Annotated in this window: 49 protein-coding genes and 2 tRNA genes (1 of these 51 only partly in view); 29 read left to right on the top strand and 22 right to left on the bottom strand. The window is 71.9% G+C overall.

Going from position 1 to position 56514, the window contains the following annotated elements; all coding sequences use genetic code 11:
- The first annotated feature begins 280 nt into the window (after nt 1-280).
- From GWK15_RS22905 to GWK15_RS22925, 5 genes are all read left to right on the top strand, one after another.
- Complete coding sequence (locus GWK15_RS22905; protein ID WP_168043732.1) at nt 281-1360, top strand: TauD/TfdA family dioxygenase; 1080 nt, start codon at nt 281-283, stop codon at nt 1358-1360.
- A 260-nt stretch (nt 1361-1620) separates the two neighbouring features.
- The gene (locus tag GWK15_RS22910) at nt 1621-2703 is read left to right on the top strand and encodes a TauD/TfdA family dioxygenase (RefSeq protein WP_168043733.1); all 1083 of its coding nucleotides are present in this window, start codon (nt 1621-1623) and stop codon (nt 2701-2703) included.
- 21 nt (nt 2704-2724) lie between these two features.
- Nucleotides 2725-3696: a Bug family tripartite tricarboxylate transporter substrate binding protein gene (locus tag GWK15_RS22915; protein ID WP_168043734.1), complete on the top strand. Its 972-nt coding sequence runs from the start codon at nt 2725-2727 to the stop codon at nt 3694-3696.
- Between the two features lie 136 nt (nt 3697-3832).
- Nucleotides 3833-4543 (top strand): IS6 family transposase, encoded by a 711-nt coding sequence (locus GWK15_RS22920; RefSeq protein ID WP_168043735.1) that lies wholly within the window; start codon nt 3833-3835, stop codon nt 4541-4543.
- Between the two features lie 103 nt (nt 4544-4646).
- Nucleotides 4647-5723: an amidohydrolase family protein gene (locus GWK15_RS22925; protein WP_168043736.1), complete on the top strand. Its 1077-nt coding sequence runs from the start codon at nt 4647-4649 to the stop codon at nt 5721-5723.
- A 19-nt stretch (nt 5724-5742) separates the two neighbouring features.
- Here the strand turns inward: GWK15_RS22925 and GWK15_RS22930 are convergent, their stop codons facing one another.
- The 4 genes from GWK15_RS22930 to GWK15_RS22945 form a co-directional block, all read right to left on the bottom strand.
- On the bottom strand, nt 5743-6714 hold the full coding sequence (locus tag GWK15_RS22930; protein WP_168043737.1) for a tripartite tricarboxylate transporter substrate binding protein: 972 nt from the start codon (nt 6712-6714) through the stop codon (nt 5743-5745).
- A gap of 74 nt (nt 6715-6788) precedes the next feature.
- The gene (locus tag GWK15_RS22935) at nt 6789-7796 is read right to left on the bottom strand and encodes a hydroxyacid dehydrogenase (protein WP_168043738.1); all 1008 of its coding nucleotides are present in this window, start codon (nt 7794-7796) and stop codon (nt 6789-6791) included.
- Nucleotides 7797-7821: 25 nt separating this feature from the next.
- Nucleotides 7822-8505 (bottom strand): RraA family protein, encoded by a 684-nt coding sequence (locus GWK15_RS22940; RefSeq protein WP_245211851.1) that lies wholly within the window; start codon nt 8503-8505, stop codon nt 7822-7824.
- A 67-nt stretch (nt 8506-8572) separates the two neighbouring features.
- Nucleotides 8573-9547 (bottom strand): tripartite tricarboxylate transporter substrate binding protein, encoded by a 975-nt coding sequence (locus GWK15_RS22945; protein WP_168043739.1) that lies wholly within the window; start codon nt 9545-9547, stop codon nt 8573-8575.
- A gap of 134 nt (nt 9548-9681) precedes the next feature.
- Here GWK15_RS22945 and GWK15_RS22950 point away from each other — a divergent pair, with 134 nt between their 5' ends.
- The 3 genes from GWK15_RS22950 to GWK15_RS22960 are packed head-to-tail and all read left to right on the top strand — an operon-like array spanning nt 9682 to nt 12348.
- Complete coding sequence (locus tag GWK15_RS22950; RefSeq protein ID WP_168043740.1) at nt 9682-10686, top strand: Bug family tripartite tricarboxylate transporter substrate binding protein; 1005 nt, start codon at nt 9682-9684, stop codon at nt 10684-10686.
- A 4-nt stretch (nt 10687-10690) separates the two neighbouring features.
- Nucleotides 10691-11581: an SMP-30/gluconolactonase/LRE family protein gene (locus GWK15_RS22955; RefSeq protein ID WP_168043741.1), complete on the top strand. Its 891-nt coding sequence runs from the start codon at nt 10691-10693 to the stop codon at nt 11579-11581.
- A gap of 32 nt (nt 11582-11613) precedes the next feature.
- A complete protein-coding gene (locus tag GWK15_RS22960; RefSeq protein ID WP_168043742.1) occupies nt 11614-12348 on the top strand; it encodes an IclR family transcriptional regulator in 735 nt (244 codons plus the stop codon).
- A gap of 209 nt (nt 12349-12557) precedes the next feature.
- Here GWK15_RS22960 and GWK15_RS22965 read toward each other — a convergent pair.
- The 4 genes from GWK15_RS22965 to GWK15_RS22980 form a co-directional block, all read right to left on the bottom strand.
- Nucleotides 12558-12629: transfer RNA gene (locus GWK15_RS22965), tRNA-Gln, on the bottom strand.
- 20 nt (nt 12630-12649) lie between these two features.
- The gene (locus GWK15_RS22970; protein ID WP_209442379.1) at nt 12650-13501 is read right to left on the bottom strand and encodes a 4-(cytidine 5'-diphospho)-2-C-methyl-D-erythritol kinase; all 852 of its coding nucleotides are present in this window, start codon (nt 13499-13501) and stop codon (nt 12650-12652) included.
- Nucleotides 13498-15198 (bottom strand): tetratricopeptide repeat protein, encoded by a 1701-nt coding sequence (locus GWK15_RS22975; RefSeq protein WP_168043744.1) that lies wholly within the window; start codon nt 15196-15198, stop codon nt 13498-13500. The genes GWK15_RS22970 and GWK15_RS22975 overlap by 4 nt, the downstream gene beginning before the upstream one ends.
- A 57-nt stretch (nt 15199-15255) precedes the next feature.
- The gene (locus tag GWK15_RS22980) at nt 15256-16233 is read right to left on the bottom strand and encodes a Bug family tripartite tricarboxylate transporter substrate binding protein (protein ID WP_168043745.1); all 978 of its coding nucleotides are present in this window, start codon (nt 16231-16233) and stop codon (nt 15256-15258) included.
- A 147-nt stretch (nt 16234-16380) separates the two neighbouring features.
- On the opposite strand from GWK15_RS22980, the gene GWK15_RS22985 reads away from it, so the two are divergent.
- The 3 genes from GWK15_RS22985 (at nt 16381) to GWK15_RS22995 (ending at nt 21327) form a co-directional block, all read left to right on the top strand.
- Entirely contained in the window at nt 16381-17817 is a 1437-nt protein-coding gene (locus GWK15_RS22985) for an NAD-dependent succinate-semialdehyde dehydrogenase (protein WP_168043746.1), read from the top strand.
- A 143-nt stretch (nt 17818-17960) separates the two neighbouring features.
- On the top strand, nt 17961-19160 hold the full coding sequence (locus tag GWK15_RS22990) for an MFS transporter (RefSeq protein WP_168043747.1): 1200 nt from the start codon (nt 17961-17963) through the stop codon (nt 19158-19160).
- 46 nt (nt 19161-19206) lie between these two features.
- The gene (locus tag GWK15_RS22995) at nt 19207-21327 is read left to right on the top strand and encodes a sensor histidine kinase (protein WP_168043748.1); all 2121 of its coding nucleotides are present in this window, start codon (nt 19207-19209) and stop codon (nt 21325-21327) included.
- On the opposite strand, the gene GWK15_RS23000 is transcribed toward GWK15_RS22995, so the two are convergent.
- Nucleotides 21292-22989, bottom strand: coding sequence for a putative bifunctional diguanylate cyclase/phosphodiesterase (locus GWK15_RS23000; protein ID WP_168043749.1), 1698 nt, complete (start codon nt 22987-22989; stop codon nt 21292-21294). The two genes, GWK15_RS22995 and GWK15_RS23000, sit on opposite strands and share 36 nt — an antisense overlap.
- 155 nt (nt 22990-23144) lie before the next feature.
- Here GWK15_RS23000 and GWK15_RS23005 point away from each other — a divergent pair, with 155 nt between their 5' ends.
- From GWK15_RS23005 to GWK15_RS23035, 7 genes are all read left to right on the top strand, one after another.
- On the top strand, nt 23145-23627 hold the full coding sequence (locus GWK15_RS23005; protein ID WP_168043750.1) for a CinA family protein: 483 nt from the start codon (nt 23145-23147) through the stop codon (nt 23625-23627).
- Nucleotides 23628-23688: 61 nt separating this feature from the next.
- Nucleotides 23689-24537, top strand: a complete 849-nt coding sequence (locus GWK15_RS23010) for an AAA family ATPase (protein ID WP_168043751.1) — start codon at nt 23689-23691, stop codon at nt 24535-24537.
- A gap of 4 nt (nt 24538-24541) precedes the next feature.
- Nucleotides 24542-25720, top strand: coding sequence for a vWA domain-containing protein (locus tag GWK15_RS23015; protein ID WP_338147319.1), 1179 nt, complete (start codon nt 24542-24544; stop codon nt 25718-25720).
- Between the two features lie 16 nt (nt 25721-25736).
- Nucleotides 25737-26936, top strand: coding sequence for a pyridoxal-phosphate-dependent aminotransferase family protein (locus tag GWK15_RS23020; RefSeq protein ID WP_168043752.1), 1200 nt, complete (start codon nt 25737-25739; stop codon nt 26934-26936).
- Between the two features lie 72 nt (nt 26937-27008).
- A complete protein-coding gene (locus tag GWK15_RS23025) occupies nt 27009-28847 on the top strand; it encodes a PHA/PHB synthase family protein (RefSeq protein WP_168043753.1) in 1839 nt (612 codons plus the stop codon).
- Between the two features lie 7 nt (nt 28848-28854).
- The gene (locus GWK15_RS23030; RefSeq protein ID WP_168043754.1) at nt 28855-29322 is read left to right on the top strand and encodes a CYTH domain-containing protein; all 468 of its coding nucleotides are present in this window, start codon (nt 28855-28857) and stop codon (nt 29320-29322) included.
- 62 nt (nt 29323-29384) lie between these two features.
- Nucleotides 29385-31520 carry an acetate--CoA ligase family protein gene (locus GWK15_RS23035; RefSeq protein WP_168043755.1) on the top strand — a complete coding sequence of 712 codons (2136 nt, stop codon included), beginning with the start codon at nt 29385-29387 and terminating at the stop codon, nt 31518-31520.
- Nucleotides 31521-31762: 242 nt separating this feature from the next.
- On the opposite strand, the gene GWK15_RS23040 is transcribed toward GWK15_RS23035, so the two are convergent.
- Entirely contained in the window at nt 31763-33715 is a 1953-nt protein-coding gene (locus tag GWK15_RS23040; protein ID WP_168043756.1) for a BTAD domain-containing putative transcriptional regulator, read from the bottom strand.
- A 189-nt stretch (nt 33716-33904) separates the two neighbouring features.
- Between GWK15_RS23040 and GWK15_RS23045 the strand changes: the two genes are divergently transcribed.
- Complete coding sequence (locus GWK15_RS23045; protein ID WP_168043757.1) at nt 33905-34159, top strand: DUF1127 domain-containing protein; 255 nt, start codon at nt 33905-33907, stop codon at nt 34157-34159.
- A 36-nt stretch (nt 34160-34195) separates the two neighbouring features.
- Here the strand turns inward: GWK15_RS23045 and GWK15_RS23050 are convergent.
- A tRNA-Gly gene (locus GWK15_RS23050) sits at nt 34196-34270 on the bottom strand.
- A 253-nt stretch (nt 34271-34523) separates the two neighbouring features.
- Between GWK15_RS23050 and metZ the strand changes: the two genes are divergently transcribed.
- The 6 genes from metZ (at nt 34524) to GWK15_RS23080 (ending at nt 39093) form a co-directional block, all read left to right on the top strand.
- Nucleotides 34524-35744 carry an O-succinylhomoserine sulfhydrylase gene (metZ, locus tag GWK15_RS23055; protein WP_168043758.1) on the top strand — a complete coding sequence of 407 codons (1221 nt, stop codon included), beginning with the start codon at nt 34524-34526 and terminating at the stop codon, nt 35742-35744.
- Nucleotides 35745-35746: 2 nt separating this feature from the next.
- Nucleotides 35747-36358 carry a LysE family translocator gene (locus GWK15_RS23060; RefSeq protein ID WP_168043759.1) on the top strand — a complete coding sequence of 204 codons (612 nt, stop codon included), beginning with the start codon at nt 35747-35749 and terminating at the stop codon, nt 36356-36358.
- Between the two features lie 82 nt (nt 36359-36440).
- Nucleotides 36441-36854: a Co2+/Mg2+ efflux protein ApaG gene (apaG, locus tag GWK15_RS23065; protein WP_168043760.1), complete on the top strand. Its 414-nt coding sequence runs from the start codon at nt 36441-36443 to the stop codon at nt 36852-36854.
- A 117-nt stretch (nt 36855-36971) separates the two neighbouring features.
- Entirely contained in the window at nt 36972-37613 is a 642-nt protein-coding gene (gene folE / locus GWK15_RS23070) for a GTP cyclohydrolase I FolE (protein WP_338147320.1), read from the top strand.
- Nucleotides 37614-37694: 81 nt separating this feature from the next.
- Nucleotides 37695-38054, top strand: coding sequence for a helix-turn-helix domain-containing protein (locus GWK15_RS23075; protein WP_168043762.1), 360 nt, complete (start codon nt 37695-37697; stop codon nt 38052-38054).
- A 19-nt stretch (nt 38055-38073) separates the two neighbouring features.
- On the top strand, nt 38074-39093 hold the full coding sequence (locus tag GWK15_RS23080) for a hypothetical protein (protein WP_168043763.1): 1020 nt from the start codon (nt 38074-38076) through the stop codon (nt 39091-39093).
- Here the strand turns inward: GWK15_RS23080 and GWK15_RS23085 are convergent, their stop codons facing one another.
- The 8 genes from GWK15_RS23085 to GWK15_RS23120 form a co-directional block, all read right to left on the bottom strand.
- Nucleotides 39094-39483, bottom strand: a complete 390-nt coding sequence (locus tag GWK15_RS23085; protein ID WP_168043764.1) for a RidA family protein — start codon at nt 39481-39483, stop codon at nt 39094-39096.
- Between the two features lie 14 nt (nt 39484-39497).
- On the bottom strand, nt 39498-40154 hold the full coding sequence (locus GWK15_RS23090; RefSeq protein WP_168043765.1) for a hypothetical protein: 657 nt from the start codon (nt 40152-40154) through the stop codon (nt 39498-39500).
- A gap of 4 nt (nt 40155-40158) precedes the next feature.
- A complete protein-coding gene (gene hslO / locus GWK15_RS23095) occupies nt 40159-41130 on the bottom strand; it encodes an Hsp33 family molecular chaperone HslO (protein WP_168043766.1) in 972 nt (323 codons plus the stop codon).
- Nucleotides 41131-41207: 77 nt separating this feature from the next.
- On the bottom strand, nt 41208-42158 hold the full coding sequence (gene argF / locus GWK15_RS23100) for an ornithine carbamoyltransferase (protein WP_338147321.1): 951 nt from the start codon (nt 42156-42158) through the stop codon (nt 41208-41210).
- A complete protein-coding gene (locus GWK15_RS23105; protein WP_211844082.1) occupies nt 42155-43357 on the bottom strand; it encodes an aspartate aminotransferase family protein in 1203 nt (400 codons plus the stop codon). Before GWK15_RS23105 ends, argF begins: the two co-directional genes overlap by 4 nt.
- Nucleotides 43358-43569: 212 nt before the next feature.
- Nucleotides 43570-43836: a hypothetical protein gene (locus tag GWK15_RS23110; protein ID WP_168043767.1), complete on the bottom strand. Its 267-nt coding sequence runs from the start codon at nt 43834-43836 to the stop codon at nt 43570-43572.
- Nucleotides 43837-43897: 61 nt separating this feature from the next.
- Nucleotides 43898-44365 carry a GlcG/HbpS family heme-binding protein gene (locus GWK15_RS23115; RefSeq protein ID WP_168043768.1) on the bottom strand — a complete coding sequence of 156 codons (468 nt, stop codon included), beginning with the start codon at nt 44363-44365 and terminating at the stop codon, nt 43898-43900.
- 39 nt (nt 44366-44404) lie between these two features.
- Nucleotides 44405-44659: an excalibur calcium-binding domain-containing protein gene (locus tag GWK15_RS23120; protein ID WP_168043769.1), complete on the bottom strand. Its 255-nt coding sequence runs from the start codon at nt 44657-44659 to the stop codon at nt 44405-44407.
- A gap of 104 nt (nt 44660-44763) precedes the next feature.
- On the opposite strand from GWK15_RS23120, the gene GWK15_RS23125 reads away from it, so the two are divergent.
- The 4 genes from GWK15_RS23125 to GWK15_RS23140 are packed head-to-tail and all read left to right on the top strand — an operon-like array spanning nt 44764 to nt 48890.
- On the top strand, nt 44764-45387 hold the full coding sequence (locus tag GWK15_RS23125) for a RecX family transcriptional regulator (protein WP_168043770.1): 624 nt from the start codon (nt 44764-44766) through the stop codon (nt 45385-45387).
- A complete protein-coding gene (locus GWK15_RS23130) occupies nt 45384-46091 on the top strand; it encodes an AzlC family ABC transporter permease (protein WP_168043771.1) in 708 nt (235 codons plus the stop codon). The genes GWK15_RS23125 and GWK15_RS23130 overlap by 4 nt, the downstream gene beginning before the upstream one ends.
- Complete coding sequence (locus tag GWK15_RS23135; RefSeq protein ID WP_245211852.1) at nt 46088-46390, top strand: AzlD family protein; 303 nt, start codon at nt 46088-46090, stop codon at nt 46388-46390. Before GWK15_RS23130 ends, GWK15_RS23135 begins: the two co-directional genes overlap by 4 nt.
- A 13-nt stretch (nt 46391-46403) precedes the next feature.
- Nucleotides 46404-48890 (top strand): tetratricopeptide repeat protein, encoded by a 2487-nt coding sequence (locus GWK15_RS23140; RefSeq protein WP_168043772.1) that lies wholly within the window; start codon nt 46404-46406, stop codon nt 48888-48890.
- On the opposite strand, the gene pbpC is transcribed toward GWK15_RS23140, so the two are convergent.
- The 3 genes from pbpC to GWK15_RS23155 form a co-directional block, all read right to left on the bottom strand.
- Nucleotides 48887-50896 (bottom strand): penicillin-binding protein 1C, encoded by a 2010-nt coding sequence (pbpC, locus tag GWK15_RS23145; protein WP_168043773.1) that lies wholly within the window; start codon nt 50894-50896, stop codon nt 48887-48889. The two genes, GWK15_RS23140 and pbpC, sit on opposite strands and share 4 nt — an antisense overlap.
- A 242-nt stretch (nt 50897-51138) precedes the next feature.
- The gene (locus tag GWK15_RS23150; RefSeq protein WP_168043774.1) at nt 51139-56247 is read right to left on the bottom strand and encodes an alpha-2-macroglobulin family protein; all 5109 of its coding nucleotides are present in this window, start codon (nt 56245-56247) and stop codon (nt 51139-51141) included.
- A 116-nt stretch (nt 56248-56363) separates the two neighbouring features.
- Nucleotides 56364-56514, bottom strand: partial view of a CaiB/BaiF CoA transferase family protein gene (locus GWK15_RS23155; RefSeq protein WP_168043775.1) — the end only. Its footprint extends 965 nt past the window's final position; 151 of the gene's 1116 nt are visible here — the last part of the coding sequence; its start codon lies beyond the right edge, outside the window; the stop codon is at nt 56364-56366.

Genomic DNA, 56514 nt, shown 5'->3' on the forward strand with positions numbered 1-56514 from the left:
CCTGGTGAAATCGGTCAGCGGTACACGGCCCACGCCGACCGAATAGCGCTGGAAGACGCCCGCCAGGGCGGTCCAAGGATGGGTAGCAGGCCATGCCATTTCCGGTGCCGGCTTTCCCTCGACCCATTCGACGGGAGCAAATCACCGGAGCACTCTCCAAGTTCAAGATCAAATTGACACCCATAAGCAAACCGGCGCGACCCATAGGCAGATACAAATGGACGCCTCGCCGCAACGCCCACAGAGTCAGCGGCAAGCATGAGGTGAAGCGGAGGAAATCATGTCGCATGCCCAAGGGGCTGGCGCGCCATCGATGCCGGATGGGCTCATCAACGGTCCCGCGGCGTGGCGCGGATCTGAGCTTCTGGCGGACCCCACCTGGCTGCATCATTTTTCCGAAGCCGAGTTGGAGGAGATCGCTACCGCGACGCGGGCGCATAAGGCCTCCGGCCGTCAAATGGGCGAGATCACCCGGGAGAGCTTCAAGCTGCCATGCCTGGGCCCGCGGCTGGACGCCATCCTGCAGGATCTCCTGCATGGCAGTGGCTTCGTCCAGTTCCGCGGCTTTGACGTCGGCGCTGTCACCATGGAAGAGGCGGCAATCGCCTATCTCGGCGTCGGCGTACATCTCGGCAGCTTCCGCTCGCAGAACGCGAAGGGCCACCTTCTTGGCCATGTGCGCAACCTTGGGTTCGACATCAACAAGCCGACGACGCGCTATTATCAGACCGACCGCGCGCTCGAGTTCCACACCGACAGTTGCGATATAGTCGGGCTGTTGTGCCTGATGTCCTCCAAAGCGGGCGCCGAAAGCCGCATCGTCAGTTCCGTTACCCTCCATGACGTCATGCTCGAGCGCCGGCCGGATCTGCGCGCTGCACTCTTCAACGCCTTCCCGACCGACCGGCGCGGCGAGATACCGAAGGGCATGTTGCCGTGGTTCGATGTGCCTGTGTTCAACTGGCATGCTGGCGAACTGACCACGATATACTCCGGCCAGTATATCCGCTCAGCGCAGGCCAACTACAAAGCGGCACGCAGGCTGACGGCCCTCGAGATCGAGGCGCTGGAATACCTCGATGTGCTCACCAATGATCCCGGATTGAACCTGACCATCGAGTTCCGGCCCGGCGACATGCAGTTCCTGCACAATCACCAGAACCTGCATAGCCGCACTGATTTCGAGGATTTTCCAGAACCGGATCGCCGCCGGCACCTGCTGCGCCTATGGTTGGCGCCAGCGGGAGCGCGCCCGCTGCCGCCCAGCTTCGCGCAGCGTTATGGCTCGCTCGCGGTCGGTAATCGGGGCCGCATCATCACCGAGAACACCATGCTCCAATTCGTGTTGGAGGCAACATGACGATGTGCGGAACACGTACCTGCCGCCTTCGCTCCGCAAGATCGGGGACGCTCGCGCTGCGTCGGAGTCTGGTGACGCCGGATCTGGAAAAGGTCCTTCGGCGCGGCCCCGGCTGCGAGCCATGCGCCGTACGGGCGCGCTTCGCCAGCCCGCTGTCACCGGCGGTGCTGACGACGAACGTCCTCTGATCCGTCGAGAGATGGCGACGTGGTGCGTTGCACTGCGCGTCACGATCCACGGCTAACCATGAAAGCAACCAGATGCCCTACAAGACGGCTCGCACTCCTGCCCATTGGTCGGCCGAGGAACTCACACGCGACCAAAGCTGGATCTATCGCATCGACGCGGATCAGGCGGCCCATCTACGACGGGGTGTTCAGGAAGCCTACGATCCGGCCAGGCAGATCTTCGACTACGGCAAGGACGACTTCGACCTCGGCTCCGCGCGGGACGTGTTCGCCGCCGCATTCGCGGAGCAAGCGCAGGGCCGCGGCGTCTCGCTCGTCAAGGGTCTCCCGCGCGAAGGCATGAGCGAGGCGGAGTTCGAGCTCATGACTTGGGGCATCGGCCTGCACTTCGGTGTCGCCCGGCCGCAGGGCAAAGCCTCGCAGTACATCTCCGCCGTGCGGGATGCCGGGCAGACGTACCGCCACGGTGGCGGGCGCGGCTATAACACGAAGGCCAGTCTTGACTTCCACATCGACGGCTCGGATGTCGTGGCACTCACCTGCTACAACGCAGCCAAGTCGGGCGGCATGAGCATGTGCTCCAGTTCCATGACCTTGCACGACCGCATGGCGGCGGAGCGGCCGGATCTGCTCGAACTGCTCTACCAGCCCTACGCCTATAGCCGCCAGGGCGAGCAGGCCCCGGATGAGGCCCCCTACCTGCTCTGCCCGCTCTTCGGGATGCGCGATGGGCGGCTGTTCGGGCGTCTCAACCGCAACCGGGTGAACATGGCGCAGCGGCTCGATGGCGTGGCGCCGTTGAGCGAGCAGCAATGGGAGGCGCTCGACCTGGTGGAGGAGATCATTCGCCGGCCGGACGTCATGTTCTCGATGTGGCTCGAGCCGGGCGACATGCAGCTCATCAACAACCATGTCGTGCTGCATTCCCGCACCGAGTTCGAGGATCACGAGGAGCCGGAGCGCAAGCGCCTGCTGTTCCGGCTGTGGTTGTCGACACCCGATTCCGTCGCGCTGCCGCCGGAATGGGCCGAGTGCTACAAGTCGGTGGAACCCGCTTCCGTACGCGGCGGCATACGCGGCTTCGGGTGGAATGAGGCCTGCCGCGCCTTCGAGCGGCGCCAAGCCGCCGCGCTGGGCATGCACGTCGCGCATTAGAAGGCCGGGAAAGGAAACGTCATGGCAATCCATCGCCGCGTCCTGATTCGCGCCGGCACGGCCGGGTTGGTCGCGCCCCGCATTGCCTTCGCGCAGGAGGAGTGGCCGCAGCGGCCGATCCGTATCATCGTGCCGTACTCACCGGGCGGCGGCACTGACCTCATCACTCGCGTCCTGGCGGAAGCTATGCGCCCGTCACTCGGGCAGCCGATCGTCGTGGAGAACCGGGCAGGGGCCAATGGCGTTATCGGGTCGGACCAGGTGGCGCGCGCGCCGGCGGACGGCTATCTCTACGTCTCGGTCACAAGCGGTCATCTGACCAACCGCTATGTCATGCCGAACATGCCGTTCCATCCGGTCGACGACTTCACGCCCGTTGCGTTGCTGGCGGCCTACCCGATGGTCCTGGTGGCCAGTAGCGCGGCGCCGTTCACCGATCTTCGCGGTCTTATCGCCTATGCGCGCGCCAACCCGGGACGCGTGAGCTTCGGCACATCGACGGCCTTGAATTCCTACGTCGGTCATCTCTTCGCCCGTCAGACACGCACCGAGATGACGGAGGTGCCGTATCGTGGTGGCGGGCCGATGATGGCCGACCTGATCGCCGGTCACCTGAATGTCGGCTGGGGCAGCCCGGAATCGGCCCTGTCGCAGATGAACAGCGGCCGGATCCGCATCATCGGTGTCAGTACGAGGGAGCGGCTGCCGCTGCTGCGCGACGTTCCGTCGATCAGCGAGGCGGGCGTACCGGATTTCGATTTCATGGGATGGGTCGGCCTATACGGGCCTGCCAACCTGCCGGAGCAGATCCTGGTCCGCATGAATGCTGCGCTGGACGTCGCGATCGCCCAGCCGGCCATCCATCAGCGCATCATCACCATGGGAAACTACGGCAATGTCGAGGGCGCAGTCGCTTTCGCGGCGCGTACGAGGGCGGATGATGCCCGCTGGTCGCGTGCGGCACAGGAGGGCTTGCTGCAGCGCGCGGGCTGAAGGCGGCAGGCGCTCAGTTGGGCGACTGCCACTCATCCTTCACCACCCTGCAGAAGATCCGGCACGTGGGAGTGAGCGCGTGGCACTGTCAAGTTGGCGGCTTGCCCGGGGGCTCTGGCTCACGTAGCGGGGCGGGATGACGCCTGATCGCCTGAGCTTCGCCGGCTATCGCTTCCCGGCGGAGATCATCAGCCACGCGGTGTGGCTCTACTTCCGGTTCCCGCTCAGCCTCGGCATGGTCGAGGAACTGCTTGCCGCCCGCAGCATCGTGGTCAGCTACGAGACTGTGCGGCGGTGGGCGCTGAAGCTCGACCAGGCCTTCGTCAACCGGATTCGCCGAGGGCTCCCTCGGGCCGGCGACAAGTGGCATCTCGACGAGATTGCGGTGAAGATCGCCGGTGAGCAGCACTGGCTTTGGCGCGCCGTCGACGGAAGTGGGTGCGTGCTGGACGTGCTCGTGCAGCGACGGCGTGACAGGCGCGCTGCCAAGCGGCTGCTGCGCAAGCTGCTGAAGCGGCAGGGCCGTCCGCCGCGCGTCCTCATCACCGACGAGCTCGGCAGCTACGCGGTCGCCAAGCAGGCGATCATGCCGGGTGTCGAGCATCGCCGGTACAAGGGGCGGAACAACAGGGCGGAGAACTCGCGCCAGCCGACGCGACGACGAGAGCGGCAGATGAATCGGTTCAAGTCAGCCCGGCACGCCCGGCGCTTCCGATCCAGCCACGATCAGATCAACAACCTCTTCCAGCTCCGCCGTGACCAAGTCTCCGCCGCCGAGTACCGCGCAGAACACGCCCGTGCCATGGCGACGTGGGCGTCCGTCAGCGACATCGCAGCTGCAGCATGAAGGTACTGCGCGCGCCGTCGCCATCAGCCATCATCGTCGTCTTGGCCGCGACAAGTTGACGGTGCCTTGCCCTGCTCTCCCGACGACAGGCACTCTCCACCTCATGACCTCCCTCGCCGCCCCAGACTTCACACCGTCGCGCCAGATCGCCGTTCGTCCCGAATGGCTCGCCCAACGGCGAGAGGAACCGCTGGATCCGGCGCTTCCAATCGTGGATCCGCACCATCACCTCTGGGATCGGGAGGCCGAGTGCTACCTCCTCGACGACCTGCTGCGCGACACCGCCGAGGGCCACGACATTCGCGCGACGGTCTTCATCCAGTGCGGCTCCATGTACCGCGCGAGCGGCCCCGAGGAAGCGCGTTCCCTTGGTGAGACGGAATTCGTTAACGGCATCGCGGCGGCAAGCGCCAGCGGCACCTACGGGCCGACGCGCGCCTGCGCAGGCATCATTGGCTTCGTGGATCTCACCCTCGGCGACCGCGTGGCGCCTCTGCTCGAAGCGCATGTCGCGACAGCCCGTTCGCGCTTCCGTGGCGTGCGCAACCGCACCGCCTGGCATCCCTCGCCCGCGGTGCGCTCGAACCTGCTCGGGCCGCCACCGGGACCGCTCGAGGATCCGCGCTTCGTCGAAGGCGCCCGCCGGCTCGCCGCGCACGGCCTCGTGCTCGACATCTGGGCCTACCAGACGCAGCTGCCGCTGGTTGCGGCGGTCGCGCGCGCCGTACCCGAACTGACCGTGGTCGTGAATCATTGTGGCGGCCCGCTCGGCGTCGGGCCCTATGCCGGGCGTCGCGAGGAAGGCTTCGCGGAGTGGCGCCGCGAGGTGCTGGCGCTCGCCGCCCTGCCGAACACGGTGATGAAGCTCGGCGGCCTCGCCATGGAAGTCGGCGGCCACGACTTCCACCTGCGCGCACTGCCGCCGGGCTCGGTCGAACTGGAGCAGGCCTGGCGACCGGTCGTCCACACGCTGATCGAGGCCTATGGCGCCGGCCGCTGCATGTTCGAGAGTAACTTCCCCGTGGACAAGGGGATGGTTGGCTACGGCGTGCTGTGGAATGCCTTCAAGCGCCTCGCGGCCGGCGCGGGGGAGGCGGAACGCGGCGCCCTGTTCGCCGGCACGGCGACGCGCGTCTATCGCCTGCACGAGGCGCCTGGCTGCGAGGCGCTGCGCCCCTAGGCAGGCGCCGTGCCGGCCCTTACTGCCAAGGCGTCCTCTCCCAGATCCGCTGGTAGCGCGCGAGCTGGGCCGGCATCTGCGCCTCCCATTCCGCCCCTCGCAGGAAGGCCATCGCCAGTTCGAGCTGGCGGACCCTCTCCGCCCATTCGGGCGTGGCGATCACCTTCGCGATCGCGTCCTCCAGCCGGCCTGCGACCTCGTCGGGGATGCCGCGCGGCGCGCCGATGCCGCGTTCGCTGCTCATCAGCACGTTGAAGCCTTCCTCGCGGAAGGTGGGCACGTCCGGCATCAACTCCCAGCGGCGCTCACCCATGCCCGCGAGGGCGCGCAGCATCGGGTTCTCCTGTCCCAGCATCCCGATCTCGCCGAGGTTCAGGCCGGCGACGTCGATCTGGCGGCCGAGCACGGCATTGCGCGAGGGACCGGCACCGGCGAAGGGAACATGGATGAGCTCTACGCCCGCGGCGGCCTCGAACAGCGTCAGGCCGAGATGGTCGTCGGTGCCGATGCCGGAGGAGCCGACGCTGATCGTCCCGGGCCGGCGCTTCGCCGCCTCGACCAGGTCGCGCAACGACCGGTAGGGCGAATCCCTGTGCACGACGAAGGCGCTCGGATCGTCCACCAGGCGCGCGATCAGCCGGATCTGCGCGCGGTCATAGCGCACGCGGCGCTGCACCCCGAGCGAGAGGTAGCCCGGCGTGTTGATGGTGCCGAGCGTGTAGCCGTCCGGCCGGGCGGTCTGCAGCGCGACATAGGCCGTCTCACCGCCCGCCCCGGGCCGGTTGACGACGACGAAATTGGACCCCGGCAGTTCGGCGCTGAGAAACTGCGTCAGCGCGCGCACCATCACGTCTGTCCCGCCGCCGGGCGCGAAGCCGACGATGACCTCGATGGGCCGCCCGCCCGGCCAGGCGGGCTGAGCCAGGGCGGGCGCGGCGAGGGACGCGACCCCGGCAGCCAGGATACCGCGGCGCGTGGCTATGATGGGCATTCTCAAGGTTTCCTCTCTGGTGGTGATCTGGTTGGGCCGGGCCGCCACGGGCCACTGCGCTGTCGTGAATCGCGTCAGGCCGCCGCAGGCAGGCATCCCTGGACGACCACGGCGCCGGCCATCGCCGGGACACGTCCGGCCAGCACCGCGACAATGCAGTCCGCCGCCATGGTGGACATGCCGACCGCACCGCGTGGCGTATTCGCGGCAAGGTGAGGCGTCGGCAGGACGCGCGGATGGCTGCGTAGCGGGCTGGCGGTATCCAGCGGCTCCTGCAGGAAGACGTCCACGCCAGCCCAGGCGAGCTGCCCGGACTCGAGTGCGGCCAGCAGCGCGACCTCGTCCACGATGCCGCCGCGGGCGGTGTGAACGAGGATGGCGCCGCGCGGCATCAGCGCGAGTTCTGCCGCGCCGACCATGCCCCGCGTCGCGGCGTCGAGCGGGCAATGCAGCGACAGCACTTCGGAACGCGCCAGCAGTGCGGACAGGTCAGCGACGCGTTCCCCGGGGCCAGGCAGCGGCCCGGCGGGAAGGAGAGGATCGTAGGCGGCAACCCGCATGCCGAAGGCATCCGCGAAGCGCGCGACCTTGGACCCGATCGCGCCGTAGCCGACGATGCCGAGCGTGACGCCGTCGATGTCGCGCGTCATGCGGGATGTCTTCTCCCACAGCCCGTCGCGCATGCCGGCGGCGACCGAGGGCAGGTCCTTCAGCAGGGAGAGCATCAGTGCCATCGCGTGCTCCGCGACCGAGCGCGAATTGGCCCCCGCGGCGCGCGTCACGGTCAGGCCGCGCGCCTCCGCGGCCGCGAGGTCGATGCCGTCCACGCCGGCACCATGGCGCGCGATCACGCGCAGCGCGGGCGCGGCGGCGTCCATGACGGTGCCGTTGATGAAGCCCTGCCGGTGCAGCAGCGCCACCGGCCGATGCTCGGCGATGGCGGCCAGCAACTCGGCCTCGGAGGGATAGCCGGAGGTGCACGGCACGGCGTAGCCGGCGGCTTCCAGGATGGCGACCGCCTCCGGCGCGAGCTTCGCGGCGGTGACGAGGACCGTGGGCTTCGCGGCGGGATGCTCGATCATGGGGGATCTTCCGGAATGCATCGGTTCAGTCGAGGCCGTCGCAGCCAAGCCGCCGCAGCGTCGCATCCACCCAGGATGCGTCGTGCGTGCCTGCCTCGATGTTCGCCATCTGGCGCGCCTCGGCCGCTGCCTTCTGCGTGGCGGCGGCGTGCACGGCCTCAACCTCGGCGAAGGGGACGCAGAGCAGGCCGTCCTCGTCGCCCAGCACGAGGTCGCCGGGCTCGATCACCATGCCGTCGATCGCGATGGCGACATTGATTTCGCCGGGGCCGTCCTTGTAGGGGCCACGATGGGTGACGCCGGCGGCGAAGACCGGGAAGCCCTGCGCGCGGATGGCGGCGCTGTCGCGGATCGCGCCGTTGATGACGATGCCCGCGAGGCCGCGCTTGATCATCTGCGCCAGCATGAGCTCGCCGATGATGGCGTTGGTCAGGTCGCCGCCGGCATCGACGACGATGACGTCGCCCGGCGCTGCGAGCGATAGGGCCTTGTGGACCATGAGGTTGTCGCCCGGGCGCGTCTTCACCGTGAAGGCGGACCCGGCCAGCACGCCCCCCGCATGCATCGGGCGCAGCCGCGGACCGCCCGCGGTCATGCGCGACATGACGTCGCTGACATTGGCGACCGGCAGGTCGCGGAAGCGTGCGACCGCGTCCGGGGCGACCTTGCGCGCGCGGGGGATGATCCTGAAGCCGGCAGCCATGTTCATGCTCTCCTGAATGCGCAGGCCGTCCGGCTGCCTGCCAGAATTACGAAATTTAATTCCATTTTTTCGGTCACTCGCGCCAGGGGCGCCGGGACCAGAGGGCGCGCAGCGCCGCCTCTCCACCCAGCGCCGCGTCGCGATAGGCAGCGCCGACCAGCGGCTTGAGCGGCAGGCCGGCGCGGGACGCCGCCTCGGCCCAAGCGGGGTCGGCGAAGGTCGCGGCGAAGGCGGTCTCGATTTCTGCGCGGATCGGATCCGGCAGGCCCGGCGGGCCGAAGATGCCGCGCCCGGCGGAGAACACGACGTCCAAACCGGCCTCGCGATAGGTCGCGATCTCCGGCGCGGCCGGTTCGCGGGCCTCGGCAGCTAGGCCGAGGCCGCGGATCGCGCGTTCTCGCAACAGCGGCAGCGCCTCGCTGATGTTGAAGGCGCCGACATCGAGCTGCCCGCCGAGCAACGGCACCAGCAGCTGCGAGGTGCCGTTGAAGGGCACGTGGTTCAGCCGCACGCCGGCGGCTTCCTCCATCAGCAGCATCGCGATGTGGTCGTCCCCGCCGATACCCGCGGTGCCGTAGGGCACGTCGCCCGGCCGCGCCCGCGCCGCCGCCAGCAGGTCGGACAGACTCTGCATCGGGCTATCGGCGCGGACGAACAGCCCACAGGGATCCTCGACCACCTGCGCGAGGTATGTGAGTTCCGCCGGACGCCAGCGCACCGGGCGTTCGATCGGCTGGCTCAGCACGGTGGGCGTTGCGCAGGCGCCGAGGACGAAGCCGTCCGGCGCGGCATTCGCCACCGCCTCGGTTCCCACTTGGCCGCCGGCGCCGGGCCGGTTGCTCACCACCACGCGCGCACCTCGCAGGCGGGCGGCGAGGAAGGGTGCGACGGTCCGCGCCATGGCGTCCATGCCGCCGCCGGGTGCGAAGGGCACAATGATCTCGATCGGTCGGCCTTCCGGCCAGCCGCGTTGGGCCGCGGCCGGGCGGGCGAGCAGCGTGGCCGTTCCAAGGATGGCGGTGCGTCGGCCGAAGCGGGGTCCTGGCATCTCGAGTGGTTTCCTTCCCAGCGCCACGGCTTTGCTTGACAGGCCCGGGCGCCGGTCGCTTATAACGAAACGACGTTTCGAAATACAAGCCCCACAAATCCAACCGGGGCTCACCAGGGAAGGAACTGCGCTCCATGCTCTCCCGCCGTCAGATCCTCTGTTCCGGCCTCGCGACGCCGCCGCTCGCCCTTGCCGGGCTGTGTCGCCCCGCCCTTGCCCAGGCCGAGGCCTGGCCGTCGCGCCCGATCCGCATCGTCGTCGCCTGGGCGCCCGGCGGCGCGGTGGACACCATCGCGCGGCGCCTCGCGCCGAAGCTCTCCGAGGCGCTTGGTCGTCCCGTGGTGGTGGAAAACAAGTCGGGCGCGACCGGAACGATCGGCGCCGCCGAGGTCGCGCGCGCCGCGCCGGACGGCCACATCCTGCTGGCGATGGACAACACCTACGCCATGCTGCCCTACCTTTTCCAACGCCTGCCCTTTGACCACGCGACCGCCTTCAAGCCGGTGACAGTCTCTGCCTTCTCGCCCGTCATGCTCGCCGTGCACCGCGACGCGCCCTGGCGCGACCTCGCCGCGTTGATCGCGGCCGCGAAGCGCGAGCCGGAGAAGATCACCTACGGGACGGGCGGTATCGGCAGCGCGCCGCACTTTGCCGCCGCCGCCTTCGCCCAGGCCGCCGGCATCCGGATGCTGCACGTGCCCTTCCGCGGCGCCGGGGAGGCGGTGACGAACGTGCTCTCGCGCCAGGTGGACCTGGTGATGGTTTCACTCGGCTCGGCCCTCGGCCATGTGCAGGGTGGGGCGCTGCGGGTGCTGGCGATGAGCGGCATGCGCCGCACCGCCGTCCTGCCCGAGGTGCCGACCTTCCGGGAAGCGGGCCTGCCGGGCTTCGGCCCGAATGGCGAGGGCGTGGTGAACTGGTCCGGCCTCGCCGCGCCCGCCGGCACGCCCGATGCCGTGGTCGCGCGGCTGCAGGCGGAGGTGGCGAAGGCGCTGGAGGCGCAGGACATGCGCGACTTCCTCGCCTCCCTCGCTTCCGAGCCTGGCGGCATGCCGCCCGCAGCCTTCGCCGCGCTGCTGGTGGAGGAGACCGCGCGCTGGCGCGACATCGCCGCCACGAGCGGCATCGAGCGGCAATAAGGCGATGGGCTTCTTCGCGCCGCCCCCGCGCCTGGGCACCGAGGTCTTCACCCGGCTGCCGGACCGCTTCCGCCTCCCCCGCGCGACCGCATGGGCACGCTGGAACCGCGGCGGGCGGGAGATCGACAGCTTCCTCGAGGGCCCCTGCTTCGACGCCGAGGGCCGGCTCTACGTCACCGACATTCCCTTCGGGCGGATCTTCCGCATCACGGCGGATGGCGCCTGGGACCAGGTGGCCGACTATGACGGCTGGCCGAATGGGCTGAAGGTGGCGCCCGACGGCATGCTGCTTGTCACCGACTACAAGCGCGGCCTGGTCCGCGTCGACCCCGGCACGGGCACGGTCACTCCGCTGCTGGAGACGGCGCGTAGCGAAGGCTTCAAGGGGCTGAACGACCTCGCCCTCGGCGCCGATGGCAGCATCTTCTTCACGGACCAGGGGCAGACCGGCCTGCACGACCCGACCGGGCGCGTGTATCGGCTTCGGCCCGACGGCAGGCTCGACCTGCTGATCGGCACGGTGCCGAGCCCGAACGGCATCGTCGTCGCGCCGGACCTGTCGCATTGCCTGGTCGCCGTCACCCGCGCCAACCAGGTCTGGCGGCTGCCGCTGCATGGCGACGGCGCGGTGACCAAGGCCGGCATCTACATCCACCTGCATGGCGGGCCCGGCGGGCCGGACGGGCTTGCCTGGGACCGCGACGGCAACCTGCTGGTCGCCCATACCGGCGTCGGGACAATCTGGCGATTCAACGGGCGGGCAGAGCCGACGCTCGCGATCGCCTCCTGCGCCGGCGCCTCGACGACCAATCTCTGCCTGGGCGGCCCGGATGGGCGCGACCTCTTCATCACCGAGAGCGAGACGGGCAGCATCCTGCGCGCGCGTCTGGAATAGCGGTAAATGGCGCCGAGGGTTCGGAGGTAGGCATGGCGGAGAAGGCGAATCGACGACCGGCGCTCGAGGGTGTTGCCTCGGCGGACCGTGCCCTCAGCGTGTTGTCGGCGTTCCGCAAGGGGGATGGCGCCGTGTCGCTGGCGGAACTCGCCGACCGCACGGGGCTGGTGAAGAGCACGATCATGCGCCTTGCCATCTCGCTCGTGGACCATGGCTACCTCGCACGCGAGGGTGACGGGTCCTATCGGCTGGATGCAGAGGTACTGCGGCTCGGCACGATCTACACCCAGTCCTTCCGGCTGGAAGCGCATGTGATGCCGGCGTTGGAGGAACTCGTCGCGCGCACCGGCGAGACGGCGGCCTTCTACGTGCGGCGCGGCGAGCAGCGGCTCTGTCTGTTCCGCGTCGACAGCCCGCACCTGCTCAGGATGCATGTGCGGGTGGGCGATGCGCTTCCGCTCGATAGTTCCGCCATCGCGCAGGTGCTCCGGGCTTTCGCGGCGCGGCCGCTGCCGGACTACGCCGCGGCCCTCGACCTGCCGATCGTCACCATGGGTGCGACCGATCCACACACCGGGTCCATGGCGGCGCCTGTCTTCGGGCCGGGCGATAGACTCGCCGGGGCGCTCGCGCTCTCTGCGCCAGTGATCCGCTGGACGCCGGAGGCCTTGGCGGCTGCGCGGCCGATCCTGACCGAGGCCGCCGCCGCGCTCACCCGGCGCATCGGTGGCGAGACGCCGGAGTGGCCGCGCGCCGCGGCAGAGTAGGCCTGCTTCCGGCGAGGGCCACCATCCGTACCGTCATGTATTTCACCTGCATGCGCCGCATGGACCTGACCCTGTAGAAGCGGTCCGCCGGGCCAGCGTCTCTCAGGTACAAATTGCCGGAGCCCCTCGCGTGTCTGGCCGGAAAGGCGGGGCGTTCGCGGGCCAGGGCCGCCGACCCGAAAATCGTCTGCGACACCGCGACTGCATGATTGGGGCGCCAGGATTCGAACCTGGGAATGGCGGTACCAAAAACCGCTGCCTTACCGCTTGGCTACGCCCCAGCCGTGCAGCCTCATACCCTTCACGTCCCCGGTCCGTGAAGCCCCCCGCCCCAGCGCCACCATGCCGCGGGCAGCAACCGGGCGGCCTCGGCCGCGTCGTCCGCCCCCGCGAACAGCGCGAAACAGGTCGCGCCCGACCCGCTCATGCGCGCCAGCAGGCAGCCGGGCAGGGACCGCAAGGCCGCCAGCACCTCGGCTACCGGTGGACACAGCCCGATCGCCGGCGCCTCCAGGTCGTTGCCCAGTGCGGCCAGGTCTGCCGCCATCCCGGCCGCGTCGTCCCAGCCCGACGGCAGCGCCGCGGGGGCGGAGAACCCACCTTGCCGCGCGCGGAACACGGCCGGCGTCGGCAACGCAACGCGCGGATTCGCCAGCACCAACCCGACCGGCGGCAGGCGCGGCGCCGGCCCCAGCACCTCGCCGATGCCGCCCATGCGGCAGGGGCGGGACGCGACGCAGGCCGGCACGTCCGCGCCGAGCGCCACCGCCACCTCCGCCAGCCGCGCCTCGGGCCAGCCCAGACCCCACAGCGCATTCAGCGCCCGCAGCGCCGCGGCCGCATCCGCGCTGCCGCCGCCGATGCCGGAGGCCACCGGCAGGTGCTTGTGCAGCCGCAGCGCCGCACGCGCCGGCACTCCGGCCGCCGTGGCGAGCGCCCGCGCCGCCCGCAGCACCAGGTTGTCCGTCTCCCCGGCCAGGGCCGCCGCCGCGGGGCCGTCCACCGCAAGCGTCAGCCCCTCGGTCGGCGCGGCGTCCAGCTCGTCGCCCACCCCCGCGAAGGCCACCAGGCTGTCGAGCAGATGGTACCCATCGGCCCGTCGCCCGGTGACGTGCAGGTAGAGGTTGACCTTGGCCGGGGCGAACCAGCTCAGCGCCGGTTCTCCGCCACCGGGTTCGCGGGCAGGCCGTTGCGGATCTTGGCCTCGATCTTCGGGCCCTCGTCGCCCTCGGGGCCGAGCGCCAGCGCGCGACGCCACTGGAATTGCGCCTCCCGCTGCCGCCCCGCGACCCAGTAGACGTCGCCCAGGTGATCGTTCACCACGCTGTTGCGCGGCTCGAGCTCCACGGCGCGTTCCAGCCAGCGGATCGCGCCGGGGATATCGCCCAGCTTGAACAACGCCCAGCCGAGGCTGTCCGCGATATTGCCGTCCTGCGGGCGCAGCGCCACCGCGCGTTCGAGCATCCGGCGCGCCTCGACGATGTGCTCGCCGCGCTCGACCCAGGTGTAGCCGAGGTAGTTGAGGACATAGGGCTGCTCGGGGCTCAGCTCGAGCGCGCGGCGGAAATCGGTCTCCGCCGCCGGCCAGTTGCCGCTGCGCTCGAGCGCGATGCCGCGGGCGTAGAACAACGGCCAGGAGGACGCGTTGGGCGAGGGCACGCGGCGGATCGCGTCGTCATAGGCCGCGACGGCGTCCGCCCAGCGGCCCCGCGCCCGCATCATGTCGCCGAGCCGCACATAGGGCTGCGCCGCGCCGGGATAGGCGGCCGCGACGCCCCGGAAGGCCGCGATCGCCTCCTCCGGCCGGTCGAGCCGGTCGAGCAGCTGCGCGCGCCGCAGCCCGGCGAGCCCCGCCAGCGGATCATCCGCGCGGATCTGGTCGACCTCTGCGAGCGCGGCGACATACTGGCGCTCATCCGTCAGCGCGTCGGCCGCCATCAGCAGCGCGGGGGAAAAGCCGGGCCGCAGCCGCAGTGCGAGCCGCGTGAGCGCCAGCGAGAATTCCGCCGCGCCCTGCCCGCGCAGCGCGCCGGCAAGGGCGAGATGCGCCTCGGCCATGCCCTCGACGGGGGAGGCGACGGCGCGGTTCGTCAGCATGTCCCGCCGCGCGGCGTCGCCGGTCGCGAGCGCGATCTCGTCCTGCCCGCGCGCGATGCTGTCGATGAGGCGGTTGGCCTCGTCCTCCCGCCCGCCGCGGGCGAGGATGCCGGCCGAGATCTGCACCATCCGCAGGTTCGGCGGCTGGCTGTCGCCGATCGCGATACGCACGAAGCGCTCGGCCTCGCGCGGTCGGTTCGCCAGGTCGCAGATCAGTGCGGCATGCAGCGCGTAGAGCGAACGCAGCCGCCCGCTTTCCGACAGCGGCCGCAGCAGCGCGACCGCCGCATCGGTCTGGCCCTTCCCGTGCAGCGTCCAGGCCAGCAGCATCGGCTGCAGCAGCTGGGCCGCACCCTGGCGGGGCAGCGTGCGGATGCGCTGTTCGGCGCGGTCCCAGCGCCCGGCCTGCGCATCGGTGCCCGCGATCAGCATGGAAGCGAGCGGGTTGTCCGGCAGCCGCCGCGCCAGGCGCACCGCCTCGGACCGGCCGTCGAGCAGCGTCGCGATGAAGGCGCGCTGCACGACCTCCGGCTGGTCCGGATCCGCCCGCAGCGCCGCGAGCAGCGATTCCGCCGCGGTTCGCGTATCGGATTCCGATGTCGCGAAGCGCCCCGCCAGATAAGCCCCGAAGGCATTGCTCGGGGATGGGGCGAAGCCAGCCTCGCCCCCGGCCCCGCCATCGGCGGCGGCACAGGCGGACAGCAGGGCGACGGCGAGGAAGGCTTGGCGGAACGGCGGGAAGGGACGCGTCATGGGGTCATCCTAACCCCCGCCGTCGGGCCTCGCCACGCCGTATCGGCGCGCCGGCCGTTACTCCAGCGTGATGCCGGCCGACCGGATGACGGCCCCGAGTTCCGCCACTTCCTTCCGGGACAGGGCGTCCAGCTGCTCGAGGCTCATGGCTTCCGTCACCGCCCCCGCCTGCTCCGCCCGCTGACGCACCACGGATTGCATCGCCACGTCCCGGAGCGCGGCGTTCAACCGGTCCTGCACGGGCCGGGGCGTCGCCGCCGGCACCGCGAAGGCGAACCAGGCGTCGAGCGTGAAGCCCGGCAGGCCGGCCTCGGCGGTGGTCGGCACCTCGGGCAGGCCGGCGGCGCGCCGTGCGCTCGCCATGGCCAGCGCCTTGACCCGCCCGCCCTGGACCAGCGCGACGGCCGAGGACGGGGTGGTGATGAACATCTCGACGCGCCCGCCCGCCACGTCCTGCAAGGCTGGCGCCGCGCCGCGATAGGGCACGTGGACCATCTCCGCCCCGATCGCGCGGGCGAACAGCACGCCCCCGATGTGCTGGATCGAACCGTTGCCGGAGGAGGCGTAGTTCAACTTCCCGGGATTGGCCCGCGCATGGGCGATGAACTCGGCGAGCGTGTTCGCAGGCACGTTCGGCGCGACGAGGATGACGTGCGGCGCCATCGTCGCCATCCCGACCAGGCTGAGGTCGCGGATCGGATCCCAGGTCAGGTCGCGCATCATCGCCGGATTGCCGGCGTGATAGCCGTTGTACTGCAGCAGCAGCGTGTGCCCGTCCGGCTGCGCGCGGACCACGGCGTTGATGGCGATGTTGCCGTTCGCGCCAGGCCGGTTCTCGATCACCACCGGCTGGCCGAGCGCGGCCTGCAGCCCTTCCTGGAACAGCCGGGCCGCGAAGTCGGTCCCGCCGCCGGGCGGGTTCGGCACGATCACGGTGATGGGGCGGCTGGGGAATCCCTGCTGGGCGCGCAGCGTCGTGGGCGCGGCCAGCAACGAACCCGCGCCGAGCAGGGCGCGGCGGGTGGCGCGGATCATGGCGAGTTCCTCCGGTCCTCGGCCTTTGCGGCCGGCTTGCGGGGGAGGATCGTCCAGCCATGCGTCCAGGGCAAGCCGCCCCGGCTGGCCCGGCGCCCGTTGCGGGACTAGTGTGCGCGCCGACCGCAATCCCGGAGGAAGGCGCCGATGTCGTATCCGAACGTCCAGCTGCATGTGAACGGGGAGTGGCGCCCGGCCCGCTCCGGCAAGACCATCAACGTGATCAACCCGGCCACCGAGGAAGTGATCGGCAACGTCGCGCATGCCGAGAAGGCCGACCTCGACGAGGCGCTGGCCGCCGCCGACAAGGGCTTCGCGGTGTGGAAGAAGGTCCCGGCCTTCGAGCGCTACAAGCTCATGCGCAAGGCCGCCGACATCTTCCGCTCCCGCGCCGACGCGACGGCGCGGCTGATGACGCTCGAGCAGGGCAAGCCGCTGCCCGAGGCGAAGATGGAGGTGATGGCGGCCGCCGACATCATCGACTGGTTCGCCGAGGAAGGCCGCCGCGCCTATGGCCGCGTCATCCCCGCGCGCGGCGAGGGCATCTACCAGCTGGTGATCAAGGAGCCGGTCGGCCCCGTCGCCGCCTTCACGCCGTGGAACTTCCCGATCAACCAGGTGGTCCGCAAGCTCTGCGGCGCCGTCACCACGGGCTGCTCCATCATCGTGAAGGCCCCGGAAGAGACCCCGGCCTCCCCGGCCGAGCTCATCCGCGCCTTCGTCGACGCCGGCCTGCCGCCGGGCGTGGTGAACCTCGTCTACGGCGTGCCGGCGGAGATCAGCGAATACCTCATCGCGCACCCGGTCATCCGCAAGGTGACGTTCACGGGCTCGACGCCGGTGGGCAAGCTGCTCGCGGGCCTCGCCGGCCAGCACATGAAGCGCGTGACGATGGAACTCGGCGGCCATGCGCCGGCGATCGTCTTCGACGACGCGGACCTCGACCTCGCGGCCAAGACGCTGGCGGGGGCCAAGTTCCGCAATGCCGGCCAGGTCTGCGTGTCGCCCACGCGCTTCCTCGTGCAGGAGAAGCTCTATGACGGCTTCGTCGAGAAGTTCGTCGCGGCCGCCAAGGCGGTGAAGGTCGGCGACGGCCTCGCCGAGGGCACCACCATGGGCCCGCTCGCCCATGACCGCCGCGTGCCCTGGATCGAGACCCTGGTGCAGGACGCGCAGTCCAAGGGTGCGAAGGTGCAGACCGGCGGGTCCCGCATCGGCAACAAGGGCTACTTCTACGAGCCGACCGTCATGACCGACGTCCCCAAGGACGCCCGCGCCATGAACGAGGAGCCCTTCGGCCCGATGGCGATGATCTCCCGCTTCAAGGACCTCGACGAGGTGGTGACGGAGGCCAACCGGCTGCCCTACGGGCTCGCCGCCTACGCCTTCACCAGGTCGGCCAAGACCGCGAACGCGATCGCCTCGCGCGTCGAGAGCGGCATGATGACCATCAACCACCTCGGCCTCGCCCTGCCGGAAGTGCCCTTCGGCGGGGTGAAGGATTCCGGCTACGGCTCGGAAGGCGGGTCGGAAGCCATCGAGGCCTACCTGAACACCAAGTTCGTGTCGCAGGCGGGGCTCTGATCAAGGGCGGGGGGAGAAGGGAACTTCTCCCCCCGCACCCCCCTCAACCTTTTCTGGCCCTTGGGGACTGACATCCGGGGCCACAACCAAGAAACCAAAGAAGGGAGGGGGTCTGGGGGAGGTTCACGTCCCCCGGCCCGCCGATGTCGGACCCAGCCTGGCGCACCCTGTTCCGCGACCGCGACTTCCTGCGCCTCTGGATCGCGGGCCTCTGCACCTTCGTGGTCCGCTGGCTGGAAACGCTGGCGGTCGGCGTCTTCGCCTACAACGCGACCGGCTCCGCCTTCGTCGTCGCGATGCTCACCATGCTCCGCCTGCTGCCGATGGGCCTGTTCGGCGCCTTCCTCGGCGCCGCGGCCGAGCGCATGGATCGTCGCCTCGCGCTTCTGCTCATCGTTCTGTCGCAGGCGGCGACCTCGGCGACGATCGCGCTGCTCGCCGTGTTCGATGCCGTGCAGGTCTGGCATCTCGCCTGCGCCGCCTTCATGAACGGGATCGCCTGGGCGGCCGACAATCCCGTGCGCCGCGCCATGATCGGCCAGGTCGCCGGTGCGGCACGGATGGGCACGGCGATGTCGATCGACGTGGCGACCAGCAACGGCAGCCGCGTCTTCGGTCCGACGCTGGGGGGCGTGCTGCTCGCGGCGGTCGGCCTGGACGGCGCCTTCGCGCTTGGCGCCATGCTCTATGTCCCCGCCATCGTCGCCGTGCTGCGCCTGCCGCGCGCGCCGGTGCAGCAGGTGGCCCTGGTCCCGTCGGTGCTGGCCAGCATCGCCGAGGGCCTGGCCCTGGTGCGCCGCGAGCCGCGCCTGGTCGGCGCGCTGCTGGTGACGCTGCTGTTCAACCTGTTCGGCTGGCCCTTCACCTCGATGGTGCCGGTGATCGGCCAGGACCAGCTCGCGCTCGGCCCGCGGGGCATCGGGGTGCTCGCCAGCATGGACGGCGTCGGCGCCTTCCTCGGCGCGGTGACGGTCGCGCTCTTCGCGCGGCCGGGCCAGTACCGCGCGATCTACGTGGGCGGCATCACGCTCTACTTCACCATGCTCGCCGCCTTCGCGATGGCGCCGGATCCGATCACCGCGGGCATCGCGCTGGTGCTGACGGGCGTCGGCGGGGCGGGCTTCGCCATCATGCAGCCGACGCTCGTCTTCCTCGCCACGCCGCCCGAGATGCGCAGCCGCGTGCTCGGCCTGCTGTCGGTGTGCATCGGTCTCGGCCCGATCGGCTTCCTCGCCCTGGGCGTCCTTGCCGAGGCGATGGGCGCGCCGGCGGCGACGGCGGCGATGGGCTTGGCGGGCCTCGTCGCCATGGCGATGACCTACCGATTCTGGCGCCGCATCTGATCCCTCGCATGGGCGGCGCGCATGGCGTAAATCGTGTGGCAGACGCATGCCGACCGCCGACAACCCGTCCCGGCCGATGACCGCGGTGCCGCCCCGGCTCGCCGCCGGCCACGCGCGCCGTGCGGTCCTCACCGCGGCGCTGATGGGCTTCTCGCTGATCGCGATCTGGACGGTCGCGGTCCTGCTCGTGAACCAGGCGACGCGCAGCGCCTCGGAAAAGGCGATCGCGCAGGCCGAGGTCGCCGCCCGCGTCCTCGAGCAATTCGTGCTTCGCACGGTCGAGGGCGTGGAATCGAGCCTCGCCCTGCTGCGGGCGCGACGGCTGCTGGAGGCCTCCGGCGACACGGCGGCGGCCGAACAGGTCGGCCAACGCCTGGCCGAGGTCACGGTCTTCGGCCGCTTCGGGCTGCGCCGCATTTCCGACGTCGCCCCGGATGGCGCGACGCGATGGTCGCTGCCGCCGGGGGCGGACGGCGCCGCCATGTCCTCCGGCGTCGTGCCCCACTTGGCCGAACCCTTGCCGGGCCCCGGCCTGTTCGTCGGCACGCCCCGGCGCGACCCGGCGACCGGGCATTGGAGCGTCCTGATCAGCCGGCCGATCGAGGACGAGTCCGGCGCCATCATCGGCACCGCCGAGGTCGTGATCGATCCGTTGGCCTTCTCCGCCGACCTCGCCCAGATGTCGCCGGGCGTGCTGGACCTGATGTTCGTCATGCGACGCGACGGGACCTATCTCGCCCGGTCCGACGCGGCCGAGCGGGCCCTGGGCGAGGAGGCGGCCGCGGGCCGGCGCCTGCTGATCGCGGCGGAGGGCAGTGGCGGCGGCAGCTTCCGCGACATGAGCCCGATCGACGGGCGCGACCGTTTCTTCGCGCTGCGCCCGGTGCCCGGCACGCCGCTGGTCGTCGCCGCCGGCGTGGACGCGACGACTGCGCTGGCGCCGGTGCGCGACGTGCTGGTCCTGTCCCCGGTCACCGCGCTGCTCACCAGCGCCCTGGTCGTCCTTATGGCGCTGTTCGGCCGCCGCCGGCACGAGCGCCTGCACACACTCGCGCAACTGCAGCAGGCCCGCTTGGCCGAGGCGGCGGCCGCCGCGGCGCGGGCGGAGATCGAGGCGCTGCTCGCCGGCCTGCCGATCGCGGTCTACCGCGCGCGGATCACCCATGTCCGTGGGCTCGAGGTGACCTATGCCAGCGCCGCCATGGCCGAGCTGGCCGAGGCGAATGCCGCCATCGCTGGCACCGGCTTCCTCGCCACCCTGCTCGAGGGCCGCGACGCGACCGTCGAATACGAGGTGGTGCGACCGGGCCGCCCCTCCATCTGGCTTCGCGAAGGCGCTCGCGTGGTCGCGACGCGCCCCGACGGCGTGGAGGTCGTCGGCTACCGCGCCGACATCACGACCGAGCGCCAGTTCGCCACCCAGGCGGCCGAGGCCTCGAAGCTCGCCACCCTCGGCGAGATGGCGACCGGCCTCGCGCACGAGCTCAACCAGCCGGTGACGGCGATGGCGCTCGGCGCCGACAACGCCGCCGACGCGCTCGAGGCCGAGGGCGCCTCCGGCATCGCGGAGGCGGTCGAGACGCTGCGGCGCGTCGCCGGCCAGGCGTCCCGCGCCCAGGCCATCATCGACCATCTGCGGGTCTTCGGCCGGCGCGACCCGGGGCCCCTCGGCCCGGTCGAGGTGGAGCGCGCGGTGGACGGCGCCCTGGTGCTCGCGGCCAACGCACTCCGCTCGGCCGGCATCGTGGTCGAGCGGCACATCCCGCCGGACCTGCCCGCGGTCCAGGCGCAGATCGTGCTGCTCGAGCAGGTTCTGCTGAACCTGTTCCTCAATGCGCGCGATGCGCTGGTCCTGCGGCCGCAGGGGACGCGCCGCATCGTCGTCTCGGCGCGCACGGAGCATTCGGGGCGGGTCCTGCTGCTGGTGCGGGACACCGGCGGGGGCGTGCCGGCCGAGGTGATCGACCGGGTCTTCGAACCTTTCTACACGACCAAGCCGGTGGGCCAGGGCACAGGCCTCGGCCTTGCGCTGTGCCACGGCATGATGGCCGCGCTCGGCGGGTCGATCCGCGTGTCGAACGTCGATGGCGGCGCCGAATTCGTGCTCGACCTGGCGCCGGTGGCGGCCGTGTCAGCGCCCGCGGAGGAAGCCGGGCACCTCGTCTGAGGGCATGGGCTTGCCGAGCAGGTAGCCCTGGCAGGCACCCACGCCCACCTCCCGCAGCGCGGCGAGCTGCGCCGGGGTCTCGACCCCTTCGGCCACCGTGGCGAGGCCGAGCGCGCCGGCGAGGCGCACCATGCCGAGCAGCAGCGCCCGGTCGGGTTCGGTCCCCGGCAGCCTTTCGGTGAAGCGGCGGTCGAACTTCACCAGCGTCGCCGGCAGGTCGCGCAGCCGGGCGAGGGAGGAATGCCCGACGCCGAAATCGTCGATGGCGATGCCGTAGCCGGCCTCGCGCAGCGCGGCCAAGGTCGGCAGCGCCTCGGGCGGCAGCGCCTCACCCTCCGTGACCTCGAGGCAGAGCACGGCGGGAGCCAGGCCGCTCGCCGCGACCATGCCGGTCAGCGTCGCGGTGTAGGCGGGATCGCGCAGCTCGCTCGCCGCCACGTTCACGGCGATGCGCCCGAATGGCAGGCCGGCCTTGCCCCAGGACGCGGCGGCGTCGAGCGCCATCGCCATGACCCGCCGGCCCAGTGCCCCCATCAGGCCGAATTCCTCGGCGACTGGCAGGAATTCGTCGGGGTCGCAGCGGCCGAGGGCGGGGTCGTGGAAGCGCACCAGCGCCTCGAAGCCGAGCAGCGAGAGGTCGGAAGCGCGGACGACCGGCTGGAAGGCGAGCGCGATGCCGCAGCCCGCGCCCGACAGCGCGGCGCCGAGGCTCGTCGCGATCCGCGCCCGGCGCAGCCCGCCCTCCGCCTCGGCCTCGGAGAGGCTCGCCGCGCGGTTGCCGCCGCGGCCGCGCGCGGTGCGGACGGCGGCTTCCGCGCCGTGCAGACAGGCCGCCCCGTCGCCCTCCCAGGATGCGGCGTACCCGACGCTGGCGGTCAGCGTCCGGCGCGTGCCGGCATCCCCGATCTCCTGCGTCACGGCCAGGCGGAGCGCCTCGGCGAGGGCCGGCAGCGCGGCGACGCCGGCCTCGCCTTCCACCAGGACCGCGAACTCGTCGTCGCCGAAGCGGGCGACCAGGGCATCGCGCGACACCGCCGCGCTGGCGCGTTGGGCGGTCGCTGCCAGGATCGCGTCGCCGGCGGGCATGCCGAGCGCCTCGTTCACCAGCCGGAACCGGTCGAGGTCGATCAGGATCAGCCCCACCGGCCCGGCATGGGGGGACAGCAGCCGCCCGACGAGGTCGGCGCGCCCGGTAAGGCCGGTCAGCGTGTCCTGGAGCCCGGCCGGGGCAACGCCGGCCCCGCGGCGCGACACGGCACGGTCCATCGCGGCGGCGACGGCGGCGGCGAGCTCGGCGGCACGCAGCGGCTTGCGCAGGAAGTCGGCGGCGCCGATGCGCACCGCGCTCGCCGCGTCCTCGATGGTGGCGTGGCCGGTGACGAAGACGACCTCCGGCCGGGTGGTCTCGTCCTGTCCCGTCAGGCCGCGCGCCAGGGTCAGCCCGTCCTCGCCCGGCATGCGGATGTCGGTCACCACCACGCCGATGTCCGGCCGGCGGGCCATGAGGTCGGCCGCTTCCGCCGCCGACCCCGCAAGGGTCACGTCATGGCCGCGCCGGCGGAGCGCGGCGGCGATCTGCTCCAGGACGACGGGCTCGTCATCCACCACGAGCACGCCAAGGGGTGGCGCGGCCGTCGCCGGAGTCGCGAGGATGGACGTCATGGCGCGGCTCCCTGGGGCCATGCTGCGCAGATTTGGACCCCCGACGACCAGTCACGTTTGCGTTAATTTATAGACAAGTCTCCACGATCGGCAAGCACCAGACCCCCAGTGGCGTGCCGCGCCGCTTCCTGCTTCGCTGTGCGCCGGAGGGGTGCATGGAAGGTTTGGTGCCGGCGGCGCGCGACGTTGCCGAAAAGCTGAAGGCCGCGGGCCGGACGGTCGCTGTCGCCGAGAGCTCGGCCGGCGGCCTGGTCGCGGCCTCGCTGCTCGCCCTGCCCGGGGCCTCGGCCTACTTCCTGGGCGGCGCGGTGATCTACACGCGCGCCGCCCGGGCGGGGCTGCTCGCCGTGACCGAGGCGGACATGGAGGGGATGCGCCCGTCGACCGAGCCCTATGCGCTGCTGCTCGCCCGGCGGGTCCGGGAGAAGCTCGGTGCGGATTGGGGCTTCGCCGAGACCGGCGCCGCCGGGCCCGACGGCAACCGCTACGGCGATGCGGCGGGGCATGCCTGCCTCGCCGTGGTGGGGCCCGGCGTGGAACGCGTCACGACGCTCGAGACGGGCCTCACGGGCAGGGCGCAGAACATGCGGGCCTTCGCGGCGGCGCTGCTGCGCCTGGCGGCCGAGGCGATCGAATGATCCCTTGCGCGATCGGGGTCCCGGCCTGACCTTTGCGCCGGATCGTCCAGGGGGATCACGCGTGGCGCAGTTCAAGGGCACCGAGAGTTATGTCGCCTCCCGCGAGCTTGAGGTGGCGGTCAACGCCGCCGTCGCTCTTCAGCGCCCGTTGCTGGTCAAGGGCGAGCCCGGCACCGGCAAGACCGTCCTCGCCCAGGAGATCGCCAAGGCCCTCGGCTACCCGTTGATCGAGTGGCACATCAAGTCGACCACCAAGGCGCAGCAGGGCCTTTACGAATACGACGCCGTCTCCCGCCTGCGGGACGGGCAGCTGGGCGACCCGCGCGTGCACGACATCGCCAACTACATCGTGCGCGGCAAGCTGTGGGACGCCTTCGAGCACGAGACGCCGGTCGTCCTGCTGATCGACGAGATCGACAAGGCCGACATCGAGTTCCCGAACGACCTGCTGCTCGAGCTCGATCGCATGCAGTTCTTCGTCTACGAGACGCGCAAGACGGTGCAGGCGCGGCACCGCCCGGTCGTCATCATCACCTCGAACAACGAGAAGGAGTTGCCGGACGCCTTCCTGCGCCGCTGCTTCTTCCACTACATCCGCTTCCCCGACCGCGAGACGATGGAGATGATCGTCCGCGCCCACTACCCGGATATCCGGCGGGACCTGCTGCGCGAGGCGCTGAACGTCTTCTTCGAGATCCGCGAGGTCGACGGGCTCAAGAAGAAGCCGGCGACGTCGGAGCTGCTCGACTGGCTGAAGCTGCTGACCATCGAGGACATGCCGCCCGAGGCGCTGCGCTCCTCCGACGCCAAGACGGCCATCCCGCCGCTCTATGGCGCGTTGCTGAAGAACGAGCAGGACGTGCACCTCTTCGAGCGCCTGGCCTTCCTGGCGCGCCGCCGCGGCGGCTAGGGCGGTGTTCGCGCCCTTCATCCTGGCGCTGCGCGCCGCGGGCGTGCCGGCCTCCATCATGGAGTACCTCGCGCTGCTGCGCGCGATGAAGGAGGGCGTGGCCGGCTTCAGCGTCGACGATTTCTACCATCTGTCGCGCGCCGCGCTGGTGAAGGACGAACGTCACCTCGACCGCTTCGACCGCGTCTTCGGGGAAATCTTCAAGGGCCTCGAATCCCCCCAGGGCGAGGCGCCGCGCGAACTGCCCGAGGAATGGCTGCGCAAGCTCGCCGAGAAGGTCCTGACGCCCGAGGAGATGGCGCAGCTCAAGGCCCTGGGCGACTTCGACACGCTGATGGAGACGCTGAGGAAGCGGCTCGAGGAACAGAAGGGCCGGCACCAGGGCGGGTCGAAATGGATCGGCACCGCCGGCACATCCCCCTTCGGGGCCCATGGCTACAACCCCGAGGGCGTGCGCATCGGCCAGGACAAGTCGCGCCACCGCCGCGCGGTGAAGGTCTGGGACCAGCGGCAGTTCCGCGACCTCGACGAGGACGAGGCGCTGTCCTCGCGCAACATGAAGGTCGCGCTGCGCCGCCTGCGCCGCTTCGCGCGCACCGGGGCGACGACCGAGCTCGACCTGCCCGGGACCATTGGCGCCACCGCGCGCAACGGCGGCTCGCTCGACCTGCACATGGTCCCGGAGCGGCACAACGCCGTGAAGGTGCTGCTGCTGATGGATATCGGCGGGTCGATGGACGACCACATCCGCATTTGCCAGGAGTTGTTCACCGCCGCGCGATCCGAATTCAAGCACCTGGAATTCTGGTACTTCCACAACTGCCTTTATGAACGCGTCTGGCGCACCAACCGCCGCCGCCGCGAGACCGAGCGCCCCACCTTCGAGATGCTGCGCACCTACGGCCCCGACTGGCGCGTGGTGATCGTCGGCGACGCGACCATGAGCCCCTACGAGATCATCCAGCCCGGCGGATCCGTCGAGCATTGGAACGAGGAAGCGGGCCAGGTCTGGATGTCCCGCCTGACGCGCCATTTCCGCAAGGCCGCCTGGCTCAACCCGGTGCCGCAGGACCATTGGCGCTACACGCAATCCATCGGGATCGTGCAGCGCCTGATGGAGAACAGGATGTACCCGCTGACGCTGGCGGGGCTCGAGACCATGGCGCGCGAACTCGCGCGTTGAGGAGAGGAAACGATCGATGGACGTGAAGCCCCGCCTGCCGCGCGGACGCCAGTTCTTTGCCAATCCGGGCCCGACCAATATCCCGGACTCGATCCTCAAGGCCGTCGCGCATGTCAGCATCGACTTCAACGATCCGGCCTTCCTGAAGGTCTATGACGCGGCCGTCGCGGGCGTGAAGCGGGTGCTGAAGACGCAGCATGAGGTGTTCCTCTACACCGGTTCGGGCCATGCGGCCTGGGAAGCGGCGCTGGTGAACCTGTTCTCGCCGGGTGACGTGCTGCTGGTGCCCGAGACCGGCCATTTCTCCGATTCCTGGGGCAAGATGGCGAAGGATTTCGGGCTGGAGGTCCGCACCCTGGCGGCTGATTGGCGCCGCGGCATCGACTTCGCGGAACTCCGCGCGGTGCTCGCGGCCGACAGCGGCCACGCCATCAAGGCGATCTGCGCCGTGCACAACGAGACGGCGACGGGCATGGTCCTGCCGCTGGCGGATATCCGCGCCGCGCTCGACGCCACCGGGCATCCGGCGCTGCTGCTCGCGGACACCATCTCCTCGCTGGGGTCGATGGAGTTCGCCATGGATGCCTGGGGCGTCGATGTCGCGGTGGGCGGCAGCCAGAAGGGGCTGATGCTGCCCACTGGGATGTCGTTCACCGGCGTCTCGCCCAAGGGCATGGCGGCGCATGCCAGCTCGACGCTGCCGAAATCCTACCTCAACTGGACCAACATGCTGACGCGGCGGCACAAATCCTTCATCGGGACGGTGCCGACCTCGCTTTTCTACGGGCTCGAGGAATCGATCCGGCTGCTGGAGGAGGAAGGCCTCGACGAGGTCTTCGCCCGCCATGCCCGGCTCGGCGAGGCGGTGCGCCGCTGCGTGCGGCACTGGTCCGGCAACAACGGGCCGACGCTGTTCTGCCTCTCGCCCGACCGCTACTCCAACTCGGTCACCGCTGTGCTGATGCCCGAGGGCCACGACGCGGAGGCGGTGCGCCGCATCGCGCTGCAGACCTTCAACGTCTCGCTCGGCGGCGGGCTGTCGCGCCTTGGCGGCAAGGTCTTCCGCATCGGGCATCTCGGCGACCTGAACGAGCCGATGATCCTCGGCACGCTCTCGACGGTGGAGATGGCGCTGCGCCTCGCCGGTGTGCCGCATACGCCGGGCGGGGTGAACGCCGCGATCGAGTACCTGGCCGAGGCCGCGCGGGATTCGTGACGATGGCGTGACCGTCGCGATGTCTTGCGCCGGCGCAAGACACGCGGCGGCCGCGCTGCGCTAGAAGGGGCCATGAGCGCACCCCGCCCGGGCCGCGCGCCGCGCAAGCCTGCCGCGGCGCCCGCCGTCACCGCACCCAGTCCTGTTCCGCCGCCACCGCCGGCCGCCGCGCCGGAGGAGGCGCAGTTCGGCCCGACCTTCCGCACCTTCGACCGCGTCCTCCGCGCGGCTGAGGCAAGGATCACCCAGGGCCTGTCCCCCACCGCCATCAGCGGTGCCTGGCTCGACTGGGCGGTGCATCTCTCGCGCGCGCCGGGCAAGCGGATGGAACTCGCCGCCCGCGCCTGGATACAGGGGCTGCGCTGGCTGCTCTGGCTGCGCCACGCGGCGACGCGGACGGACGCGCCGCCGTTGATCCGCGCCAACAACGGCGATGCGCGCTTCACCGATCCCGCCTGGCACGCCTTCCCCTTCAATGCCCTGGCCCAGGCGCACCTGCTGACCGAGGCCTGGTGGACCGAGGCGACTCGCGGCGTACCCGGCCTGTCTCATCGCCATGCCGACCAGGTGGCCTTCATGCTGCGCCAGATTGTCGATGTCTGGGCGCCGTCGAACCTGCCCTGGATGAATCCGGCGATCGGCCAGCGGACGCTCGCCGAATTCGGCACCAATCTCGTGCGGGGCGCGGGGAACTTCCTCGACGACCTGGAACGTAGCGTCACCGGCGCGCCGCCCCCGGGGGCCGAGACCTTCCGTCCCGGCCATGAGCTCGCCATCACCCCCGGCCGCGTGGTCTTCCGCAACGAGCTGATGGAGCTGATCCAGTACGAGCCGGCGACGCCCAAGGTGCATGCCGAACCGGTGCTGATCGTGCCTGCCTGGATCATGAAGTACTACATCCTCGACCTGATGCCGGAGGACTCGCTGGTCCGCTGGCTGGTCGGGCAGGGCTTCACCGTCTTCATGGTGTCCTGGAAGAACCCGGATGAGCGCGACCGGGACACCAGTCTCGACGACTACCGCCGGGAAGGCGTGATGGCGGCGCTCAATGCCGTCTCGACCATCCTGCCGGACCGGCGCGTGCACGGCTGCGGCTACTGCCTGGGCGGAACCATCCTGTCGATCGCGGCGGCGACCATGGCACGAGACGGCGACGACCGGCTCGCCTCCCTGACGCTGTTCGCCGCGCAGACCGACTTCGCCGAGGCCGGGGAGCTCATGCTCTTCGTCGACGAAAGCCAGCTCGCCTTCCTCGAGGACATGATGTGGGACCGGGGCTTCCTCGACACCAACCAGATGTCCGGTGCCTTCCAGGCGCTGCGGTCGAACGACCTGGTCTGGTCGCGGCTGATGCGGGACTACGTGCTCGGCGAGCGGACGCCGATGACCGATCTGTTTGCCTGGAACGCCGACCAGACGCGGATGCCCGCGCGCATGCACGGGGAATACCTGCGCGGCCTGTTCCTCGAGAACCGCCTGACCGCCGGGCGCTTCGCGGTCGAAGGTCGGGTCATCGCGCTGTCGGACATCGAGGCACCGATCTTCGCCGTCGGCACGCTGAAGGACCACATCGCGCCCTGGCGGTCCGTCTACAAGATCTCGCTGTTCAGCGACACGGACGTGACCTTCGTGCTGACCTCGGGCGGGCACAATGCCGGCATCGTCAGCCCGCCGGGCAAGGACGGACGGCACTTCCAGGCCATGACGCGCGTGCATGACGACCGCTACCTCGACCCCGATTCCTGGGCGGCGATCGCGCCGCGGCAGGAAGGGTCCTGGTGGCCGTCCTGGGCGGAGTGGCTTGTCAAGGCCGGCAGCGCGGAGATGGTCGCCCCGCCCTCCATGGGCGCGCCGGGACGCGGGCTGCCGCCGCTCGGCGCCGCTCCCGGCACCTATATCCTGATGAAGTGAGCACCCGATGGGGATCGAGATCGAACGCCGCTTCCTCGTCACCGGGGAGGCCTGGCGAAGCGGGGTGACGGGCGTCCATCGCCTGGACCAGGGCTACCTGGCGCGGGAGGACCGCGTGACGGTGCGCGTGCGCGTCGCGGACGGCGCCGCGAAGCTCACCATCAAGGGCCCCGGCGGCCTGGTGCGCCCGGAATTCGAATACCCGGTGCCGCTCGCCGACGCCGAGGCGATGCTGGCGACGCTGTGCGCCGGCCGCCGCGTCGCCAAGACGCGCCACCTCGTCACGCAGGGCGGCCTGACCTGGGAGGTCGACGTCTTCGAGGGCCCGCTCGCCGGCCTCGTGATCGCCGAGGTCGAGCTGCCCGCGCCGGACCATCCGCTCGCGGTCCCGGCCTGGGCAGGGCGCGAGGTCACCGACGATGCGCGCTACGCCAACGCCGTGCTGGCCTCGCTGGACGCGCCGCCCCGGGGGTGACGAGGCGCGCCACCGCCCTTAGGCTCGGCCGACCGAAAGCAAGACCCAGGGGAAGCGTCCGCATGACCGTCACGAGCCGCGCCGTCTATCGCCACGGCGACATGGCCCGCCTGTTCGATCCCGCCTCCATCGCCGTGATCGGCGCGAGTCCCCGCGCGGGCTCCTTCGCGGACCGCACCATCCAGGCGCTGAAGGACTATACGGGCCGGCTCTACCTGGTGAATTCGCGCTACGAAAAGATCGGCGAGCGCGCCTGCTTTCCCTCGATCGCCGCGCTGCCCGAGGTGCCCGATTGCTGCATCCTCGTCGTCGCGAAGGACGCGGTGGAGGAGATCGCGACCGACTGCGCCAAGGCGGGCGTCGGCGGCATCATGATCTACGCCTCGGGCTTTTCCGAGACCGGGCGCGACGACGATATCGCGGCGCAGAGGCGCCTCGCGCAGATCGGGCGCGATGCGGGGATGCGCATCGTCGGGCCGAACTGCATCGGCATGCTGAACTTCCGCACCAAGGCCGGCGTGACCTTCATGATCCCGCCGCCGATGGAAGCGCCGCTGCCGCATGCGGTGGGCCTGGTCAGCCAGTCGGGTGCGCTCGGCTTCTCTCTGGCGCAGTCGGTGATGCGCGGCGTGTCGGTCAGCCACCTGCTGACCACGGGAAATTCCTCGGATGTCGACGTGGCGGACTGCGTCTCCTTCCTTGCCGACGACCCGACCTGCCGCGCCATCGGCTGCGTCTTCGAAGGCATGCCCGACCCGATGCGCTTCATCCAGGCCGCCGAGGTCGCGGACCGCGCCAACAAGCCGCTGGTCGTCTTCAAGCTCGGGACGGGCGAGGCCGGCGCCGCGGCGGCGATGTCGCACACCGGATCCCTCGCCGGCGAGAACGCCGCCTACCTCGCGGCCTTCGAGCGTGCCGGCGCGATCGTGGTCAAGGATTTCGAGGCGCTGGTCGAGACCGCCTCTTTCCTCGCCAAGGCGCCGCCGCCCAAGGCGCGGGGCGTGGCGGTGGTCGCCGTCTCGGGCGGGGCGGCGATCATGTCCGCCGACAAGGCCGAGACGCATGGCGTGCCGCTGCCGCAGCCCACGCCGCCGGTGCGCGCGATCCTGGAATCCCGCATCCCGGATTTCGGCTCGGCGCGGAATCCCTGCGACGTAACGGCGCAGGTGGCGAACGACCCCGAGAGCCTGACCGCCTGCGCCGGCGCGATGCTGGGCGAGGACCACTACGGCGCGCTGATCTACGCGCAGATCTACTCGACGGAACTCTCCGCGAAGCGCCCCGGCGAACTCGCCGCCATCGCCGAGAAGGCGGACAAGCCGATCTGCGTGGTCTGGACGACCGAATGGCTCGAGGGCTTCGGGTCCAAGGAGGCCGAGCAGAACCCGCGCATCGGCCTGTTCCGGTCGATGGACCGCTGCTTCGCCGCGCTGTCGCACTGGCATGCGCGGGAGGAACGCCGCGCCGCCGGGCCACGCAGCTACGCGCGCGTCTCGCGCCCCGAGGCGGCGGCCGAGGCTGGGGCGCTGATCAAGGCCGCGGGCGACCGCACGCTGACCGAGCGCGAGGCCAAGGCCGTGCTCGCCGCCTATGGCGTGCCGGTGGTGCCCGAGAAGCTGACCCAGACCGAGGAGGAAGCGGTCGCGGCCGCGACGACGCTCGGCTTCCCCGTCGCGATGAAGGTCGAAAGCCCCGACCTGCCGCACAAGACCGAGGCCGGAGTCATCCGCCTGAAGCTGAAGGACGCGGCCGAGGTGCGCGACGCCTATCGCGCCGTCATGGCGAACGCGAAGCACCACGCGCCCAATGCGCGCATCAACGGCGTGCTGGTGCAGCCCATGGCCAAGCCGGGCGTCGAGGTGATGGTCGGCGGCCGCGTCGACCCGCTGATGGGCCCGCTGATCGTCGCGGGCCTGGGCGGCGTTCTGGTGGAACTGATGCGCGATTCAGCCCTGGCGCTGGCCCCGGTCACGAAGGCCGAGGCGCGGTCGATGTTCGAGCGCCTGCGCGGGCGCGCGGCGCTCGAGGGCTTCCGCGGCGCGCCGGCGGCCGATCTCGACCGGCTGGCGGAGATCGTGGCGCGGCTGTCGGAATTCATCGCCGACCAGCGCGGGCTGGTGGCGGAACTCGACGTCAACCCGATCATCGTCGCGGGCAGCGACGCGGTCGCGGTGGATGCCCTGATCGTCAAGGCCTGACGGCGCGAAGCATGGGGCCGCCTGGGCCGGCCCCGTTCGCAGATTGAGGCGCCGGGGAACCGGCGCCTGAACCTGCCCGGCCGAGGAGCCCCCACCACCACCGCATGCGCGATGGCCCCAGGCTCGGCCGGTGTTCCGCCGTTCCGCGGAACGACAGCAGGCGAATTCATATTCGATCCGGCCGCGATCCGGGATGCAAAGTATTCACGAGGCTTAGCGACGGGGGCGATGCGCCGCGGTCCTCATGCCTCCGGCAGGCCGGCGGCGCGCCAGGCTGCGACCATGCGTTCGAAGCGCGGCCCGAGGTGGCGGATCGGGTGGGTCCTCCGCAGCAGGGCGATCGAGGCATTGGGCGTCACCGCGCGCAGCCGCGCGATCGCCGCCCTGGCGCCTTCCATGTCGCCGGTCTCGGCAAGCATGAGGGCGAGCTGCCGGTTGGCCCAGGCCATCTGTGGGTGCTGGTGCAGCACGTCGCGCAGGATCCGCAGCGCCTCCGCGTTGTCGCCGCGCAGCGACAGTGCCACGGCGATGCCGATGCGCAGGTTGAAGGCCATCGGGTCGAGCGGGTTCAGCGCGAGGGAGCGCTCGAAGGATTCGACCGCGCGGTCCGCCTCGTCGCGATAGATCGCGAGCCACCCATGGCGCGCCCAGGCCCAGGCATTGTTGGGTTCGAGCGCAAGCGCCGCCTCGATGAATGCCCCCGCGCGGTCGAGGTCGTCGAGGCACTGGCTGATCGCTGCGCCGGCCGCGGCGAGTGCCGTCGGGTCGTCGGCGATCAGGGGGGAGGCCGCTTCCACCGCCTCGGCTGCCGCCGCCCGGTCGGCCTCCGGTGCCCCGCTCCAGAGGTAGACGACGGCCTGGGCATGGCACCAGGCCCGCAGCGCATGCGCGCGGCCATAGGTCGGCTCCGCCTCGATCGCCTGGCGGAGCGTCGCGATGGCCTCCGCGTTGTCGGATGCGTTCTGCGCCCAGATCCTCGGCATCGCGCGCAGCACGAGATCGTAGGCACGCAGCCCGCCGGGCGGGCGGCGACGCGCGGCATCGATCTCGGCATTGCGCACGGCGGGGTGGATGGCGCCGGCGACCTGCGCGGCGATGCGGTCCTGGAATTCGAAGACGTCGGTGGTCGCACCCTCGTAGCGGTCGGACCAGAGCTGCGCGCGGCTCTCCGGATCGACGAGGTGGACGGTGATGCGCAGCCGGTCGCCGCCGCGCCGCACCGTGCCCTCGACGACGTAGTTGACGCCGAGTTCCCGTCCGATGGTCCGGACGTCGACCAGGCGGCCCTTGTAGGTGTAGGCGCTCTGGCGCGCGATGACGAAGAAGTCCCGCACGCGCGACAGCGCCGAGGTGATCTCCTCCACCACGCCGTCGACGAAGTAGTCGTCGGCTGCGCCGCTGAGGTTGTCGAAGGGCATGACGATGATCGCCGGACGTTCCCGTCCACGCGGTTCGGGCGTGGGCGCAGCCGCGCGCGTGGCTGGCACGGGCTGCGCCAGCAGCGCCTCGGTCTGCGGGTCGGGCGCGGCGTCGAGCTCGCGGCGCAGCGCCTCGCGGCAGGTCTCGAACTGCCGCCGCGCGGCGGCGGCGCGACCATGGCGAAGGTGCAGGCGGATCAGCGCGCGATGCGCTTCCTCGGCCGCCGGGTCGCGCAGAAGCAGCCGTTCCGCCAGCGCGGCGCCGGCCTCCACGGCGGCGCCGTCCTCGGCAAGGCTCAGCCGTTCGGCGAGCAGCAGCGCCTTCTCGCGGAAGCGCTGCCGGTGCGGGGCGAACCATTGGTCGAGCGGTTCGGGCAGCGTCATGCCTTCCAGAAGGTCACCGCGCCACAGCGCTGCGGCGCGTGCCAGGGCCTCTGGCGCCGTCGACGCTGCCAAGGCGTCGAACTGCCAGGCATCGACATCCTCCGGCCGGCCGAGCAGGTGGACGGCCTCGACGTCGCCTTCGAGGCGCAGCCCGGTCTCGGGATCGGTGGCCAGCGCCTGGCGGATGGCCGCGAGGCCCTGGCGGAGGCTGTTGCGCGCCTGCGCGTCGCCGCGGTCCGGCCAGAAGGCGGCGCAGAGCGCTTCCCGGCGCGACCGCGCCGTGCCGGCGAGCGCAAGGAAGGCGAGCAGCAGCGCCGTCTTGCGTGTCGGCAACCGCAGGGCTTCGCCCGTCCCGCCCTCGAGCCCGATCTCTCCGAGCAGCCGCAGTGGCACGCCGTCCTTCCCCCATGCGAAGGCGTGCGGGGATTAGAGCCGGCACCTCGCGCGTTTAACAGCGATTTAACACCCGCCGGCGTGCGGCATGACGCCCGGCCAAACGGGCGGCAAGCGGGCGCGGCGCAAGGTCCTGTCGTCGCCGGTCGGGATGCTTCCTCCTCCCCCGGCAGCAGCAGGAGACGGAAGATGTCGCAGACGACGGGACAGACCTATTCGACCACCGGCGAAGACGGCGCCTTCGCGGCGTTCGCGCGCGGCGCGGCCGGGCTGATGGCTCGCGTCCGGGCGCGGCGGGCGATCCGGCAGACGCAGGACGCGCTGGGACGGCTTGACGCGGCGGTACTCAGGGACATCGGTGTCGGCGCCTCGTCATTCGGCCCGAACCGGCCGGTGATCGAGGTCGAGGCGGGGCTGATGCTGATCCTGACGGGTCTGCGCTGAGCAGCGCGGCCGACGCGGGGCGGCCTCAGGTGGCGCTGGAGCGGGCGATGGGAATCGAACCCACGACATTCAGCTTGGGAAGCTGACGTTCTACCTCTGAACTACGCCCGCAACCGCCCCTCTATAGGCGGGCCGCCCGCCCCCCGGCAAGACGGGCCGCTTGACCCGCCGCCCCGGCCGGGCGTAACGACACCCCCGGCGGTGACGCCCCTCGCGATTTGTCCGGCCAGCTTGCGGCGAGGTCCCTTCGGGGTCGCATCGGAAACGATGCGGAAAACAAGCGCGCTAAACGGCCGCGCGGATGCCCCGCATCCGCCGCCCGCGAAGGGGCCGGACGCCGTCATCGACGTGAAGGTGCCGCCCCATGGCCACGAAAAGCCCGAACCGCCCGCTCCGCCCCGCCACCCTGCTCGTGCGCGGCGGGCAGATGCGCTCGGGCTTCGACGAGACCGGCGAGGCGCTCTTCCTCACCTCCGGCTTCGTCTACGACAGCGCCGCCCAGGCCGAGGCGACCTTCGCCGGCACCGTCGAGCACTACCAATATTCGCGCTTCGGCAACCCGACCGTCTCGATGCTCGAAGGCCGCATCGCCGCCCTGGAAGGCGCCGAGGCCTGCCGTGTCACCGCGACCGGCATGGCCGCCGTCCATGCTGCGCTGCTCTCGCACCTCAAGACCGGGGACCGCGTCGTCGCCTCGCGCGCGCTGTTCGGCTCCTGCCACTGGATCGTCTCGACCCTGCTGCCGCGCTACGGCATCGCGACGGAATTCGTCGACGGCGCCGACCTCGCCCAGTGGGCATCCGCCCTGTCGAAGCCCGCGGCGCTCGTGCTGCTCGAGACGCCGTCCAACCCGATGCTCGAGATCGTGGACATGAAGGCGGTCTGCGACCTAGCCCACAAGGCCGGTGCGATCGTCGTCGTGGACAACGTCTTCGCCACGCCCCTGCTGCAGAAGCCGCTGCAGTTCGGCGCCGACGTCGTCGTCTATTCCATGACCAAGCATTTCGACGGCCAGGGCCGTGTGCTCGGCGGCGCGGTGCTCGGGTCGAAGAAGTGGGTGGATGACGTGCTGCAGCCCTTCATCCGCAACACCGGCCCCTCGCTCAGCCCGTTCAACGCCTGGGTGGTGCTGAAGGGGCTCGAGACGCTGCACCTGCGCGTCCCCGCCATGTGCCGCTCTGCGGCGGCCGTCGCCGACATGCTGGCCGAACGGGCCGAGGTGGCGCGCGTGCTCTATCCCTTCCGCGCCGACCATCCGCAGCAGAAGCTCGCCCAGGCGCAGATGTCGGCGGGTGGCACCCTCGTCACCTTCGACCTGAAGGGCGGCAAGGAAGCCTGCTTCCGCTTCATGGACGCGCTGCGGCTGATCGACATCTCGAACAACCTCGGTGATTCGAAGTCGCTCGCGACGCATCCGGCGACGACCACGCACATGCGCGTGGGCGCGGAGGAACGCGCGCGCCTCGGCATCACCGACGGCACGGTGCGCCTGTCGGTCGGGCTCGAGGACGTGGCCGACATCATCGACGACCTGAGCGAGGCGCTCGACGCGGCCAACGCCGCCCCGGCGCGCGCGGCGGAGTAGCCATGACGACCGAGACCTGGCTCGCCTTCGTCGCCGCCACCGCGGTGATGCTGGCGATCCCCGGCCCGACCATCCTGCTGGTGATCGGGCAATCGCTCGGGGCCGGGCGGCGGGCGGCGCTGCCGCTCGTCGCCGGCGTCGCGCTGGGGGACCTGACGGCGATGACGCTGTCGCTGGCGGGCCTCGGCGCGCTGCTCGCGGCATCGGCGACGCTGTTCACGGTGCTGAAGCTCGGCGGCGCGGCCTATCTGGTGTGGCTCGGCGTGAAGTTGTGGCGCGCGCCGGTGGCGGAGGAAGCCCAGCCGCCGGTCTCGGCGCGGCGGGCGTTCCGCGACGCCTACGTGGTCACGGCGCTCAACCCGAAATCCATCGCTTTCTTTGTCGCCTTCGTGCCGCTCTTCGTCGATGCGGGCAGCCCCTTCCTGCCGCAGGCGGTGGTGCTGGTGGCGACCTTCGTGACGCTCGCGGCCGTAAACGCCGGAATCTACGCGCTTCTTGCGGCGCGGCTGTCGGGCGCGGTGGCGCGTCCGGCGGTCCGTCGCGCCTTCAACCGGACCGGCGGGACCCTGCTGGTGGGCGCTGGCGTGGCCACCGCGGCGATGCAAAGGGCCTGATTCGGCGCGTTCACGAGGTTGTCAGCCTGTGGACAAGTCACCCCATCCGGGTCTTCAAATATAGCCGGGAGCGGCTTGGGGCATGGCCAGGAAGGACGAATTCACCGCGACGACGCGCGACATCCGGGTGTCGGTCCGCGCCTTCTACCTGGCGGACCAGTCCGAGCCGGATCGCGGCCAGTTCGTCTGGGCCTATCGCGTCGAGATCGCAAATGTCGGCCGCGAGACCGTGCAGCTGATGCGTCGCACCTGGCACATCACCGACGGGCTCGGCCGCACCCAGACCGTGCACGGCGCGGGCGTGATCGGCGAACAGCCGGTGCTCGAGCCCGGCGGGCGCTTCGAATACACCTCGGGCACGCCGCTCGCGACCGCATCGGGCTTCATGCACGGCGCCTACCACATGGTGGTGACCGACAGCGGCGAATCCTTCGACGTGGCGATCCCGGCCTTCAGCCTCGACAGCCCGCACCAGCCCTCGGGGCGGGTTCACTGACGCCGCACGGGTTGCGGAGTCGCGGCACCCTCCCATCTGCATCCCAGACGATGCGTCCGTGACGCGACCGCCGGCCTTCCCCGGCGAATGCGCCCCGTCCATGGAAAGACCGAGCCCGTGAACATCCAACTCCCCTCCGCCCCCGGCACGGATGACAAGGCAACCAGCCTCGCGCGCCCGACCCAGGACGAAGCCGAGGCCGCGATCCGCACCCTGCTGCTCTGGGCGGGGGATGACCCCAACCGCGAAGGGCTTCTCGACACGCCGAAGCGCGTCGCCAAGGCCTATCGCGAATGGTTCTGCGGCTATGAGGACGACCCCGTCGAGCTCCTCGCCCGTTCCTTCGAGGAGGTCGAGGGCTATGACGAGATGGTCGTGCTGCGCGACATCCGGCTCGAGAGCATGTGCGAGCACCACATGTGCCCGATCATCGGCAAGGCGCATGTCGCCTACCTGCCGAACGGGCGCGTGGTCGGCATCAGCAAGCTCGCCCGCGTGGTCGAGGCCTACGGCAAGCGCCTGCAGATCCAGGAGAAGATGACGGCGCAGATCGCCAACACCCTGAACGACGTGCTGAAGCCCAAGGGCGTCGCGGTGGTGATCGAGGCGGTGCACCAGTGCATGACCACGCGCGGCGTCCACAAGACGGGCGTGTCGATGGTCACGTCGCGCATGCTCGGCGCCTTCCGCGACGATGCCTCCACGCGGCGCGAGTTCATGGCGATGATCCAGGGCACCCGCGGCGCCGGCGAAGGCTGAGCGACGCAACGGGGCAGGGGCCCGGCCAGGCGCCGGGCCCTTTTTCTTGACGCCAGAATGTAAAGTGTGCACTTTACACTTGTGAGCGACGATCCCGACCTCGGCCCCCGCCTGCGCCGTGCCCGCCTCGCCCGCGCGGCCGGGGATGCGCGCGGCTACTCGGTCCGCGCCGTGGCCGGCCGGCTCGGCGTCTCGGCGACCTATCTCTCGCTGGTCGAGCGTGGCGCGCAGCGGCCAACCGAGGCCTTCCTGCGCGCCATCGCCGCCGATCTCGGGCTGGAGGCCGAGGCGCTGCTTCCGCTTGCCGGCCGGGTGGCCGAGGACGTCACCGCCGCGCTGCTCGCCCGCCCCGCCCTGGCCGAGGCCGTCCGCGCCCTGCGCGACCTGCCGGAGCCCGAGCTTCGCCGCACCATCCGCCGCATCCGCGACGGCGACTGGTAAGACCCGGAAGGACACCGCCATGGCCCTCGGCCTCGACCGCGACGCGCTCCTCTTCGAGTTTCCCGACATCCACCGCGACGCCGTGCTGCGCGTCGAGTTCCAGCGCACCCTGCGCGTGCCCGACGACGGGAAGCGGCACCGCCTGCCGCCCGGCTTCGGCCGCTTCCCGCTGCGCGCGGTGGACGACCTCGACCCGGCGCGCGTGCCGCCGGATTGGATCAAGCGCGGGGGCGTCGCCATGCCGATGTGGCAGGCCGAGGCCTGCTGGCTGAACTTCTCCTCCCCCAACGGCTACCCCTTCCTGCTCAAGGTCGCGGCGGGGAAGGTGAACGCGGTGAACGGCAAGCCCTGGGACAACGCCCCCGACTTCGCCGACCAGGATTTTGTCGAGGTGCCCGGCCAGCCCTGGCTCGACGGCTTCTGCGTGTCCAAGGGCGTGGTGCGCCAGTTCGTCGCCATGCCCCTCGGCGCCGGCTACACGGCCGAGGAACAGGTCACCGGCAAGGCCGAGCATGGCGGCGTGCAACTGCTCGCCCACCCGATCAAGGCGGCGATCTGGGAGGAACGCCGCGCGGCGCGGGAGGCCGCGATCCGCCCGGTCCCGTTCGACGCGCTCGCGATGCCGCTCCCCCCGCCCGCGGCCGCCCCGGCCATGGCGATGGGCCTGGCCCCTGGCGGGTCCATCGTTCAGGAGATCGCCAGGCCCCGTGAGAAGCGCGACGCCTGGGACCTCTCGGTCCGGTCGCGCTGCTTCGTGCACCTGGCGAACAGCCTCGCCTGGCGCGCCATCACCGGGGAGGCGCCGCCGACGGTCCCGCCCACCGCCGCGGACTATGCCCGCGCCGGCCTGCCCTGGTTCGAATGGTATGCCGATCAGCCCGCGAAGGAGGGATCCGGCATCGTCGCGGCGCTGAAATCCGTCTTCGCCCTCGGGGCGGAAAAGGGCGAGGCACCGCTGCCGGAAAACGAGGGCTTCGATCCGCCCGAGCCGATCCGCCTCGGCCCCGCGGCACGCGCGAGGCTGGACGGCGCCTGGTAGTCAGGCGACCGCCTCGGCCTCCACCTCGACCTTGAAGGCCGGGCTGGCGAGCGCGGCGACGACCAGCAGCGTGCTGGTCGCCGCATGGCCGCCCATGAAGGCGTCGCGCTTGCCCCGCCAGGCGCTGATCAGCGCCGTGTCGGTGAGGAAGACCGTCATCTTCACGATGTTCGCGGGCGCCATGCCATGGGCCGCCAGGATCGCGCCGAGATTGGCCAGCGCCTGGTCGATCTGCGCGACCGGATCGGCCACCGGCGTGCCGTCCGGCGCCACGCCCACCTGGCCCGAGATCACCAGCCGCTTCCCCTCGCCCTCGATCAGTGCGGCCTGGGAATAGCGGGAGGCCGGCTTCGGCGCCCCGTCGGGGTTCGAGAAGGTCACGCGGGCCATGGCAGCGGTCTCCGTCAGGTGGCGGGGGCAGGCACGATGGTGGGCACGGGCTCGCCGGGCGTGGCAGGCGCGCCTTCGGCGGGCGGCGCGGCGCCCGGCGTCTCGGGCGCGCGCAGCAGGGATCGCAGGTTCCGCCGCACCTGGAACTCGAATTCCACGTTCAGCGCGTCGCCCGCCGCGCGGACGATCGATTCCGCCGACCGCGCGCGCTCGACCTGGTTTGATGCGGCGGCGACCAGGCCGCGGCGGGCCTCGGCATCCACGAAGCCGACCTGGGATCCATCCTCGCCGAGGATCTCGAGCCGGCAGCGCATGATGCAGGACAGGCGCTCGCTCGCCGCGCTGAACATCCCGCCCGAGGAGACCTCCCGCGTCAGCGTCGCGATCTGGATGCGGAAGCGCGCGGAGCCAGGGCCGCCGGCGGCCTGCAGCCGGTCCTGGGCCATGGTGCGGATCACGTCGGCGGGGACCAGCGGCACGGGCGGCATGGTGCGCGTCGCATTCGGTTCGGTCGCGCCCGCCACCTCGATCCGTCCCACCGCGAGCCGCAGCGGCAGCAGGTGGCTGTACGAAGGCGGGCCGGCGGGCGGGGGCGGCGGCTCCTCCGGCGTCCCGCCGCAGGCGGCAAGGCCGAGGGAGGTGGCGATGGCGGCGCGGCGGGACAGCGCCACGGGCCTAGCGCTCCGCGCCGGGCAGCTCGGCCCGGTCGAAGCGGAAGCCCAGGTTGCAGAACTCGCAGGTCATGGTGATGGTCCCGTCCTCCGCCATGTGGTCGAGGTCCTCCGCGCTGAAGCCGCCCAGCACGCCCGCGAGCTTCGCGCGCGAACAGCGGCAGCCGTAGGAGAGCGCGCGGGCGCGGTCGAGCGCCAGCCCCTCCAGTCCGAACAGCCGGTGCAGCAGCCTTTCGCCGGGCAGGGCGTCGTCGAGCAGTTCGGCATCGGTCAACGTCCCGGCGAGGGCGAGGGCGGTGCGCCAGGCATCGTCCTGCGCCTCGGCGTCGAGCTCGGCGCCGATGCCGCCCGCACCTGCCACGCGCTCGAGGATCAGCGCGGCGGCACGCCAGCCGGCCTCGGTCTTCGCGCAGGCCAGGTGCACATGGGTCGCGAGCTGTTCCGATGTGCGGAAATAGGTCCCGGTCATCTCGGTCAGGCTCTCGCCCTCGATGGCGACGATGCCCTGGTAGCGGTCCATGTCCGGACCCTGGTCGCAGGTGAAGGCCAGGTAGCCCTGGCCGAGCAGCGCCGCGGCCGAGGGTTCCGCCCCGTCGCCCAGCAGCGGCGCGAGCTTGTCCGGGTTCGGCCGCGCATAGCCGCGCAGCGCGCCGCCATCGGTGCAATCCGCGAGCAGCATGGGCACCGCCCCGTCCCCCTTGGCCTGCAGGCTGAAGGAGCCACGGAACTTCAGCGCCGCGGCGAGCCCTGCCGTCAGCGCCAACGCCTGCCCGGCGAGCGTGGTGACCACCGGCGGGTAGTCGTGGCGGGACAGCAGCGCCTCGGCCAGCGCGCCGAGGCGCACCAGCCGCCCGCGCACCGGCTTGTCGCGCAGATGGAAGGGCTGCACGCCGCGCGCGACCACGATGTCGGGCACGGGCGGGCGGTCATGGTTGAGGAAGTCGGGCGTGGCGGAGGGATCGGTAGGACTGGACACGGGTGGGCCTGGATGTTCAGGCCCCTAGATAGTGTCCCCCGGCCGCCGCGTCCAAGACGCCCGGGGGCTTGCGGGCCTCAGCCGCCGGCGAGCGACCAGAGCAGCACGCCCTTCTGGGCATGCAGGCGGTTCTCCGCCTCGTCGAATACCACCGACTGGGGGCCGTCCATCACCTCGTCGGTGATCTCCTCCCCGCGATGGGCGGGCAGGCAGTGCATGACGATCGCATCCGGCGCCGCGTGCTTCAGCAGCGCGGCGTTGAGCTGGTAGGGCGCGAGCAGGTTGTGCCGCGCCGGGCCCTTGCCGTCGCGCTCGTCCGCCATCGAGACCCAGGTGTCGGTGACGACGCAGCGCGCGCCCTTCACCGCTTCCTCGGGGTCGGTCGTCAGCTCGATCCTGGCGCCCTGCGCGCGCGCCCAGTCGATCAGCGCGGCGGGCGGGGCCAGTTCCGGCGGGGTCGCGATGCGCAGGATGAAGCCGAAGCGCGCCGCGGCCTGGATGAAGGATTGCGCGACGTTGTTGCCGTCCCCGGTCCAGGCGACGACCTGGCCGGCGATCGGGCCGCGATGCTCCTCGAAGGTCATCACGTCGGCCATGATCTGGCAGGGATGCGAGACGTCGGTCAGCCCGTTGATCACCGGGACGGTCGCGTATGCGGCCATCTCGCGGATCTTGGTGACGTCGTCGGTGCGCATCATGATCGCGTCGACGTAGCGGGACAGGACGCGCGCCGTGTCCTTCGGCGTCTCCCCGCGGCCGAGCTGCATGTCCTTGGACGACAGCACCACCACCTCGCCGCCCAACTGGCGGATGCCCACCTCGAAGGAGACGCGGGTGCGGGTGGACGGCTTCTCGAAGATCAGCGCCACGGTCTTGCCGGCGAGGGGACGGTCCGTGACCTCCCCCCGCTTGGCCTTTTCCGCGAGGTCGAGCATCCGCCGCAGCGTCGGCGCGTCGACGTCCATGATCTCGAGGAAGTGGCGGGGGGCGCTCGGCCCCCCGCTGATCGGCTTCAGCACAGCACTCACTTCGCCGCCACCTTGGCGGTGGACGGCGTCATGCGGCGGCAGGCGCGGTCGAGCAGCTCGACCGCCTCGTCCGCCTCGGCCTCGGTGATGATGAGCGGCGGCGCCAGGCGCAGCACGTTCATCCCCGCCGCGACGGTGAGCAGGCCCTCGGCGACCGCGGCACCCTGCATGTCGCCGTTGGAGACCTCGGGCTTCAGCTTCAGGCCGCAGAGCAGGCCGCGGCCGCGCACGGCCTCGACCACGCTCGGGTGCTTCGCGACGAGGCCTTCCAGCCCGCGCCACAGATGCGCCGAGACGCGCTGCACGCCCTCGAGGAAGCCCGGCGCCAGGATGACGTCGAGCACCGCGTTGCCCGCCGCGCAGGCGAGCGGGTTGCCGCCATAGGTCGAGCCATGCGTCCCCGGCTTGAGGAACTGCGCGACCTTCTCCTTGGCGAGGACGGCGCCGAGAGGGAAGCCGCCGGCGATGCCCTTGGCGGCCGACATGACGTCCGGCTCGATCCCGGCCCACTGGTGGGCCCAGAGCTTGCCGGTGCGCCCCATGCCGGACTGCACCTCATCGAGCGCCATCAGCAGCCCGTACTCGTCGCAGACCGCGCGGATCTCCTGGAGGAACCGGTCGGAGCAGGGGCGCACGCCGCCCTCGCCCTGCACCGGCTCGATCATGATCCCCGCGGTCTTGCCGCTGATGGCCGATCGCAGCGCGTTCATGTTGTCGAAGGGCACGTGCTGGAAGCCTTCGACCGGCGGGCCGAAGCCGGCGAGGTACTTCTCGTTCCCGGTGGCCGCGAGCGTCGCCAGCGTGCGCCCGTGGAAGGCGCCCTCGAAGCAGATGATCTCGTAGCGCTCGGGGTGGCCGGTTTCCGCGTGATACTTGCGGACGGCCTTGATCATGCCCTCGTTCGCCTCGGCGCCCGAATTGCCGAAGAAGACGCTGTCGGCGAAGGAATTGGCGACATGGCGCGCGGCCAGCCGCTCGGCCTCGGGGATGCGATAGAGGTTGGAGACGTGCATCACCCGGCCCGCCTGCTCGGCGATCGCCTTCGTCAGGTGGGGGTTGCCGTGGCCGATGCTGCTGGTCGCGATGCCAGCGCCGAAATCCAGGAATCGTCGCCCATCGACCGTCCACAGCTGCGCGCCCTGGCCCCGCTCGAAAGCAAGGTCGGCACGGTTGTAGGTCGGCATCAGGGCGGGGATCACTGAATCCACTCTCCGCGTGTTTCCCCCGCGCGGGCGAGCGCGACCACCGCGATGCTGGCGCGGGGAAAGGGCGGAGAATGGCGCAAATGGCGCCGCTGAAAAAGGGGCAGGCGGCCAATACCGACCTGGGCGGCGACATATCATGGTGTCCAGAGGCCTTTCGGCCTCTGGCGGGTGGGGTGAGGGGAGGGCGGCGCCCTCCCCGTCCGCCCCTACAGGTTGGGCGCCCCCGGATACCGCCGCGTCGGTGCCGGCGCGTCGACCGCGCGTTCCAGCGCCGTCCCGGACGGGTTGGCGCGTGTCCCGTCCGCCTGCTGCGGATAGGCGCCGGACATGTTGGTCCCGAGCGCCCGGTCGGTGGCGCGGCCGACGGCCGAACCCGGCGGGTCGCCATTCTGGCGGTCCGTCACGTCGCAGGCGGCGACGCCGCCCGCGACCAGCAGCGCCACCGCGGCGCGGGACAGGATGGATCGGGGCATCGTCGTTCTCCTTCGCGAACCGATGCCCGTTCAACGCCCTGCCCGGCGCGTGGTTTCCCGCTCAGGCGGGATCGCCGTGGTCGGCGCTGAGGCCCGCGGCCTCGATCCCGGCGATGCAGCATTCCTCGTCCTTGGGCGAGGCATCGCCGCTGATGCCCACGGCGCCGAGCAGCACGTTGTTCGCATCGCGCACCAGCACGCCGCCCTGCACCGGCACGGCACGGCCGCCCGTCAGGTCCGACAGCGCGTTGGTGAAGCCCGGCACGGCCTGGGCCCGGCGGGCCAGTTCGCGCGTGCCGAAGCCCATGGCCAGCGCGCCGAAGGCCTTGCCGGTGGCGATCTCGGGCCGGAGGATCGAGGCGCCGTCCTCGCGCTTGGCGACCTTCAGCTGCCCGCCGGCGTCGAGCACGACGACGCAGAGCGGCAGCAGGCCGAGCGCGCGGCCCTTGGCCAGCGCGGCATCCGCGATCGTCTCGGCCTGGGCGAGGGTCAGGCCGTTGATGGCGGCGGGATGGGCGGGCTGGGGCATGGCGGTTCCTCCGTCGTGAAGCCGCCGGCGGATAGGCGGTCAGCGCCGCCGTGTCGAGCGGCCGCCGCCGCAGAGCCGTTCGCAGGGCACCCCGTCCCGGTCGCCGTCGAGGCGCACGAGGCCACAGGTGCGGAAGTGGAACATCGCCTCCGCGCAGCTCGTCATCTGGGTGCAGTAGGTCTTCTCGCCGCAGCGCCAGGGCGAATTGCCCGGCCGTGGCAGGACGGTGCCTGGTGTCTGCCCGGCGGCGGCGCCGGTCAGCAGGACGAGGATGGCAAGGGCCAGGCGGGTCATGTCCGGATGCCTCCCGGCCCGGAGCCTGTCGCGCGGACCCGGCCCCGCGCAAGGCGCATGCGCCGCCGCTTGGGCCCGCCGCCGCCCCATGCGAGAAGGCGCCCATGTCCATCGACCGGGACGACGGGAAGGGGCGTGGCCGCCGGCAGCCGCGCCCGGCCGGCCAGGCGCCGAACGCGGCCCGGCTGCGGGAGGCGGCGCTTGCCCATCTCGCGCGCTTCGCCGCGACCGAGGCCGGGCTGCGCCGCGTGCTGGAACGCCGCGTCGACCGCTGGGCCCGCGCCGCGGAGGCCGAGGGCCAGCCGCGCGAGGCCATCGCCGCCGCCGCCGCCCGCGCCCGCGCCGCTGCCGCCGAGGTCGCCGCCGCCATGACCGCGGCCGGCGCGGTGGACGACGCTGCCTTCGCCGAAAGCCGCGCCCGGCGCCTGGCCCGCGCCGGCCGGTCCCGTCGCGCCATCGCCGCGCACCTGTCCGCCAAGGGCGTGGACGCCGAAACCGCAGCCGCCGCCCTGCCCGAAGGCGAGGACGCCGAGCTCGACGCCGCGCTCGCCTTCTGCCGCCGCCGCCGCATCGGCCCCTTCGCCCGCGCCGCCGAGGACCTGGACGCCCGCCGCAAGGCGCTCGCCGCCCTGGCCCGCGGCGGCTTCGCCCAGCCCGTCGCGCGCCGCGCGCTGTCGATGGACCCCGCCACCGCCGAGGACCGGCTGCTCGCGGCACGACGCGGATGAGCGGATCCGGCGTCAGCTTCACCCTGAACGGCGCGCTGCGCGGGGCGCGGGCCGCGATCCCGCTGGTCGTCGGGACCTTCCCCTTCGGCATCGTGGTCGGCGTGATCTCGGACTCGAAGGGACTCTCGCTGCTCGAGACCCTGGCCATGTCGGCGCTGGTCTTCGCCGGATCCTCGCAGCTGCTGGCGCTGGAACTCTGGACCGAGCCGGCGCCGGTGCTGGGGGCGAGCCTCGCCGCGCTGGTGGTGAACATGCGCCTCGCGCCGATGGGCGCGGCGCTGGCGCCGTGGCTGGACCGGCTGAGGGGCCTCAAGCTGTGGGGCACGCTCGCGACGCTGGTGGACCATTCCTACGCCATGTCGGCGGCCGAGCAGCGCCGCGGGGGACGGGACGCCGCCTATCTGCTGGGCGTCGGGCTGATGCTCTGGGCCTTCTGGCTGGTCGCGGTGGGGCTCGGGCACGTGTTCGGCGCGGTGGTGCGGCTGCCGCCGGGCCATCCGCTGTATTTCGCGGCGACGGCGACCTTCTGCGCCATCCTGGTCCCGGTCTGGCAGGGCGTGCGGCGGGACCTGCTGCCCTGGGCGCTCGCGGCGGCGGTGGCGCTGCTGGCCTGGCGGGCCGGGCTCGGCGCGCCCTGGCCGCTGCTGGCGGGCGCGCTGTCCGGGGCATCGCTCGGCGCGTGGCTGGAACTGCGCCGGGCATGACGCTGCGCACCGACGTGCTGCTCGCCATCCTCGGCATGGCGCTGGCGACCTACCTTTGCCGGGCGGGCGGCTACGCCCTGTTCCGCGCCCTGCGCCCGCCGCGCTTCGTCGAGGTGATGCTGCAGCACCTCCCCGGACCGATCTTCATCGCCTATGTGGCCCCGGCGCTGGCGACGCAGGGGGCCAGGGGATTCGTGGCCGCCGCCGCGGTCGTCGTGACCCAGGCGACGACGCGCAACCTGGCCGCGGCAATCGCGGTCGGCGTCGGCGCGATGTGGCTGCTCGGCCTGGTGCGCTGAGCGAGGAGAGCAGATGACCGATCCCGACCTCGCCCGCGCCATGGCGCTGCACCAGGCCGGCCGGCTGGACGAGGCGATCCGCGCCTATCGCGCCCTGCTGCCGCGCCGCAAGGCGGATCCGCAGCTCAACCACCTGCTCGGCCTCGCACTGTTCGCCAAGGGCGAGGCGAAGGCGGCGCTCGAGCCGATCCGCGCCGCACTGGCCCGCGTGCCGGGGCATCCGCAGCTGCTCAACGACATGGGCAACGTGCTGCGCGCACTGGGCCGGCAATCCGAGGCGGCCGAGGCCTTCCGCCGCGCGCTCGCGGCGGATGCGAATTTCCACTTCGCGCGCTTCAACCTCGCCGATGCGCTGCTTGAACTGCGGCGCTTCGCCGAGGGCCTCGCGGCCTATGACGAGATCATCGCACGGCGCCTGCCGGGCATCGACGCCGACCTGCACTGCAACCGCGGCGCCTGCCTCGCCGGGCTGAAGCGGCAGGAGGAGGCGGTCGAGGCATTCCGCGCCGCGTTGGCGCTCCAGCCCACCCATGCGGGCGCGACGGCGAACCTCGCCACCGCGCTGCAGGCGCTGGGCCGCGATGCGGAGTCCGTCGAGGCGCTGACCGCCTTCACCGCGCGCCACCCGGCGACGACCGAGGTGCTGCTCGCACTCGGCAAGGGACTGCTTGGGCTGAAGCGGGGGGAGGAGGCGCTCGCCGCCTTCGCCCGCGCCGCGGCGGCCGACCCGAAGTCGGACAAGCCGCTCAGCGGACAGGCGCTCGCGCTCGATGCGCTCGGCCGCCATGCCGAGGCGCTCGCGATGCATGACCGCGCCATCGCGGCGAATCCGAAGAGTGCGGAGGCCCATTCCAACCGCGGCGTGACGCTGCGGAAGATGTGGCGCCTGCGCGAGGCGATCGCCGCCTTCGAGGCCGCGCTGCGCATCGCGCCGGACAGCGCCGACGCGCTGGTGAACCTCGGCAATGCGCTGACGGATGCGAAGGATCACGACGCGGCGATCCGCGCCTACCGCAAGGCTATCGCGCTCGAGGCCGATCTGACGGATGCGCACGCCAATCTCGGCACCGCGCTCGCGCGGACCTCGGACCTCGCGGGCTCGGTCGCGGCCTATGAGGCCGCGCTGGCGCGCGGGAAGTCGGGCACGACGGCGCATGTGCTGACCTCGCTCGCCTTCACCAAGCTGCGCGGCTGCGACTGGAGCGGGATCGAGGACCTGCAGGCGCTGATCCGCACCGGCGTCGCCGCCGGGACGGTCGATGCCGGGCCTTTCGAGATGCTGGGCCTCGCCGACGATCCGGCACTGAACCTCCTCTCGGCGCGGCGGCACGTGGAGGTGAACTTCGGTGCCATCCGGCGTGCGATCCCCACGCCGCCGCCCGGCTCGCGCATCCGCATCGGCTTCATCTCGACCGACTTCCGCAGCCATCCGACGCTGCGCCTCTGCGTCCGCATGCTCGAGCTGCTGGACCGCGAGGTGTTCGAGGTCAGCGCCTTCTCGATCGGCCCGCAGATCATCGACGCCATGGCCGAACGCGTGAAGGCCGGCGTCGACCATTTCCACGACTGCACGCCGATGCCGGACGAGGCGGTGATGGACCTCGCGCGGCGGTCAGGCCTCGACATCGCGGTCGACCTCAACGGCTACACGCAAGGGGCGCGCACGGCGCTGTTCGCGCGCGGCCTGGCGCCGGTGCAGGTGAACTTCCTCGGCTATCCCGGCACCATCGGCGCGTCCTTCGCCGACTACATCCTGGCCGACCCGACGGTGGTGCCCCCGGGCGACGAGCGCTTCTACGCCGAGCAGGTGGTGCGGATGCCGCAGGCCTACCAGCCGAATGACGACCGGCGCGAGATCGGCGGCAACGTCCCGACCCGCGCCGAGGCCGGCCTGCCCGAGGGCGGCTTCGTCTTCTGCTGCTTCAACAATTGCTGGAAGATCCTGCCCGGCACCTTCGCGATCTGGATGCGGCTGCTGGCCGCGGTGCCGGGCTCGGTGTTCTGGCTGCTGGACGAGAACCCGGCGGCGACGCGCAACCTGCAGCAGGCCGCGGCGTCGCACGGCATCGATCCGGCGCGCCTGGTCTTCGCGAAGCGCGCGCCGAATGCGGACCACATCGCGCGGCACCGGCTGGCCGACCTGTTCCTCGACACGCTGCCCTACAACGCGCACACGACGACGAGCGACGCACTCTGGGCCGGGCTGCCGGTGCTGACGCTGGAAGGCCGCGCCTTCCAGGCGCGCGTCGCGGCGAGCCTGCTGCGCGCGGCCGGGATGCCGGACCTGATCACGACGAGCGAGGCGGAGTACGAGGCGCTGGCCCTCGCCCTGGCACGCGATCCCGAACGGCTGCGCGGCATGCGCGCGCGGCTTGCCGCGAACCTGCCGACCTGCCCGCTGTTCGACAGCGCGCGCTTCGCGCGGGACGCGGGCATCGCCTTCCGCCGGATGCACGAACGCCATGTCGCGGGCCTGCCGCCCGAAGGGTTCGACGTCTAGCGCGACGAGGCGGGGATCAGCCGGATCTCAGGCGCGCCGGCCACCGGCGCATCCGCCGCTCTGACGCGCACCGCGGCCGAGGCCGCCGCGCCATCCGCATCCAGCACCGTGATGCGGTAGAAGCCCGGCCCCGGCGGCACCCAGGCAGCCTCGCGGCGCGCGGCTTCATGTTCGATCGGCGCGCCGTCGACGAGGAAGGCGAGGGGCCGCCGCCCGCCCGCCGCGCGCAGCGTGACCGGCCCCGCGCCTTCGGCAAGCGCTGCGCCTTGCGGAGGGAACAGCAGCCGCAGCCGGTCGGCCGGTGCCTGCTGCCGCGGTGCATCGGCGACGACCCGCATCCGCTGCAGCGGTGCTTCCGGCAGCAACGCGAAGACGCGCGCGAGGACGGGCAGCGCCGCCTGGCGCCCGGTCGCCCCCGGCATCGCCGTGCCATCTGGCCGGCCGATCCAGACGCCTGCGACATGGCGCCCGTCGAAGCCCATCGCCCAGGAATCGCGCCCACCCCAGGAGGTGCCGGTCTTCCACGCCACGCCTGCCGGCCCGCCACCGGGGAAGTTCTGCACCAGGATGGCGGCGACCGCATCCGCGGCACGGCGTTCCACCGCCTGCTGCGCCTCGGTCACAGGGCCCGGCGTCAGGCGCAACGGGATCGCGCGCCCATGGTCGGCGATGGTGGCGTAGAGCGTGGTCAGGTCGCGCAGCGTCGTTCCCGCGCCGCCGAGCGCGAGCGGCAGCGACGCATCCGCCCCGCGTGGCAGGCGCGGACCCGCGCCCGCGGCCTTCAGCGCCGAGGCGAAACGCAGCGCGCCGATCTGGTCGAGCAGCGCGACCGCCGGCAGGTTCAGCGACATGCGCAGCGCATCCGCCGCCGTCACGCGACCGGCGAAGTCGCGCGAGAAATTCTCCGGCGCATAGGCGCCGAAATGGCGCGGCAGGTCGGCGATCAGCGTGCCCGGCTGGGCGATGCCGCGCTCGAAGGCCATGGCGTAGAGGAAGGGCTTCAGCGCCGAGCCCGGCGAGCGCACCGCGCGCGTCAGGTCGAGCGCACCGGCGCGGGATTCAGCCCCCCATTCGCCGCCGATCAACGCGCGGACCTCGCGCGTGCCGATCTCGGCGACGACGATCGCCAGCGCCACACGATCGGGCAGGGTGGGCAGGATGTCGGCAGCCAGCCTTTCGGTCGCGCGCTGCAGCGGCGCGTCGAGCGTCAGCGCGACGTTGCCCGCGGCGCCACGCGCCATCTCCCGCGCCAGATGCGGGGCGAGGCGGGGCATGGGCAGGCGCCGGTCCGGCATGGCGGCGGCGAGCGCCAGGTCGCGATCCTCGGGCGTCAGGCCGGCCGCCGGGCCGCCGCGCCGCGCGAGCACCGCATCCCGCGCTGCACGGGCATTCTCCGGATGGCGATCCGGCCGCAGCGCGCCTGGCCGCCGCGCGAGGGCGACGAGCAGCGCGGATTCCGCCGCGTCGAGCCGCGCCGCCGGACGCCCGAACCAGGCGAGGCTGCCCGCCCGGATGCCCTCGATATTGCCGCCCTGCGGCGCGAGGGTCAGCCAGATGCCGAGGATCTCGTCCTTGCTGAAGCGCGCTTCGAGCTGCACGGCGCGGAAGATCTCGATCAGCTTCGATCGCAGCGTACGCGGCCGTGGTTCGAGCAGCCGTGCCGCCTGCATGGTCAGCGTCGACCCGCCCGACACGACGCGCCCCGCGCGGATCCACTGCACCGATGCGCGCGCGAGTGCGACCGGATCGACGCCGGGATGCGCGCGGAAGCGGCGATCCTCGGCGGCGATCAGCAGGTCGACCAGCTGCGGCGGCACGTCGGCCGTCGTGGTCCGCAGCCGCCAAGTGCCGCCTGGCGCGGGAAGGACGGACAGCGTGCGCCCCTCACGGTCGAACACCTCGACGCCCGTGGCGTTCAGGCGCGCCAGGTCCGGCGGGAAGATGCGGTCGAGCAGCACGGCACCGAGCAGCAGCGCTGCCGCGGCGAGGAGGGCGGCGCGGATCATGGGGCGGGCGACCGGAGGGGCGCCGCCCCTCCGGACCCCACCCGCCAGAGGCCTAAGGGCCTTTGGAAACCTCGAATTTTCATCGGGGATTTCGGGGAGGGGCATGGCGCACGCGTGACGCAGGGCGTGCGGACGAGGCCCCTCCCCGAAATCCCCGACCAAGTCCCGGTGTCCAGAGGCCCTTAGGCCTCTGGCGGGTGGGGTCCGGGGAGGGCAGAGCCCTCCCCACCCGCGCGCCATGCTCACGGCTGCACCGAGATCCGCGCCGTGTTCTGCCGTGCGAAGATCCCCGGTCGGTACATGTCCTGCGCTTCGCCGCCCGGCAGTTCGAAGTCGCCTGGCGTCACCGCGCGCAGCCGCACCGCCACGCGGGCGAAGGGCCGTTGTGGCGTGAGCGTCACTGCCGCCGCGTAACGGTCGTCGAGCGCCGGCTGGCTGTCGACCTCGGTCAGCGTGCCGAGCCACGGCATGCCGGCGATGTCGCCGGCCGGCAGGCGGGAGGCGATTTCCCAGCCCGCGGGCAGGCCCTGGATCACCATCGCCTCATGCCGGTCGTTGGTCTCCGAACGGAGTTCGACGAGCAGCACGAAGGAGGTGTTCTGCGTCACCCGGTCGAGGTCGAGCGGCTGGCCGTTCAGCGCGAAGAAGCGGCGCGTGACGCGGAAGCCCTCGCGCGCCGCGGGCAGCGGCTCGCGCGGGATGCCGTTGATCGAGACCGAGGCCCAGACCGGCGCGGCGCCGAGGTTGCGCGCCGTGCCGGGGCCGGTCAGCGTCGTCGCGACGACGGGCCGGGCGGGCAGCGCCGAGCCGTTCACCGCGACGTTCGCCGCCCGCGTGCCTTGACCCAGCACCTGCGCGGCGAGCACCGCCCAGGCCTGTTCCTGCGTGCTGGCGCGGGCCGGGGTGAACTCGGCGCCAGGCAGAACCTGCATCGCCTGGTTCAGGCGATCCTGCATCAGGTTGCTCTCGCGCAGCAGCGTCGCGGTGGCGAGCGCGTCGCGCGGCGCGCTGCCGTAGTCGAAACCCCAGAAGCGCCGGCCCGTGGCGGTCAGCGCCGAGGAGAAGGCGAGCTGGGCCCGCTGCGCATCCCCGCCGCGCGCGAAGGTTGCAGCGAGCTGCGCACGGGAGAGCTGCGTCGGCAGCTCATTGAGCTGCTCCATCAGCCGCCGCGCCGCACCGAGGCGCGGCTGGCCCGCCAGCGCCAGCGCATAGAGCCGATAGGCCTGCGCGGCGCGTTCCTCCGGCGTGTTGGCGGCGGTGTCCTCGATGGCCTCGTCGAGGAAGCGCAGCGCTTCCCGCAACGCGCCCTCGGGCACCGTGGCCCCTGCGGTCCGCGCGCGGATCAAGGCTTCAACGGCGTAGGGGGTCAGCCATTGCTGCGCCTCGCCATTCGCGCTCCACATCGAGAAGGAGCCGTCGAAGCGCTGGCGGTCGAGGATGGAATCCACCGCGCGCTGCAGCCGCGCCGCGCGGTCGGGATCGCCTTCATCGGCGATGCCGGCCGAGAGCGCGAGGGCCCGCGAGGCCGACTGCTCGAGGCAGTAGAGCGGGAATTCCTCCACCGCGCGGAGCATCCCCGCCACGTCGTAGCGCACCGCCGCGCCGAAGGAGGCCGAGGCCCGCCAGGCATCGCGCACGAAGCGATCGATCGGCGGGTTGAGCGGCATCTCGGCGCCCGGGGGCAGTTCGGCACCCGCCACTTCCGTCACGCGGGGACGGGAGGAACGGATGGTGATGCGGCTCTCGCGCTCCACGCGGAACCCGTTGGGCCCGGTGACGGCGAGGCGCAGCGTGCCCTCGCCGCCTTCCGTTGCGCGCAGCGTGGTGAAGGGCTGCGCCCGCGCCCCTGTGGCGAGCGTCGCGGCGAGGCGCGTCGGGCCGGTGATGGACAGCCCGCCGGATGCGGCGAGCTCCGCGACGATCTCGCCCTGCGGCAACTCGATGTTGTGCAGCAGGACGGACAGGCGCGCCTCGTCGCCCGGGGCGAGGAAGCGCGGCAGCAGCGCCTCGGCCACCACCTCGTCGCGGACGGTCAGCGGCTTGGACCCCGCGCCGATCCGCGTGCCTTCCCAGGCGACGACCATCAGGCGCAGCTCGCCCGCGAAGTCGGGGATGTCGAGCGGCACCATCGCCGTCCCGTCCGGCCCCGTGCGCACCACGCCGGAGAACAGCGAGACGAGCCGCTGCGGCGGCTGCAGCGCATCCGCCCCGGCATCCTCGTCGCCGCCCTGACGGAGCAGCGCGAGCTCGCCTTCCGCCGGTGCGATCAGCCGGCCGTAATCGTCGCGGATATCGACGCCGAGACGCCGGCGCCCGAGGAAATGCGCACCCGGATCGGGGCTCGCGAAATTCGTCAGGCGCAGGATACCTTCGTCCACCGCAGCGAGGGTGAGCAGCACCGGGCCCGACGCATTGGCGATACGGACAGGTACCTCCACGCGCTGGCGCGGACGGACCATCTGCGGCGTGTCGATCGTCACGCCAAGGGTGCGCGGTGCGGGGTCGATGCCGACCCAGGCGAGGCCAAGGCCGCGACCGGGCTGGCCGTTGCGCGCCTCGCCGGGGCGGAACACCGTCACGGCGACATAGGCGCCCGGCCCCCAGGCGGCATCCACAGGGACCTCGACCTCGGCGCCGCCCTGCGGCAGGTCGATCTCGCGCAGCGACACCAGGCGATCGGACAGCACGGCGACGGAAGCGCGGCCGGCGAAGGGCGGGGTGATGCGGATGCGCGCGGTCTCGCCGGGCATGTAGGCGCGCCGGTCGGCGGCGACGTCGACGCGATCGGGCACCTCGGCGCTCTCGACGCCCGCCCAGCCCGAGCGGAAGCGGATCGAGGTGATGCCGAGGCCGTTGGCGTCGTTCACCTCCAGCCGGTAGCGGCCGAAGGGCAGGGAGCGGGCGAAGCGCGCCGGCTGGTTCGCGGCGACGCGCAGTTCCTGCGCATCGACGGGCTCGTCGCGCCAGACGGTCTCCCACCGCGCGATGGAACCGCGCACGACGATGCGCCAGTTCGGCCGTTCGCGCACCAGCCGCGCGCGCAGCGTGCCGGCCACGGCACGGCCTTCGGGGGAGACGGCGGCGATGTCGAAGGCCGCTTCGGCGCCCGCGTCGATCGCGTCATTCTCGAAGCCCGGGCGTACGGCGACGAGCGTGCGGGTCGAGCGGACGGGGACGGTGAAGCGCGTGCGCGTCTCACGCCCGCCCGGTTCCGCCATCGAGACCGACACCTCGCCCTTCACCGGGCGCGTGGTGTCGGGCGCCTGCGGCAGGTCGAGCGTCAGAGTGGTGCGGCCCTGGTCATCGGTCTCCGGGATCTCGAAGGTGATGAGGTCGGGGGCGAACTGCTCCTGCGCGAGGCCGAAGCGCCAGCCGCGCCAGTCGGGGAAGGGCTCGGGATCGGTCAGCAGGCGCATCTCGGCCTGGCCCGTCAGGCCCGAACCGGGCGCGCCATAGAGGAAGCGCGCGGTGACCGGCACGCGCAGGCCCGTCGGCCCGGGCACCAGCGGACCGGGCACCGGCCCGGCGGTGACCTCCAGCCGTTCCGGCACGAAGGCGTCGACGCGGAAGGTGGTCCGCCCGACCGGCGGCGCATCGGGGTCGGTCAGCGCCTCGAGCGTCCAGAGCCCGAAGGGCGCGCCGGCGGACAGCCGCAGCGGCCAGTAGATGGCCCCGCCATCCTGGCGCGGCGGCACGATCTCCTGCGCGATCTGCCCGTTCGGGCGGCGCAGGCGCAGGCGGATCGGCAGGTCGAGCGGCCGTCCTGCGGGATCGCGGATCAGGGCGGCGGCGTTCACCGTCTCGCCGGGGCGGTAGATGCCGCGGTCGAGCCAGAGGAAGGCATCGACCGGCCCTGGCGTCGGCAGCCCCGTCGCACCGCGATCGGACAGGTCGAAGGACGCGGCCTCGAGCGAGAGCGCGGCGACGTCGTCGCTGGTCTCCGCATGGATGGACACGGGCGCGATCGGCCCGCTGCCCCGCATCAGCGCCGCGGGAAAGCGGGCGAGCCCGTCCTCGCCTGTGCGCGCCTCGGCGAGGATCTCGTTGTTGCGCGCCATCAGCATGATGCGCAGGCCGGGCCTGATGGCGGCGGATTGCAGGCTGCGCGCCTGCACCGCGAGGCCGTCGGCACCGCGCCAGGCGGTCAGGCCGATATCGGTGACGAAGAAGGGCAGCGCGGCGGTCTGGCCGCTGTCGCGGCGGCCGTCATCCTGGCGCAGGATCAGCAGGTAGGCGCCGGGGCTCGCGGACTTCAGCACGTCCGGCAGCGGCAGGACCGAACGGTGGGTGCGGTTGGGCTCGACCCGCTGCAGTTCGGCGGTGCCGTCCCACAGGACGCGGCCCATCTCCTCGCTGATGTTGGTGGCCGACCAGGCCTCGATCGCATCGCCCGGCGTCCAGTCGCGGCGCATCGGCACCAGGTTGCGCTCGGCCACGCGGATCAGCCGCATGTTCATCCTGGACACGTTGACCGTGGCGACGCCGATCCGCGCCTCCTGCCCGCGCGGCAGGATGAAGGTCGCGGTGTCGAAGGCGATCCGCGGGTCGCGGTTCGGCATGGCGATGGTGACGGGCGTGTCCTGCCGCAGGTTCTGCCGGCCCTCGCCGGGCAGGCCGCCGCGCAGGATCAGCCGCGTGGACGCGCCCCAGGGCAGGCCGGCGACGCAGAGGATGTCGCCCTCGCGCTCGACGGCCAGGGAGGGGATCGGCGGGTCGGCGCGGATCCAGTCACCGGGGTTCCAGTCGGTGCGGCGCGCCGGCGGATTGGTGAAGGAGATGCAGGCCCGCGCCGGATCGGCATCGGGCTCGGTGGCAACGCGGCGGACCAGCATGCCGGCGGCGCGGCGCGCGGCTTCCAGGCGCTCGCGGTTCTCCGGGCTGTCCGTGCGCTCGAGGATCGCTTCCAGCGCCTCGATCTGCTGCACGGGACGATCGAGGCGGCGCAGCGCCTCGGCGATCACCAGCAGGGGCGCGACCTCGGGCTCGCCATAGGGGGCGAGCTGGAAGGCGCGCCAGGCCGCCTGCAGGGCGCGCTGGTTGTTCGGCGGCTGGCGGTTCAGCTGCGCCTGGGCGAGGGAGAGCCAATGATCCCCGTTCGCCTGGCCCATGCCGATGCGTTCCTCCCACGCCGTCGCGGCGGCGGCGTAGTCGCGCCGGCCTTCGGCCTGGCCGGCGCGCTGTTCGGCGGCGATGCGCTGCTGCGGCGTGCCGCCGGCGGGGAAGCGGCGCTGCATCTCCTGCTGGTAGGCGCCGGAATCGCGCCCGAGGCCTGGCAGGTCGAAGGTCTGCGCGGCAGCGAGCCCGGGCAGTGACAGGGCGAGGATGAGCAGCAGGCGGGCGAGCTGGCGCATGGCGATCCCGGGGGTCGTTCCGTTCGAGGCCGGAGCATGGCACGGAGACCCCGGGGCGCGCACGCTGCGCACGCCCGTTCTGTGAAGAAGCTCACACGATGCTGATCACGTCCTGGTCAGCCGGCGATCTCCGCCAGCACCTGCGCCGTGTGCTCGCCGAGGCCTGGCGCCGGCGCGTGCCAGTGGCCGAGGCCCGGCAGCATCGGCAGCGGCACCTCGCCCAGTTGCGGCTGCTTCACGCGCGACGCCGCGCCATAAGCGACGACA

Origin of the sequence: Neoroseomonas oryzicola (genome assembly GCF_012163135.1) — a bacterium.
Lineage (GTDB): Bacteria > Pseudomonadota > Alphaproteobacteria > Acetobacterales > Acetobacteraceae > Neoroseomonas > Neoroseomonas oryzicola.

Bases quoted from the DNA above. Each gene is read 5' to 3' on its own strand.
- GWK15_RS23080 (WP_168043763.1), top strand. From the start codon at position 38,074: ATGGCCCTCGGCCTCGACCGCGACGCGCTCCTCTTCGAGTTTCCCGAC.
- GWK15_RS23125 (WP_168043770.1), top strand. From the start codon at position 44,764: ATGTCCATCGACCGGGACGACGGGAAGGGGCGTGGCCGCCGGCAGCCG.
- GWK15_RS22905 (WP_168043732.1), top strand. From the start codon at position 281: ATGTCGCATGCCCAAGGGGCTGGCGCGCCATCGATGCCGGATGGGCTC.
- GWK15_RS23005 (WP_168043750.1), top strand. From the start codon at position 23,145: ATGGAAGGTTTGGTGCCGGCGGCGCGCGACGTTGCCGAAAAGCTGAAG.
- GWK15_RS23120 (WP_168043769.1), bottom strand. From the start codon at position 44,659: ATGACCCGCCTGGCCCTTGCCATCCTCGTCCTGCTGACCGGCGCCGCC.
- GWK15_RS22990 (WP_168043747.1), top strand. From the start codon at position 17,961: ATGTCGGACCCAGCCTGGCGCACCCTGTTCCGCGACCGCGACTTCCTG.
- GWK15_RS22945 (WP_168043739.1), bottom strand. From the start codon at position 9,547: ATGCCAGGACCCCGCTTCGGCCGACGCACCGCCATCCTTGGAACGGCC.
- GWK15_RS23000 (WP_168043749.1), bottom strand. From the start codon at position 22,989: ATGACGTCCATCCTCGCGACTCCGGCGACGGCCGCGCCACCCCTTGGC.
- GWK15_RS23025 (WP_168043753.1), top strand. From the start codon at position 27,009: ATGAGCGCACCCCGCCCGGGCCGCGCGCCGCGCAAGCCTGCCGCGGCG.
- pbpC (WP_168043773.1), bottom strand. From the start codon at position 50,896: ATGATCCGCGCCGCCCTCCTCGCCGCGGCAGCGCTGCTGCTCGGTGCC.
- GWK15_RS23060 (WP_168043759.1), top strand. From the start codon at position 35,747: ATGACGACCGAGACCTGGCTCGCCTTCGTCGCCGCCACCGCGGTGATG.
- GWK15_RS23030 (WP_168043754.1), top strand. From the start codon at position 28,855: ATGGGGATCGAGATCGAACGCCGCTTCCTCGTCACCGGGGAGGCCTGG.
- GWK15_RS22915 (WP_168043734.1), top strand. From the start codon at position 2,725: ATGGCAATCCATCGCCGCGTCCTGATTCGCGCCGGCACGGCCGGGTTG.
- GWK15_RS22985 (WP_168043746.1), top strand. From the start codon at position 16,381: ATGTCGTATCCGAACGTCCAGCTGCATGTGAACGGGGAGTGGCGCCCG.
- GWK15_RS22925 (WP_168043736.1), top strand. From the start codon at position 4,647: ATGACCTCCCTCGCCGCCCCAGACTTCACACCGTCGCGCCAGATCGCC.
- GWK15_RS22980 (WP_168043745.1), bottom strand. From the start codon at position 16,233: ATGATCCGCGCCACCCGCCGCGCCCTGCTCGGCGCGGGTTCGTTGCTG.
- GWK15_RS23115 (WP_168043768.1), bottom strand. From the start codon at position 44,365: ATGCCCCAGCCCGCCCATCCCGCCGCCATCAACGGCCTGACCCTCGCC.
- metZ (WP_168043758.1), top strand. From the start codon at position 34,524: ATGGCCACGAAAAGCCCGAACCGCCCGCTCCGCCCCGCCACCCTGCTC.
- GWK15_RS22935 (WP_168043738.1), bottom strand. From the start codon at position 7,796: ATGATCGAGCATCCCGCCGCGAAGCCCACGGTCCTCGTCACCGCCGCG.
- GWK15_RS22930 (WP_168043737.1), bottom strand. From the start codon at position 6,714: ATGCCCATCATAGCCACGCGCCGCGGTATCCTGGCTGCCGGGGTCGCG.
- GWK15_RS23135 (WP_245211852.1), top strand. From the start codon at position 46,088: ATGACGCTGCGCACCGACGTGCTGCTCGCCATCCTCGGCATGGCGCTG.
- GWK15_RS23020 (WP_168043752.1), top strand. From the start codon at position 25,737: ATGGACGTGAAGCCCCGCCTGCCGCGCGGACGCCAGTTCTTTGCCAAT.
- GWK15_RS23140 (WP_168043772.1), top strand. From the start codon at position 46,404: ATGACCGATCCCGACCTCGCCCGCGCCATGGCGCTGCACCAGGCCGGC.
- GWK15_RS23035 (WP_168043755.1), top strand. From the start codon at position 29,385: ATGACCGTCACGAGCCGCGCCGTCTATCGCCACGGCGACATGGCCCGC.
- GWK15_RS23110 (WP_168043767.1), bottom strand. From the start codon at position 43,836: ATGCCCCGATCCATCCTGTCCCGCGCCGCGGTGGCGCTGCTGGTCGCG.
- GWK15_RS23045 (WP_168043757.1), top strand. From the start codon at position 33,905: ATGTCGCAGACGACGGGACAGACCTATTCGACCACCGGCGAAGACGGC.
- GWK15_RS22910 (WP_168043733.1), top strand. From the start codon at position 1,621: ATGCCCTACAAGACGGCTCGCACTCCTGCCCATTGGTCGGCCGAGGAA.
- apaG (WP_168043760.1), top strand. From the start codon at position 36,441: ATGGCCAGGAAGGACGAATTCACCGCGACGACGCGCGACATCCGGGTG.
- GWK15_RS22960 (WP_168043742.1), top strand. From the start codon at position 11,614: ATGGCGGAGAAGGCGAATCGACGACCGGCGCTCGAGGGTGTTGCCTCG.
- GWK15_RS23130 (WP_168043771.1), top strand. From the start codon at position 45,384: ATGAGCGGATCCGGCGTCAGCTTCACCCTGAACGGCGCGCTGCGCGGG.
- GWK15_RS22920 (WP_168043735.1), top strand. From the start codon at position 3,833: ATGACGCCTGATCGCCTGAGCTTCGCCGGCTATCGCTTCCCGGCGGAG.
- GWK15_RS23085 (WP_168043764.1), bottom strand. From the start codon at position 39,483: ATGGCCCGCGTGACCTTCTCGAACCCCGACGGGGCGCCGAAGCCGGCC.
- GWK15_RS22955 (WP_168043741.1), top strand. From the start codon at position 10,691: ATGGGCTTCTTCGCGCCGCCCCCGCGCCTGGGCACCGAGGTCTTCACC.
- GWK15_RS22950 (WP_168043740.1), top strand. From the start codon at position 9,682: ATGCTCTCCCGCCGTCAGATCCTCTGTTCCGGCCTCGCGACGCCGCCG.
- GWK15_RS22975 (WP_168043744.1), bottom strand. From the start codon at position 15,198: ATGACGCGTCCCTTCCCGCCGTTCCGCCAAGCCTTCCTCGCCGTCGCC.
- GWK15_RS22940 (WP_245211851.1), bottom strand. From the start codon at position 8,505: ATGAACATGGCTGCCGGCTTCAGGATCATCCCCCGCGCGCGCAAGGTC.
- GWK15_RS23150 (WP_168043774.1), bottom strand. From the start codon at position 56,247: ATGCGCCAGCTCGCCCGCCTGCTGCTCATCCTCGCCCTGTCACTGCCC.
- GWK15_RS22995 (WP_168043748.1), top strand. From the start codon at position 19,207: ATGCCGACCGCCGACAACCCGTCCCGGCCGATGACCGCGGTGCCGCCC.